At 65.3% G+C, this 56,610-nt stretch carries 56 protein-coding genes (2 of these 56 running past the window's edge); 25 read left to right on the plus strand and 31 right to left on the minus strand.

Annotated features, from left to right (window positions below; all coding sequences use genetic code 11):
• The 4 genes from ACIBW7_RS37675 to infC form a co-directional block, all read right to left on the minus strand.
• On the minus strand, window positions 1-579 hold the 5' portion of the coding sequence (locus ACIBW7_RS37675) for a TrmH family RNA methyltransferase (RefSeq protein ID WP_397054981.1). The gene continues 219 nt to the left of window position 1, outside the view; the window shows 579 of its 798 coding nt (coding positions 1-579); its start codon is at window positions 577-579; the stop codon falls past the left edge of the window.
• A gap of 37 nt (window positions 580-616) precedes the next feature.
• The gene (gene rplT / locus ACIBW7_RS37680) at window positions 617-997 is read right to left on the minus strand and encodes a 50S ribosomal protein L20 (RefSeq protein ID WP_040689024.1); all 381 of its coding nucleotides are present in this window, start codon (window positions 995-997) and stop codon (window positions 617-619) included.
• Between the two features lie 101 nt (window positions 998-1,098).
• Window positions 1,099-1,293: a 50S ribosomal protein L35 gene (rpmI, locus tag ACIBW7_RS37685; protein WP_040689021.1), complete on the minus strand. Its 195-nt coding sequence runs from the start codon at window positions 1,291-1,293 to the stop codon at window positions 1,099-1,101.
• A 60-nt stretch (window positions 1,294-1,353) separates the two neighbouring features.
• Complete coding sequence (gene infC, locus ACIBW7_RS37690; RefSeq protein WP_084508992.1) at window positions 1,354-2,040, minus strand: translation initiation factor IF-3; 687 nt, start codon at window positions 2,038-2,040, stop codon at window positions 1,354-1,356.
• Between the two features lie 339 nt (window positions 2,041-2,379).
• Between infC and ACIBW7_RS37695 the strand changes: the two genes are divergently transcribed.
• The 4 genes from ACIBW7_RS37695 to ACIBW7_RS37710 all read left to right on the plus strand — a co-directional run bounded on the left by ACIBW7_RS37695 (window position 2,380) and on the right by ACIBW7_RS37710 (window position 5,931).
• Window positions 2,380-2,724 carry a DUF1844 domain-containing protein gene (locus ACIBW7_RS37695; RefSeq protein WP_397054983.1) on the plus strand — a complete coding sequence of 115 codons (345 nt, stop codon included), beginning with the start codon at window positions 2,380-2,382 and terminating at the stop codon, window positions 2,722-2,724.
• A 59-nt stretch (window positions 2,725-2,783) separates the two neighbouring features.
• On the plus strand, window positions 2,784-3,404 hold the full coding sequence (locus tag ACIBW7_RS37700) for a TetR/AcrR family transcriptional regulator (RefSeq protein ID WP_397054985.1): 621 nt from the start codon (window positions 2,784-2,786) through the stop codon (window positions 3,402-3,404).
• 45 nt (window positions 3,405-3,449) lie between these two features.
• A complete protein-coding gene (locus ACIBW7_RS37705; RefSeq protein WP_397054987.1) occupies window positions 3,450-4,991 on the plus strand; it encodes an FAD-dependent monooxygenase in 1,542 nt (513 codons plus the stop codon).
• A 232-nt stretch (window positions 4,992-5,223) separates the two neighbouring features.
• Window positions 5,224-5,931 (plus strand): alpha/beta fold hydrolase, encoded by a 708-nt coding sequence (locus ACIBW7_RS37710; protein WP_397054989.1) that lies wholly within the window; start codon window positions 5,224-5,226, stop codon window positions 5,929-5,931.
• Between the two features lie 168 nt (window positions 5,932-6,099).
• Here the strand turns inward: ACIBW7_RS37710 and uvrA are convergent, their stop codons facing one another.
• From uvrA to ACIBW7_RS37725, 3 genes are all read right to left on the minus strand, one after another.
• Entirely contained in the window at window positions 6,100-9,123 is a 3,024-nt protein-coding gene (gene uvrA, locus ACIBW7_RS37715) for an excinuclease ABC subunit UvrA (RefSeq protein ID WP_397054991.1), read from the minus strand.
• A 116-nt stretch (window positions 9,124-9,239) separates the two neighbouring features.
• On the minus strand, window positions 9,240-11,336 hold the full coding sequence (locus tag ACIBW7_RS37720) for a glycogen debranching N-terminal domain-containing protein (protein WP_397054993.1): 2,097 nt from the start codon (window positions 11,334-11,336) through the stop codon (window positions 9,240-9,242).
• On the minus strand, window positions 11,333-11,533 hold the full coding sequence (locus ACIBW7_RS37725; RefSeq protein WP_397054995.1) for a hypothetical protein: 201 nt from the start codon (window positions 11,531-11,533) through the stop codon (window positions 11,333-11,335). Before ACIBW7_RS37725 ends, ACIBW7_RS37720 begins: the two co-directional genes overlap by 4 nt.
• A 584-nt stretch (window positions 11,534-12,117) precedes the next feature.
• On the opposite strand from ACIBW7_RS37725, the gene ACIBW7_RS37730 reads away from it, so the two are divergent.
• Window positions 12,118-12,750: a response regulator gene (locus ACIBW7_RS37730; RefSeq protein WP_387295502.1), complete on the plus strand. Its 633-nt coding sequence runs from the start codon at window positions 12,118-12,120 to the stop codon at window positions 12,748-12,750.
• On the opposite strand, the gene ACIBW7_RS37735 is transcribed toward ACIBW7_RS37730, so the two are convergent.
• A complete protein-coding gene (locus ACIBW7_RS37735) occupies window positions 12,747-13,535 on the minus strand; it encodes a sigma 54 modulation/S30EA ribosomal C-terminal domain-containing protein (protein WP_397054997.1) in 789 nt (262 codons plus the stop codon). The two genes, ACIBW7_RS37730 and ACIBW7_RS37735, sit on opposite strands and share 4 nt — an antisense overlap.
• 138 nt (window positions 13,536-13,673) lie before the next feature.
• On the opposite strand from ACIBW7_RS37735, the gene ACIBW7_RS37740 reads away from it, so the two are divergent.
• The gene (locus ACIBW7_RS37740) at window positions 13,674-15,413 is read left to right on the plus strand and encodes a GAF domain-containing sensor histidine kinase (RefSeq protein WP_397054999.1); all 1,740 of its coding nucleotides are present in this window, start codon (window positions 13,674-13,676) and stop codon (window positions 15,411-15,413) included.
• Between the two features lie 6 nt (window positions 15,414-15,419).
• Here the strand turns inward: ACIBW7_RS37740 and ACIBW7_RS37745 are convergent, their stop codons facing one another.
• Window positions 15,420-16,610, minus strand: a complete 1,191-nt coding sequence (locus ACIBW7_RS37745; protein WP_397055001.1) for a beta-ketoacyl synthase N-terminal-like domain-containing protein — start codon at window positions 16,608-16,610, stop codon at window positions 15,420-15,422.
• A gap of 216 nt (window positions 16,611-16,826) precedes the next feature.
• On the opposite strand from ACIBW7_RS37745, the gene ACIBW7_RS37750 reads away from it, so the two are divergent.
• From ACIBW7_RS37750 to ACIBW7_RS37760, 3 genes are all read left to right on the plus strand, one after another.
• Window positions 16,827-18,170: a diguanylate cyclase domain-containing protein gene (locus tag ACIBW7_RS37750; protein WP_397055003.1), complete on the plus strand. Its 1,344-nt coding sequence runs from the start codon at window positions 16,827-16,829 to the stop codon at window positions 18,168-18,170.
• Between the two features lie 7 nt (window positions 18,171-18,177).
• Window positions 18,178-18,516 (plus strand): antibiotic biosynthesis monooxygenase family protein, encoded by a 339-nt coding sequence (locus tag ACIBW7_RS37755; protein ID WP_397055005.1) that lies wholly within the window; start codon window positions 18,178-18,180, stop codon window positions 18,514-18,516.
• An 84-nt stretch (window positions 18,517-18,600) separates the two neighbouring features.
• Window positions 18,601-21,018, plus strand: coding sequence for a HelD family protein (locus tag ACIBW7_RS37760; RefSeq protein WP_397055007.1), 2,418 nt, complete (start codon window positions 18,601-18,603; stop codon window positions 21,016-21,018).
• A 61-nt stretch (window positions 21,019-21,079) separates the two neighbouring features.
• Here ACIBW7_RS37760 and ACIBW7_RS37765 read toward each other — a convergent pair whose 3' ends face one another.
• The 3 genes from ACIBW7_RS37765 to ACIBW7_RS37775 form a co-directional block, all read right to left on the minus strand.
• The gene (locus ACIBW7_RS37765; protein ID WP_397055009.1) at window positions 21,080-21,532 is read right to left on the minus strand and encodes a universal stress protein; all 453 of its coding nucleotides are present in this window, start codon (window positions 21,530-21,532) and stop codon (window positions 21,080-21,082) included.
• A 550-nt stretch (window positions 21,533-22,082) separates the two neighbouring features.
• Window positions 22,083-22,499, minus strand: a complete 417-nt coding sequence (locus ACIBW7_RS37770) for a DoxX family protein (protein ID WP_397055011.1) — start codon at window positions 22,497-22,499, stop codon at window positions 22,083-22,085.
• A gap of 79 nt (window positions 22,500-22,578) precedes the next feature.
• Window positions 22,579-23,460: a DUF6597 domain-containing transcriptional factor gene (locus ACIBW7_RS37775; RefSeq protein ID WP_397055013.1), complete on the minus strand. Its 882-nt coding sequence runs from the start codon at window positions 23,458-23,460 to the stop codon at window positions 22,579-22,581.
• A 53-nt stretch (window positions 23,461-23,513) separates the two neighbouring features.
• Here ACIBW7_RS37775 and ACIBW7_RS37780 point away from each other — a divergent pair, with 53 nt between their 5' ends.
• Window positions 23,514-23,993, plus strand: a complete 480-nt coding sequence (locus ACIBW7_RS37780) for a VOC family protein (RefSeq protein ID WP_040688990.1) — start codon at window positions 23,514-23,516, stop codon at window positions 23,991-23,993.
• Between the two features lie 38 nt (window positions 23,994-24,031).
• On the opposite strand, the gene uvrB is transcribed toward ACIBW7_RS37780, so the two are convergent.
• The gene (gene uvrB, locus ACIBW7_RS37785) at window positions 24,032-26,215 is read right to left on the minus strand and encodes an excinuclease ABC subunit UvrB (RefSeq protein ID WP_397055016.1); all 2,184 of its coding nucleotides are present in this window, start codon (window positions 26,213-26,215) and stop codon (window positions 24,032-24,034) included.
• Window positions 26,216-26,487: 272 nt separating this feature from the next.
• On the opposite strand from uvrB, the gene ACIBW7_RS37790 reads away from it, so the two are divergent.
• Window positions 26,488-27,129 (plus strand): DUF402 domain-containing protein, encoded by a 642-nt coding sequence (locus tag ACIBW7_RS37790; protein WP_397055018.1) that lies wholly within the window; start codon window positions 26,488-26,490, stop codon window positions 27,127-27,129.
• Between the two features lie 75 nt (window positions 27,130-27,204).
• A complete protein-coding gene (locus ACIBW7_RS37795) occupies window positions 27,205-27,729 on the plus strand; it encodes a DUF402 domain-containing protein (RefSeq protein ID WP_397055020.1) in 525 nt (174 codons plus the stop codon).
• A 10-nt stretch (window positions 27,730-27,739) separates the two neighbouring features.
• On the opposite strand, the gene coaE is transcribed toward ACIBW7_RS37795, so the two are convergent.
• The gene (coaE, locus tag ACIBW7_RS37800; protein WP_397055022.1) at window positions 27,740-28,951 is read right to left on the minus strand and encodes a dephospho-CoA kinase; all 1,212 of its coding nucleotides are present in this window, start codon (window positions 28,949-28,951) and stop codon (window positions 27,740-27,742) included.
• A 296-nt stretch (window positions 28,952-29,247) separates the two neighbouring features.
• On the opposite strand from coaE, the gene ACIBW7_RS37805 reads away from it, so the two are divergent.
• The 3 genes from ACIBW7_RS37805 (at window position 29,248) to ACIBW7_RS37815 (ending at window position 31,866) form a co-directional block, all read left to right on the plus strand.
• The gene (locus ACIBW7_RS37805; RefSeq protein WP_397055146.1) at window positions 29,248-29,460 is read left to right on the plus strand and encodes a hypothetical protein; all 213 of its coding nucleotides are present in this window, start codon (window positions 29,248-29,250) and stop codon (window positions 29,458-29,460) included.
• A 179-nt stretch (window positions 29,461-29,639) separates the two neighbouring features.
• Window positions 29,640-31,034 carry an MMPL family transporter gene (locus ACIBW7_RS37810; RefSeq protein WP_397055024.1) on the plus strand — a complete coding sequence of 465 codons (1,395 nt, stop codon included), beginning with the start codon at window positions 29,640-29,642 and terminating at the stop codon, window positions 31,032-31,034.
• Window positions 30,919-31,866, plus strand: coding sequence for an MMPL family transporter (locus tag ACIBW7_RS37815; RefSeq protein ID WP_397055137.1), 948 nt, complete (start codon window positions 30,919-30,921; stop codon window positions 31,864-31,866). The genes ACIBW7_RS37810 and ACIBW7_RS37815 overlap by 116 nt, the downstream gene beginning before the upstream one ends.
• Here the strand turns inward: ACIBW7_RS37815 and ACIBW7_RS37820 are convergent.
• From ACIBW7_RS37820 to rpsA, 5 genes are all read right to left on the minus strand, one after another.
• A complete protein-coding gene (locus ACIBW7_RS37820; protein ID WP_397055026.1) occupies window positions 31,853-32,485 on the minus strand; it encodes a TetR/AcrR family transcriptional regulator in 633 nt (210 codons plus the stop codon). The genes ACIBW7_RS37815 and ACIBW7_RS37820 overlap by 14 nt on opposite strands.
• A 21-nt stretch (window positions 32,486-32,506) precedes the next feature.
• Window positions 32,507-34,051: a phospholipase C gene (locus tag ACIBW7_RS37825; protein WP_397055028.1), complete on the minus strand. Its 1,545-nt coding sequence runs from the start codon at window positions 34,049-34,051 to the stop codon at window positions 32,507-32,509.
• A gap of 263 nt (window positions 34,052-34,314) precedes the next feature.
• On the minus strand, window positions 34,315-34,698 hold the full coding sequence (locus ACIBW7_RS37830; RefSeq protein WP_397055030.1) for a hypothetical protein: 384 nt from the start codon (window positions 34,696-34,698) through the stop codon (window positions 34,315-34,317).
• 67 nt (window positions 34,699-34,765) lie between these two features.
• A complete protein-coding gene (locus ACIBW7_RS37835; protein ID WP_397055032.1) occupies window positions 34,766-35,725 on the minus strand; it encodes an SPFH domain-containing protein in 960 nt (319 codons plus the stop codon).
• Window positions 35,726-35,908: 183 nt separating this feature from the next.
• Window positions 35,909-37,378 (minus strand): 30S ribosomal protein S1, encoded by a 1,470-nt coding sequence (gene rpsA, locus ACIBW7_RS37840; protein WP_397055034.1) that lies wholly within the window; start codon window positions 37,376-37,378, stop codon window positions 35,909-35,911.
• Between the two features lie 291 nt (window positions 37,379-37,669).
• Between rpsA and ACIBW7_RS37845 the strand changes: the two genes are divergently transcribed.
• Window positions 37,670-38,524: a class I SAM-dependent methyltransferase gene (locus ACIBW7_RS37845; RefSeq protein ID WP_397055036.1), complete on the plus strand. Its 855-nt coding sequence runs from the start codon at window positions 37,670-37,672 to the stop codon at window positions 38,522-38,524.
• Window positions 38,525-38,528: 4 nt separating this feature from the next.
• Here the strand turns inward: ACIBW7_RS37845 and ACIBW7_RS37850 are convergent, their stop codons facing one another.
• Together ACIBW7_RS37850 and ACIBW7_RS37855 are read right to left on the minus strand one after the other, a co-directional pair.
• Entirely contained in the window at window positions 38,529-39,110 is a 582-nt protein-coding gene (locus tag ACIBW7_RS37850; RefSeq protein WP_397055038.1) for a hypothetical protein, read from the minus strand.
• Between the two features lie 113 nt (window positions 39,111-39,223).
• Window positions 39,224-39,811, minus strand: coding sequence for a TetR family transcriptional regulator (locus tag ACIBW7_RS37855; protein ID WP_397055040.1), 588 nt, complete (start codon window positions 39,809-39,811; stop codon window positions 39,224-39,226).
• Window positions 39,812-39,854: 43 nt separating this feature from the next.
• Between ACIBW7_RS37855 and ACIBW7_RS37860 the strand changes: the two genes are divergently transcribed.
• The gene (locus ACIBW7_RS37860) at window positions 39,855-40,751 is read left to right on the plus strand and encodes an SDR family NAD(P)-dependent oxidoreductase (RefSeq protein ID WP_397055042.1); all 897 of its coding nucleotides are present in this window, start codon (window positions 39,855-39,857) and stop codon (window positions 40,749-40,751) included.
• Between the two features lie 74 nt (window positions 40,752-40,825).
• On the opposite strand, the gene ACIBW7_RS37865 is transcribed toward ACIBW7_RS37860, so the two are convergent.
• The 3 genes from ACIBW7_RS37865 to ACIBW7_RS37875 form a co-directional block, all read right to left on the minus strand.
• Window positions 40,826-40,996, minus strand: coding sequence for a toxin-antitoxin system HicB family antitoxin (locus ACIBW7_RS37865; protein WP_157124548.1), 171 nt, complete (start codon window positions 40,994-40,996; stop codon window positions 40,826-40,828).
• Window positions 40,997-41,004: 8 nt separating this feature from the next.
• Complete coding sequence (locus ACIBW7_RS37870) at window positions 41,005-41,889, minus strand: SPFH domain-containing protein (protein WP_397055045.1); 885 nt, start codon at window positions 41,887-41,889, stop codon at window positions 41,005-41,007.
• A 74-nt stretch (window positions 41,890-41,963) separates the two neighbouring features.
• On the minus strand, window positions 41,964-43,328 hold the full coding sequence (locus ACIBW7_RS37875; protein ID WP_397055046.1) for an FAD-binding oxidoreductase: 1,365 nt from the start codon (window positions 43,326-43,328) through the stop codon (window positions 41,964-41,966).
• A 71-nt stretch (window positions 43,329-43,399) separates the two neighbouring features.
• On the opposite strand from ACIBW7_RS37875, the gene ACIBW7_RS37880 reads away from it, so the two are divergent.
• A complete protein-coding gene (locus ACIBW7_RS37880) occupies window positions 43,400-44,293 on the plus strand; it encodes a LysR family transcriptional regulator (RefSeq protein ID WP_397055048.1) in 894 nt (297 codons plus the stop codon).
• A gap of 1 nt (window position 44,294) precedes the next feature.
• Here ACIBW7_RS37880 and ACIBW7_RS37885 read toward each other — a convergent pair whose 3' ends face one another.
• The 4 genes from ACIBW7_RS37885 to ACIBW7_RS37900 form a co-directional block, all read right to left on the minus strand.
• Entirely contained in the window at window positions 44,295-45,092 is a 798-nt protein-coding gene (locus ACIBW7_RS37885; protein WP_397055050.1) for an amino acid ABC transporter ATP-binding protein, read from the minus strand.
• 67 nt (window positions 45,093-45,159) lie between these two features.
• Window positions 45,160-46,122 (minus strand): amino acid ABC transporter permease, encoded by a 963-nt coding sequence (locus ACIBW7_RS37890; protein ID WP_397055052.1) that lies wholly within the window; start codon window positions 46,120-46,122, stop codon window positions 45,160-45,162.
• A gap of 3 nt (window positions 46,123-46,125) precedes the next feature.
• Window positions 46,126-46,989, minus strand: coding sequence for an ABC transporter substrate-binding protein (locus ACIBW7_RS37895; protein WP_397055139.1), 864 nt, complete (start codon window positions 46,987-46,989; stop codon window positions 46,126-46,128).
• 258 nt (window positions 46,990-47,247) lie between these two features.
• Window positions 47,248-48,306, minus strand: a complete 1,059-nt coding sequence (locus ACIBW7_RS37900; protein WP_397055141.1) for an isocitrate/isopropylmalate dehydrogenase family protein — start codon at window positions 48,304-48,306, stop codon at window positions 47,248-47,250.
• A gap of 116 nt (window positions 48,307-48,422) precedes the next feature.
• Between ACIBW7_RS37900 and ACIBW7_RS37905 the strand changes: the two genes are divergently transcribed.
• Both ACIBW7_RS37905 and trxA read left to right on the plus strand, forming a co-directional pair.
• A complete protein-coding gene (locus tag ACIBW7_RS37905; RefSeq protein ID WP_397055054.1) occupies window positions 48,423-48,944 on the plus strand; it encodes a 2'-5' RNA ligase family protein in 522 nt (173 codons plus the stop codon).
• 68 nt (window positions 48,945-49,012) lie between these two features.
• Complete coding sequence (gene trxA / locus ACIBW7_RS37910) at window positions 49,013-49,381, plus strand: thioredoxin (RefSeq protein WP_040688945.1); 369 nt, start codon at window positions 49,013-49,015, stop codon at window positions 49,379-49,381.
• 77 nt (window positions 49,382-49,458) lie between these two features.
• On the opposite strand, the gene ACIBW7_RS37915 is transcribed toward trxA, so the two are convergent.
• Complete coding sequence (locus ACIBW7_RS37915; protein WP_397055057.1) at window positions 49,459-49,893, minus strand: 2-keto-3-deoxygluconate kinase; 435 nt, start codon at window positions 49,891-49,893, stop codon at window positions 49,459-49,461.
• Between the two features lie 370 nt (window positions 49,894-50,263).
• Between ACIBW7_RS37915 and ACIBW7_RS37920 the strand changes: the two genes are divergently transcribed.
• The 4 genes from ACIBW7_RS37920 to ACIBW7_RS37935 all read left to right on the plus strand — a co-directional run bounded on the left by ACIBW7_RS37920 (window position 50,264) and on the right by ACIBW7_RS37935 (window position 52,747).
• The gene (locus tag ACIBW7_RS37920) at window positions 50,264-50,575 is read left to right on the plus strand and encodes a DUF6191 domain-containing protein (protein WP_397055058.1); all 312 of its coding nucleotides are present in this window, start codon (window positions 50,264-50,266) and stop codon (window positions 50,573-50,575) included.
• A gap of 120 nt (window positions 50,576-50,695) precedes the next feature.
• On the plus strand, window positions 50,696-51,382 hold the full coding sequence (locus ACIBW7_RS37925) for a hypothetical protein (RefSeq protein WP_397055060.1): 687 nt from the start codon (window positions 50,696-50,698) through the stop codon (window positions 51,380-51,382).
• Window positions 51,327-51,875 (plus strand): hypothetical protein, encoded by a 549-nt coding sequence (locus tag ACIBW7_RS37930; RefSeq protein ID WP_397055062.1) that lies wholly within the window; start codon window positions 51,327-51,329, stop codon window positions 51,873-51,875. Before ACIBW7_RS37925 ends, ACIBW7_RS37930 begins: the two co-directional genes overlap by 56 nt.
• Window positions 51,876-52,054: 179 nt before the next feature.
• Window positions 52,055-52,747 (plus strand): hypothetical protein, encoded by a 693-nt coding sequence (locus tag ACIBW7_RS37935; protein WP_397055064.1) that lies wholly within the window; start codon window positions 52,055-52,057, stop codon window positions 52,745-52,747.
• 45 nt (window positions 52,748-52,792) lie between these two features.
• Here the strand turns inward: ACIBW7_RS37935 and polA are convergent, their stop codons facing one another.
• Window positions 52,793-55,537 (minus strand): DNA polymerase I, encoded by a 2,745-nt coding sequence (polA, locus tag ACIBW7_RS37940; protein ID WP_397055066.1) that lies wholly within the window; start codon window positions 55,535-55,537, stop codon window positions 52,793-52,795.
• Between the two features lie 121 nt (window positions 55,538-55,658).
• Between polA and ACIBW7_RS37945 the strand changes: the two genes are divergently transcribed.
• The gene (locus ACIBW7_RS37945; RefSeq protein WP_397055068.1) at window positions 55,659-56,075 is read left to right on the plus strand and encodes a nuclear transport factor 2 family protein; all 417 of its coding nucleotides are present in this window, start codon (window positions 55,659-55,661) and stop codon (window positions 56,073-56,075) included.
• 13 nt (window positions 56,076-56,088) lie between these two features.
• On the opposite strand, the gene ACIBW7_RS37950 is transcribed toward ACIBW7_RS37945, so the two are convergent.
• Window positions 56,089-56,610: the 3' portion of a neutral zinc metallopeptidase gene (locus tag ACIBW7_RS37950; protein ID WP_397055070.1), read on the minus strand. It continues 486 nt past the right edge of the window; 522 of the gene's 1,008 nt are visible here — the last part of the coding sequence; its start codon lies beyond the right edge, outside the window; the stop codon is at window positions 56,089-56,091.

Consider the following 56,610-nt stretch of genomic DNA (forward strand, 5'->3'; position numbering starts at 1 on the left):
GGCAGTGGCGAGCACCGTAATGCCCGCTGCCCCAACAGCATCGAGCACCGCGCCGATATCGCGATGCCGCGCGATCGGCACGTGGAACAAACTGCCCGCACTCGCGCGGACGCATTTGCCATTGTGCGGATCGACCGCATCCCCCGCCAGCACAACACCATTCGCGCCAACCGCATCGGCGACTCGAATGAGAGTGCCCGCATTGCCGGGCTCGGCGATCTCGACAGGGACGGCGAGCAGTCTCGGCCGCTCGGCCAGCACGTCCGCCAGCGGCACGTCGATGTGGTCGCATACCGCGACAAGCCCTGGCGCAGTGACGGTTTCACCGAGGTGTTCGGCGGCGCGCTCACTCACCAACGTGGTGCGCACGCCCGCGGCGGCGGCACCGGCGATCAGCTGATTCTCCCGGACCGCGGCGTGCATCGAGTAGAACAGCTCGCGCACCCGACCGGTTTCCAGTGCCGCCGCAACGGAATTCGCGCCCTCGGCCAGAAACTGCCCGGTCTTGCGCCGCTGCGCGGCGCGCTGGAGCTTGACAGCGGAAACGACCCGCGGATTGTGCTCGGAGAGCGCGTCCACGGGTCGTTCCGAATGCTGTGTCGTCACGCAGGCCGGATCAGGCGGCCGGGGCGTTGACGTCCTGCGGGAGGGCGGCCTTGGCGACGGCGACCAGACCGGCGAACGCCTCGGCGTCGGAGACTGCGAGCTCGGCGAGGATCTTGCGGTCGACCTCGACACCGGCGGCCTTGAGGCCCTGGATGAAGCGGTTGTAGGTGATGTCGTTCAGGCGCGCCGCGGCGTTGATGCGGGCGATCCAGAGCTTGCGGAAGTCACCCTTGCGCGCCCGGCGGTCCCGGTAGGCATAGGTGAGCGAGTGCAGCTGCTGTTCCTTGGCCTTGCGGTACAGCCGCGAGCGCTGGCCGCGGTAGCCCTTGGAGGCCTCGAGAACGGAACGGCGCTTCTTCTGCGCGTTGACGGCCCTTTTGACGCGTGCCATGGGTCAGTCCTTTTAGATCTAGGGGGCGGTGTGCGTGACGCCCTGGAATTGGTCGATGGTCGGCGTCCGGAATCCCGGTCGCGCGGGTGCTGGGCTAGGTCTCAGAGACCCAGGAGGCGCTTGACGCGAGGGACGTCAACGGACGCGACGGCTTCCGTGCCGTCCAGACGACGAGTCCGGCGAGTGGACTTGTGCTCGAGCAGGTGGCGACGGTTCGCCTGCTGACGCAGCAGCTTGCCACGGCCCGAAACCTTGAATCGCTTCGAGGCGCCGCTGTGGCTCTTCATCTTCGGCATGGATTCCTCTATCTGTCTCGTACCGGTGGTCCTCCCGGACCACCGGTTTTCTGATCGGTATTACTGCGGGTCGGCCGGCGCGGCCTGTTCGGCGACCGGTGCACCCGCGGCAGGTGCGGGAGCGGCAGGCGCTTCGGTGGCCGCGGGACGCGGTGCCCGCGAATCCTCCTGCGCCTTCACCCGCGTCTTCGCACCCTTATGCGGCGCGAGGACCATGGTCATATTGCGACCGTCCTGCTTGGCGGAGGTCTCGACGAAACCCAATTCGGCGACGTCGGAGGCCAGACGCTGCAGCAGCCGGAAGCCCAATTCGGGGCGCGACTGCTCACGACCGCGGAACATGATCGTCACCTTGACCTTCGAGCCGGCCTCGAGGAAGCGAACAACGTTGCGCTTCTTGGTCTCATAGTCGTGGTCGTCGATCTTGGGACGGAGCTTCTGCTCCTTGATCACGGTCTGCACCTGGTTCTTGCGAGACTCGCGCGCCTTCTGCGCCGTCTCGTACTTGAACTTGCCGTAGTCCATGATCTTGCAGACCGGTGGACGGGCATCCGGCGCGACCTCGACCAAGTCGAGATCCGCCTCGAGGGCGACGCGTAGTGCATCTTCAACACGCACGATCCCAACCTGTTCACCACCCGGTCCGATAAGTCGGACCTCGGGAACGCGGATGCGATCGTTGATGCGGGTCTCAGTGCTGATGGGGCCTCCTAGGTCAAGCGGTGTCGTCAGACGACCGCACGCAATAACGGCAACCCCTTTTCAACACAAAGGCCCCGGTGCGGTATTCCGCCACGGGGCCCGAGTCGACCGGCCTTCGACCACGAGCATGCTCGCGTCGACCTTGTCCGCGATGATCCTCGCCGAGGATCCTGCGCACAAGAAACCCGCCCAGGCAGGGCGGGCGACCGGACCGTTTGACCAGTACGATTGCTCGTCGGCAACGGTGGGAGTCGGGCTCCACTTATCAGCCCCGAGCAAGCCCGGGGCGGTCGTCAGCGGAAAGTCTAACATTCCCACTCGCTATCGCCGAATCGCCCCGCCCCGGCGACCGCGCCCGACCACCACGATGCCATCCTCGTGAGCATGAGTGAGTCCGACGCGACCGACATCCGCGAGCTGGCCGATATCCCCGCGGTCGAGATCATCAGCCGCGCCGCGATGATGCTGATGAGCGCGGCGGCGGAGAAGCTCGGACTCGCCGACGCGGATCCGGACAACAGCCCACGCCGCGATCTGGACGAGGCGCGCCGCCTGATCACCGCGCTCGCCGGGCTGGTCACCTCGTCCATCGAATACTTCGGTCCGCATGCCGGTCCGTATCGCGACGGCCTGAAGTCGTTGCAGCTCGCCTTCCGCGAGTCCTCGGCGCATCCGGACGAGCCGGGCAAGGGTCCGGGCGAGAAGTACACCGGCCCGGTCTACGCCTAGATAATTTTGCCCGACGGGAAACATTGCCCACTGGGCAAGTTTTGCCCTACTCTGGTGTCATGCCAGATGAGCAAGTCCTCGGCCTTCGCGAGCGCAAGAAGCTCGACACCCGCAAGGCACTCAGCGATGCGACGCTCGAGCTGGCATTCGAACGCGGACTGGCCAATATCACCAGAGAGGACATAGCCGCCCGAGCGGGCGTGTCGGTCCGGACCTTCAACAACTACTTCACCGGTAAGCACGAGGCGCTGGCATTCCGGCAGACCGAGCGGATCCAGCGCAGTCTGATCGCACTACGGAACCGGCCCGTGGACGAGCCGCTCTGGACCGCGATCACCGCGGCGATCCTCGAACCACTCGAAGTCGACGGCGCCGGGGACCACCCGCCGACCGCGCACCAACTGGCGGTCATTCGCGAATTGCTCGAGGCACCCGAGACCCGAACCGCGGTGTCCAAGGCGGTATCCGACGACTGGATCGAGGAGATCGCGGCACGCACCGGAACCGACGCGGCCCGCGATCTGTATCCACGCCTCGTCGTCGGCGCGATCGGCGCGATCTACCAGGCCGCTACCGCGACCTATGTGTACGCGGATCCGCCGGTATTGCTCACCACACTGCTACGACAAGCCATCGACGAGGTAGCCGCGGGACTTCCCGCGCCTTCCGTCGACGACTGACTCACCGCACACCCACTTTCAAAGGCAACAAGAGGTGTATTTGTCATGCCCGAAAACTCTTTCGACGTAGTCATTTCCGGTGCCGGGCCGAACGGGCTCATGCTCGCCTGCGAACTCGCACTGGTCGGCGTGCGTCCCATCGTGCTGGAGAAACTGAGCGAGCCCAGCGCCGAGCCGAAAGCGAACGGCCTTGTCGGCCAGGTGATTCGGCTGCTGGATATGCGCGGCCTGTACCACGAATTCGGCGGCGCGCCGGGCGCTCCGCAGCCCGTGCCCGGCTATCTGTTCAGTGGGATGCCGGTGTCATTCGCCGAAGTTGCGAACAATCCGATGTACGCGCTGCCCATCCCCCAGCCGAAACTGGTTCGCCTGTTGGAGAAAAGGGCACGCGAACTCGGTATCGAAATCCGTTGGGGCCATGAGCTGACCGATCTGGTCCAGCAGGACGGGAGCGTGACCGTCACGGTGACGGGTCCCGACCGCGAGTACGACCTGACCACCACATACTTGGTCGCGGCTGACGGCGGCAAGAGCTTCGTCCGCAAACACACCGGAATCGAATTCCCCGGCAGCACAAACACATCGAAGTTGGTCCGGATGGCACATGTGAGCGTGCCGGAGGAACTGCGAACCGGAGACGGCGGCATCCTGATTCCCGGCCTCGGGCGACTTTCCTTCGGACATAACCGACTCGAACGTGGCATGTTCATCTTCGCAGAGCTCGAACGCGGCCGCCCGTTGGTCGCGACCATGGAGTTCGACGGCGATCCGGTACTGGAGGACACGCCGATGACGCTCGACGAACTACGCGCAAGTCTGCGGCGGGTGCTCGGTGTCGACCTGCCGATCGCGCCACCGTCTGGATCCGGCCCGCACGCCTTGCGCCGAACCGAAGGCCAGAACACTCGACTGGCCGAACGCTATCGCGACGGAAATGTGTTCCTGCTCGGCGATTCCGCCCACGTGCACTCGGCGATGGGCGGCCCCGGCCTCAACCTCGGTTTGCAGGACGCGGCCAATCTCGGTTGGAAGCTCGCCGCACAGGTGAACGGTTGGGCACCCGCGGGACTTCTGGACACCTATCACTCCGAGCGATACCCGGTCGGTGAGCGCGTAATGATGCACTCACTGTCCCAGCTCGCACTGATGGCGCCCGGTCCGGAGGTCACCGCGCTGCGCGAGTTCATCGGCGAACTACTCAAAGCACCTGAAAGCGCTGGACATATCGCACATCTGCTCGCCGGATCCGATATCCGCTACGACATCGGCGATCCGCACCCACTGTCCGGACGCATGGTCCCGGACCTCACCCTCGAAACCTATGACGGCCGAATGCGTATCGCCGATCTGCTGCACTCGGCACGAGCTGTGCTGGTCCAATTGACCGAGAACAGCGGGTTCGCCGATATCGCGGGCGACTGGAACGACCGCGTCGACACCGTGATCGCGACCTGTCCGGACGCGCCCGCTGACGCGCTACTCATCCGACCGGACGGATATGTGGCCTGGGCAGGTGAAGTCGGTACCGAAGATGACCGACTCCGGAACGCATTGACGCGATGGTTCGGTCCAGCTCGAAGCTCGTAGGCACGCCGATGCGGCCCGCCCGGAATCGCGGAGATGCCACCCGGGTGGGCCGCAAGCAACGCGGGGCAATCCGTGCCGCCGCTGCTCGTCGATCTCACAGGGCAATCCCACTCGACCCGAAGTAGTTCATCTTGTGAACAATGAAATGCTTTGTGCGCGTGTCGATCTCGGTGACCCAGACATATTGCTGCGGATTTGCGTTCCGCCAGGTTCGGCGTGCGATGCTCACTGAATGGCACGGATACTTCTGATTCCCGGATTCTGGCTGGGCGCTTGGGCATGGGACGACGTCGCGGCCGATCTGCGCGGCCGGGGTGACGATGTGTTGGCGCTGACCCTGCCCGGACTCGATCCGGCCGATGACGACCGGCTCGGCGCGACCCTGGAAATGCAGGCGCAGGCCATCCTCGACGAAATCGCCCCGGTTGAAGCGGTGGTTGTCGTCGCGCACTCCGGCGGCGCGGCGGCCGCCTATCTCGCCACCGATATCGCCCCGGAACGCTTCAGCCGCGGCATTTATGTCGACGCCGCTCCGCTACCGAATGGCTTCATCCTCAATTCCGCACTGGACGCGACCGTGCGCGAACTCGCGCTGCCGGATTGGGATCAGTTGGAGGCGGACGGCAACAGCCTCACCGGACTGGACGAGGTGTCCCTGGCCCGGTTCCGCGAGCGTGCCGTTTCCGAACCCGCCGGAGTCGCCGCCGCTCCCCTGCGACTGAGCGATTCCCCGGCGCGCCTTGCCATCCCGACGACGGTGATCTGCAACAGCATCACCGCGGACCTGGTCAAACAACTCCGCGACGCGGGTCAGGAACCACTCTTCGCCGAGTTGGCCAAGATCGACGCCGAATACATCGACCTGCCCACCGGCCATTGGCCGATGTGGTCCCGATACAAGGAACTCGCCGAACTGATCCACACCATCGCGAACCGCTGAGCCCGCGGCCCGTCGACGGTAGTCGAATGGTGGCTGCACCCAAGTGCACTCACAACCACCATTTGACTACCTCCCCTAGGTTGTATAGCCATTTGACCGGGCCTGCTCTGCTGGCACAGGCGCACAACCGGGTAAATGTTCGGCCCAGCCAGAGGGGATGCCGAGAGATCAGCGGAGCGCGGCGGCCTTCCGCGATGCACGCTTCGCGGCGGCGGCATTCGGTGCCGGAATCTTGGTCGCCGTCGCCTTGGTGGCCGACGAATTGTTCGTCGCCTTCTTGGCCGGGGCCTTCTTCGCCGCAGCCTTCTTGGCGGGAGCCTTGGGCTTGGTCGCGGCGGGCAGGGCCAGGACTTCCTTCAGGAACTGGCCGGTGTAGCTGTCGCCCACTGCCGCTACATCTTCCGGGGCGCCTTCGGCGACGACCGTGCCGCCGCCGGAACCGCCCTCGGGACCCATATCGACCACCCAGTCTGAGGTCTTGATGACATCCAAATTGTGTTCGATAACGATGACCGTATTGCCCTTGTCCACCAAGCCGTTGATGACGAGCAGCAGCTTGCGGATGTCCTCGAAGTGCAGGCCGGTGGTCGGCTCGTCGAGGATGTAGACGGTACGTCCGGTGGAGCGCTTCTGCAGTTCAGCTGCCAGTTTGACGCGCTGTGCCTCACCACCGGAGAGGGTCGGCGCACTCTGGCCGAGTCGCACATAGCCCAGGCCGACGTCGACCAGGGTCTTGAGGTAGCGGTGGATCGAGGTGACCGGCTCGAAGAAGCCCGCGGCCTCCTCGATCGACATATCGAGCACCTCGGCAATGGTCTTGCCCTTGTAGTGCACCTCGAGCGTCTCCCGGTTGTACCGGGCGCCGTGGCAGACCTCGCACGGGACATACACATCCGGCAGGAAGTTCATCTCGATCTTCAAAGTGCCGTCACCCGAGCATGCTTCGCAGCGGCCGCCCTTGACATTGAACGAGAACCGGCCGGGCTGGTAACCGCGCACCTTCGCCTCGGTGGTTGTCGCGAACAGGGTCCGGATCTTGTCGAATACGCCGGTATAGGTGGCCGGATTCGAGCGTGGCGTCCGGCCGATCGGCGACTGGTCCACCTGCACGAGCTTGTCCAGATGATCGAGGCCGTTGATCCGGGTGTGCCGGCCCGGCACCTGCCGCGCACCGTTCAGCTTATTCGCGAGCACGGTCGCCAGAATGTCGTTGACCAGCGTGGACTTACCGGAACCGGAAACACCGGTGACCGCGGTGAGCACACCGAGCGGAAAGCTGACATCGATATTGCGCAGGTTGTGCTCGTTCGCACCGACCACGGTGAGCTGGCGCTTCTTGCTCACCGGCCGCCGCACCATCGGCACCTCGATGCGCTCGCGGCCCGAAAGATATGCGCCGGTGAGCGATTTCGGGTCGGTGAGCAGTTCCTGATACGGACCGCTGTGCACGACTTCACCACCGTGCTCACCGGCCAGGGGACCGATATCGACCACCCAGTCCGAGGCCCGAATGGTGTCTTCGTCGTGTTCGACCACGATCAGCGTATTGCCGAGATTCCGCAGCCGCGTCAGCGTTTCGATGAGCCGCCGGTTGTCGCGCTGGTGTAGACCGATCGACGGTTCGTCGAGCACATACAGCACCCCGACCAGCCCGGATCCGATCTGGGTCGCCAGCCGGATGCGCTGCGCCTCACCACCGGACAGCGTCGCCGCGGCTCGCGACAGGCTCAGATACTCCAGTCCGACATCGAGCAGGAAGCCCAGGCGCGCCTGCACTTCCTTGAGCACCTGCCCGGCAATGGCGGTCTCCCGCTCCCCAAGCGTCAAAGCATTCAGGAATGCCGAGCAATCACCGATCGACAATTCGCTCACATCGGCGATGGACTTCTTCTCACCGCCCGAGGCGATGGTGACAGCCAGAATTTCCGGACGCAGCCGAGCACCGCTGCACACCGGGCACGGCACATCGCGCATGTACCCGTCGTAGTGCTCCTTCATCTGCTCGGATTCGGTGCTCTCCATACGCCGCTGCAAGAACGGCATCACACCCTCGAAATCGGCGTAATACGAACGCTTCCGGCCGTACCGGTTGGTGTAGGAGACGTGCACCTGATCCGAACTGCCCTCCAGCACCGCCTTGCGTGCCTTCGGCGGCAGGTCCTGCCACGGCGTATCCATGGAGAATCCGATGGTTTCGGCCAGACCCGACAGCAGCCGGGTGAAGTATTCCGCGGTCTGTCCGCGCGACCACGGTGCGATCGCGCCCTCGGCCAGGCTCAATTCGGGATCGGGCACCACCAGATCCGGATCGACCTCCTTGCGGATGCCGAGTCCGGTGCAGTCCGGGCACGCGCCGTAGGGCGAGTTGAACGAGAACGAGCGCGGTTCGAGATCCTCGATATCCAGCGGGTGACCGTTGGGGCAGGCCAGGCGTTCGGAGAACCGGCGCTCCCGATCGTGGGCGTGCTCGTCGCGGTCGACGAAGTCCAGCACCACGATGCCGTCGGCCAACCGCAGCGCGGTCTCGATCGAATCGGTAAGGCGCTGTTTGGAACTCGGCTTCACCTGGAGCCGGTCCACCACGACCTCGACGTCGTGCTTCTCCTGCTTCTTCAGCTTCGGCGGATCGGTGAGCGGATACACCACGCCGTCGACCCGGACGCGCGAATAGCCCTGGCTGTTCAATTGGTCGAACAGATCGACGAATTCACCCTTGCGGGTGCGCACCACAGGCGCGAGCACCTGGAATTTGATGCCCTCCGCCATGGCGAGCACCTGATCCACGATCTGCTGCGGACTCTGCTTGGCGATCAACTCACCGCAGACCGGGCAGTGCGGAGTACCGGCGCGCGCATACAGCAGACGCAGGTAGTCGTAGACCTCGGTGATGGTGCCGACCGTCGACCGGGGGTTGCGGTTGGTCGACTTCTGATCGATCGAAACGGCAGGCGAAAGTCCCTCGATGAAGTCGACGTCCGGCTTGTCCATCTGCCCGAGGAACTGGCGCGCGTAGGCCGACAGCGATTCGACATAGCGGCGCTGTCCCTCGGCGAAGATCGTGTCGAAGGCGAGGCTGGATTTGCCCGAACCGGATAGACCGGTGAACACGATGAGACTGTCGCGGGGCAGATCGAGGTCGATGCTCTTGAGATTGTGCTCCCGAGCTCCGCGCACAGTGAGGCGTTCCGCCACCAGGTGTCCCTTCTCGATCGTGTCGGTCCAACAGACGTGATAACCCCCAGCGCCATGCTAGGCCGACCCACCGACAAGTTTCGTCGCACACCGGGTTCCCCGGTCATCGGTCCAGGTCAGGAGTCGGATCGACGCAGCTTTCCAGCCAATCCGCTGAGCTGCCAGCCCCCATTGTCCACGGTGACGGTGAGCACATCCGACCCCACCCGCACCCCGCTGACCCGTAACGGCAGATATCGATCCGGTACGGCGGGCGCGACCGACGCCGACCCGGTGCCCGGCTCCAACCGCAACATGCTCCGCATGAAAAGCAGCGGCGCCGCCGACGCCCACGCCTGCGGTGAGCATGAGGTCGGATACGGCACCGGCGCGTCGAATTCCGCGCGGTCGAAACCGCTGAACAGCTCGGGCAGCCGATAGCCGAAGCGGGTGGACGCGTCGAGCACCCCGTCGATCACGCGGTTGGCGTGTTCGGTGAAGCCATAGCGCATCAGTCCGGCGGCGCAGATCGCGTTGTCGTGCGGCCACACCGATCCGTTGTGATAGCTCACCGGGTTGTAGGCACCCATGTTGGTGGCCAAAGTGCGGATACCCCACCCGCTGAACATCTCCGGCGACAGCAGGTGATCCGCGACCGACCGCGCCTTGTCCTCATCGATGATCCCGGTCCACAGGCAGTGCCCGATATTCGAGGTCAGCGCGTCGATCGGCCGCTTGTCCCCGTCCAGACCGATGGCGAACCAACCGTGCTCGGGCAACCAGAACGCCTTGTTGAACGCTTCCTTCAACGCGGCCGCCTTGACGCGGAACCGATCCGCGGTCGGATGATCGCCCACATCGGCCGCGAGCGCCGCCCGCGCCACATACGCGGCGTACACATATCCCTGCACCTCGGCGAGCGCGATCGGCGCCTCGGGCAGCCTGCCGTCGGCGAAGTTCACCCCGTCCCAGGAGTCCTTCCACCCCTGATTCGCCAAACCGTGCTCGGCCGCGCGCTGATACTCGACGAATCCGTCGCCGTCCGCGTCACCGAAGTGCTCGATCCACTCCAGCGCCCGATCCGCATGCGGCAGCAGTTCGTCCCTGGTCTCGGCATCCAGTCCCCACCGATGCAACTCACCGAGCAACATCACGAAAAGCGGTGTGGCATCGGCGGTTCCGTAGTACACGGTGTCACCGCCGAGCAGCGATGTCGCCGCCCGTCCGAATCGCACCTCGTGCGGTATCTTTCCCGGCTCCTCCTCGGTCACGGCGCGAACCTCGCTGCCCTGCAGACCCGCCAAACTCTGCAGCGTGCCGACGGCCAACCGCCGGTCCAGCGGCAACACCATCCATGAGGTGAGCAGCGAGTCCCGCCCGAACAGCGCCATGAACCACGGTGCGCCCGCGGCGACCACCGCTCGCTCCGGATGACCGGGATCGAAGATGCGCAGTGCGCCGAGATCGACGACGGCGCGCCGCAAGACCGCGGCGAGCGTCTGATCGCCGGTCTGCACCGACGGCGAATTCTCGTACCATTCGCGCATCCGCAGTGCGGGCGCGCTGTGCGAGATCGGATTCCCGCACTGATGCCGCGGCGTCACCACCGAGCCGAGCGTCGGCTGGTACTGGATACACACCGACCATTCCCCGCGCCCGGGCAGATCGACCTGCCACCGTAATTCGCGATCGACCGCGGTCGCCCCCGCGGCGGTCACCGTCACCGCCAGCGGCAGATCGGTCCGGCTGATCTCGACCGCGCCCGCCGTCGACTTGCTCTTGGTGACCACCACGCTGTCGCCGATCCGTCCCTCCTTCACCTCGAACAGATCGGCGAAATCGGCATCGAGTTCCAGTACGACCACACAGCTGATCGCCGCACCGGAAAGATTGCGGACGGTCACGTCCTCGCGCATACCGTCACCGACATACCGCGCGACGGTCACCAGTGCTGTGCTGTCGGCGCGTCCGGGCCGCGGCGGCGTCCTGGCCAACAGCGTCGCGCTGTAGGGCTCGGTGTGCTGGACGGTGAGCGGTTGCGGCGCCAACCCGTCGACGGTCAGCCGCCACCGCGACAGCACCCTGGTATCGCGCACGAACAATCCCTCGGCACGATACGGGCTGATGACACCGCCGTCCTCGCTGATGCAGAAGGTCGAGCCCTCGACCAAGGTGACCCCGGCGACCGCTCGTGGCGCCACGGGATCGGCGCCGTCACCCCAGGGGCTGGTCAAGCGACCGGCGTGGGCAGCAAGGCCCGGCTCGTCGCTACCCGAGGCGCCAGTGGCTCCTCACGCGGTTCGGGGTCGTCGGCTCCCATCAGTGGACGCACCCGCTCAGTGTAGTAGCGCCACTGCTCCGGTTCGCGGATCTTGGTGATCATCACCAGTTTTCGGCGCGCCAGCCAGGCCATCCGGACCACCCGATGCACCCGTTCTCCGCATGCATCCGGCCGACGAAGACGATGTAGCCACCGGTGCGGGCACTCACGGCGGCACGATCAGCCCGATCTTCATGGACACATCCACGCTTCTTCGGGTCCCGGCTGGGGATCGATGACAGGGAGCTCCCGAATGGCGCGGCCATGTGCGAACCGCCATTGCACGCCGCATTCTCGGCACCGGAACAGGGCGTCCCGGTGGTCGACGAAGGTGCCGATAGCATGCGAACCACAATCGGGACAGCTCCGCGGCGGACCGAAAATATTGCCGAAATCGAGCGTCGCTGAATATGTCATTGTTCGACATAACTATGCATGGGGCCCTCCAAGGCCGCGCTACCAAAGACCGCTATGAATGACTTCGGCCTCAGCATACCCGGAACCCCGATTCGCACAATGCCATTCACGCGGTCGGTTTCTTTCGGTGTTTCGATAGCGCTCGTCGGTAAATTCGAGTCGCCATTCCTCGAAATTGTCGTTCCCGACATACCTGTGCGGCCCATCGAGGGATACCTTGTCGGGTAGGACCAAACGCCGGGGGCGCACGAGATCCCCTGCACCGCACAGGAGGTCGCGTGATCACAGTGTTCCTCGTCGACGACCACGAGATCGTCCGGCGCGGCCTCGTCGACCTGCTGGAGAGCGATCCGGAACTCACCGTGATCGGCCAGGCCGGCGATGTCGCCGACGCCATGGCGGGCATTCATGCCCTGCGACCCGATGTCGCTGTACTGGACGTCCGACTTCCCGACGGCAACGGCATCGAACTGTGCCGCGACCTGCTGGCCGAAATCGACGATTTGCATTGCCTCATCCTGACGTCCTACACCGATGAACACGCCATGTTGGACGCGATATTGGCGGGTGCGAGCGGCTATGTAGTCAAGAACATCAAGGGCATGGAATTGGCCGCCGCGATCAAACAGGTCGGCGCCGGACGTTCGCTATTGGATAACCGCGCGGCGGCCGCACTCAAGGCCCGGCTACGTTCCAGCACCGAAAAAGACGGGCCGCTGGCCGGCCTCACCGAACAGGAACGCCGACTGCTCGCACTGCTCGGCGAGGGATTGACCAATCGACAAATCGCGGCGCGAATGTTCCTGGCGGAGAAGACCGTCAAGAATTACGTCTCCCGGCTTTTGGCCAAACTCGGCATGGAACGGCGCACCCAAGCCGCGGTACTGGCCTCCAAACTGCGTGAGAGCTAGCGGATTTCGACCGGAACGACGATGGTGAGATCCCCGTCGTAGCGGCGGTACAGCAGGCGACCGCGGCCGCTGTCGGCATCGGTGAAGAACAGGAACGGCAACCCCTTGCGGCACAGCCGGGTGACCGCCGCCTCCTCGATCAGGAACGGCGCCGGATCCGAATCCATGATCACGGGTAGCGAATTCACGGTGAGCGGCCGCTGCGCCGGAGCCGGCGGCGGCTGTGAGGTGCGCTGCCTGGTCAGCCGGACACCGAGCGGATCCGCCCAGCTCACCAGGGCATCCTCACCGGTTTCGGCATCGATGAACAGGTACGAGTCGTAATCCATCGCATCCAGCACCGCCCACGCCTCGGCGGGCGTACCGGTCAGCAACGCGCAGTGCTTCCTCCGCACGATCGGGCGCGGCTCGGTGACCCTGGCCAGGGGCGGACGCGCCGGATCGGGCCACTCGCGTGACTGTTTGGTCGCCAGCCGGGCGATCTGACGGTCCAGCCGTTCCACCGCGAAGGTCACCGCGAAGCCGCGTGGACCGGTGACCTGCACCCGGGTCGGGGTGTCGTGTATGCGAATGTTGGCCTGCACCAACGTGGGTTCGTCCGAATCCAACGGCGCAGTCACCCGCACCCGCGCCGCTGCGTCGAGGTGGTACCGGCGCAGTACGCGGCCGATCCCCCGCACCGCCCTGGTCACATCCGCGGGCGGCACGGCACCACGGGTGGTCACGGCCAGCTCGGGGTCGGCGGCAGTGGCCCACAGCTCCGACGAACGCAACGGCGAATTCATAGGACATCCCTACTTTCTATTCCCGGTGTGCGACCATGCCATCACCGCTACGCCACCGCGAACAGGGCCGAAAGTCCTCGATCGACCAACTAGACTGGCGTAGGCGCTGTTACGCGCCTGCCAGAACAGGATGCCGTCATGACCGAAGAGTTGGGCAGCGGCCTCTATTCGGTACGCGACACGCTGTCGCAACTTCGGCTCCGGGAGCTGCTGTCGGAGGTCAAGGAACGCGTCGAGCTGATCATCGATTCACGCGACCGGATGGACGGCTTGGTCGAGGCGATGCTGACCGTCACCTCCGGCCTCGACCTCGACGAAACGCTGCGCGCCATCGTGCACACAGCCACCAGCCTGGTCGACGCCCGCTACGGCGCGCTGGCGGTGCGCGGGCACGAGCAGCAGGTCACCCAGTTCCTCGACGAGGGCATGGACGACACCATCCGGGAGCGCATCGGCCGACTTCCCGCCGGACACGGCGTACTCGGCGAGGTGTTCACCCAACCCAAACCGCTGCGCCTCGCCGAACTTTCGAAACACCCTGCGTCCGTGGGATTTCCAGAACACCACCCGCCGATGCACACCTTCCTCGGCGTCCCGGTGCGCATCCGCGACGAGGTCTTCGGCAGTCTCTACCTGACCGAGAAGGCCAATGGTCAGCCGTTCACCGAGGATGACGATGTGCTGGTGCAGGCGCTGGCGGCCGCGGCCGGTATCGCGGTCGACAACGCCAGGCTCTACGAATCGGCACGCACCAGACAGGCCTGGATCGAGGCCACCCGCGATATCGCCACCGAATTCCTCGCGGGTACCGAACCCGATCTTGTGCTCGCCCATGTCGTCGACCATGCGCGCACCCTGACCGGCTCGCATCAATCGTTTCTCGCCAGCACCGCGGTACCGCAACTCCAACTCGCCGCGGTCTCCGAACTCGTCATTACCCAATGGTCCGGTCCGGGTAGCGGATTCGACGGACTGATCGTGGACGCCGACGGCACCGCACTCGGCGAAGCCTTCACCCGCCGGACACCGCTGCGCTTCGACGATGCCGCCCTGATCGACCTCGGCGTCCCACTGCACGATGTCGGGCCCGCGCTGATCCTGCCGCTGTGCACACCCGACGCCACCCTGGGCACGCTGGTCACCGTGCGTCCCATCGGCTCACCGCCCTATCCCGACGAACTCGTCGAGCTGACCAACGCCTTCACCGACCAGGCCGCACTGGCCATGCAGCTGGCCGAAACCCAGCGCAGAATGCGCGAACTCGATATCCTCGCCGACCGCGACCGCATCGCCCGCGACCTGCACGACCATGTGATCCAGCGGCTGTTCGCCATCGGGCTCACCCTGCAGAGCGCGGTACCGCGCGCCGAGGTACCCGAAGTGCGCCAACACCTTTCTACGGTCATCAATGATCTGCAGGAGGTGGTCCAGGAGATCCGCACCTCGATCTTCGATCTGCACGGCGGCAATGGCGGCAGCATCGAATTGCAGCAGCGGCTCGAGGATGCCGTGCGCCAGCAGACCACCGATTCGCCGCTGCGGGCCACCGTGCAGGTGATCGGGCCGCTATCGGTGCTGGAGGCCGAATTGGCCGATCACGCGGAGGCGGTGGTGCGCGAGGCGGTGAGCAATGCGGTCCGGCATTCCGGCGCGGCGACCGTCTCGGTGGAGATCAGTGTGGCCGATGATCTGACCATCGTGGTCACCGATGACGGCTGGGGCATCCCGAATCACGTGATCCGCAGCGGATTGCGGAATCTGGAGCAGCGGGCCGAGAAGTCGGACGGGCAGTTCACCATCGGACCCGCGGTGGCGGGTATGCACGAAACAGAGGGCACGCCGGGCACGAAGTTGTCCTGGTCGGTGCCGCTTCCGTAGCTCGGCTCAGTCCACTGGACCGAGCACGACCATCGAATTATTGCCGCCCATGCCGAGCGACAGCTTGGCCGTGATCCCGCCCTCGAAGGGCGTCGGACCACCCAATAGTCGCTCGTAGGCGGGGGCGACGATCGGTGCGGCGGGCACGATGCCGCGGTCGTAGGTCAGTGCCGCCGCGGCCACTTCGACACCGGCCGCCGCGCCCTGGCAATGCCCGGCCAGCGGCTTGACCGAATAGACGTGGGGCCGGTCGGCGAACATCCGCCGCAGCAGATCCCGCTCGGCCATATCGCACTGCCGGGTGCCGGTGCCGTGCGCGTTGAAATACCGTACGTCCGTAGGGGCGATAGCAGCGTCCGCGAGCGCGTGGCGCGCACAGTTGAAGATCTGGGTGTGCCCGGGATCGACCGAAACCACGTGATAGGCGTCATTGGTCATGCCGCCGCCGAGCACCGCGGCATAGGGCCGCTCGACCGAGCGCGTGAGGACGAAGGCGACCGACGCCTCACCCATACTGAAACCGCGGCTGCCCTCCTGAAAGGGGCGGCAGGCCGCCAGCGGTTCGGCATCGCCGACCGCGGCGCCGAGCCGGACGAAGTGTTCGAGCATCTCGGGGGTGGCCGACATATCCGTGGCGATGCAGATCACGTCGTCGGCGACACCGCACCGCAGCCAGAGTTCGGCGGTGATCAGCGCGACATTCGCCGAACTGCACGCCGCCGAGACATTCATCGATGGCCCGTGGAAGCCGAATTCCTGCTGTAGCACCGAGATCGGTGTGGAAGGCAATAGTCGCATGTAGTCGCGCGAGCGCCGGTGCCCCTGATCGATCAGATAGAAGTCGCGCCAATTGGCGACGTCGCCGAGCACGATGGCGTGCAGCAGGCCGACGGTGCGGCCGGGTCGCCAGCCGCGCGCGGACGCGTCGGCGATCGCCTCGCGACCCGCCTCCTGCATCGCACGCCCGTAGATGCTGGTGCTGACCATGGGATCACCGCCATCGGGAATGAGCGAAACCCAGGCGTACTCATCGCGGCCGAAGCCGTAGCCTGGTTGTAGCGAGGCCGCGGATTTCCCGCTCAGCAGCCCCTGCCAGAGCGTCTCCCGACCCCAGCCGTACCCGCTGACCGCACCGATCCCGGCGATCGTCATATGATCTTGATGGCGCTTTTCATGGTTCGGGTTGGTACCCGGCATGGCATCGCTCCTTTACCGGCTCCCGGGGCCGAGGCGACGTTCGGCTCGAGAAATGTTCACAAATCCGGGTTCTCCAATGATCATCAGATAGCGGCGGATGGAGTGCCCGGACTGTGAGCGAAGCAATAGCGTCGACGATGTGATCTTGTACACGTCGAGACCAGAATAATCCCATGTTCCAATGGCCATGATCGGGTCGATGATCGGGGGTTCGGAGTGGATCAGGACAAGGCGGTCGACGCCGGGGTCGACGCCGAGCAGCTGGCTCAGCGCTACCGGTCCCTGGTCGAACACACCCCGGACGGGATCGTCGTGCACGAGCGCGGCACCGTCGTCTACGCCAATCAAGCCACTGCGCGCATGCTCGCCGCCGACAGCGCCGATCAGCTGATCGGCCGGCCACTGACCCGATTCGTGCATCCCGATTCGGTACCCGGCATGGTGGACCGCATCAACCAGCTGACCACCGCGGGCGCCGCCTCCGATCCCACCGAAATGGAGCTGATCCGGGTCGACGGCGAGATCGTCCCGGTCGAGACCGTTTCGGTGCTCACCGTATGGCACGACCATCTCGCCTATCAGGTGGTCATCCACGATCTCACCGCACAGCGCGCCGCCGAGGCCGCGCAGCGCCGGGCCGAACAGCACTTCACCACGGTGGTCTCACAGTTGGAGGAGGGCGTGGTGGTGATCGACCGGAACGGCCGCATCGAATCGGCCAATCCCGCGGCCGTGCGGATCTTCGGCACCGACGAACGCACCGGCGAACTCATCGGCGCCGCCATCGACGAACTGCCGCTGATCCTGCTCGACGCCAATGCCCAGCCGCTACCGCCGAGCCGACATCCGGTCGCACGCACCTTGGCGACCGGCGAAACGATCACCGGATACATCTTCGGCGTCGACCGTCACGACGGTCAGCGTCGCTGGCTCTCCGGCAGTTCGCGGCTGCTCAATCCGGGCGATCCGAATTCATCCGCGGTGTCCTCCTTCGCCGATATCACCGACTTCCGGGCCAGTCGAAGGCAATTGGAGTTCCAGGCCACACACGACTCGCTGACCGGACTGGCCAACCGCTCACTGATCCTGTCCCAGCTCGCCAATGCGCTGGCCGCCAGCGAGGATCTGCCGGTCTCGACGGTGCTGTTCATCGACCTGGACGGCTTCAAGGCGATCAACGACACCCTCGGCCACGCGATCGGCGATACCGTGCTGCAGATCGTGGCCCAGCGGTTGCAGCGGGCACTGCGCGGCACCGATCTGGTCGGCCGGCTCGGCGGCGACGAATTCCTGGTGCTGCTGTCCGGCCGGACCCGACGGGTCGATCTCGACTCGCTGGTCGAGCGGCTGCGCTCGACCATGGCCGAGCCGATCATCGCGCGCGGGCACCGGATCGAGGTGAACGCCTCGATCGGTGTGACCGAACTCGCAGAGGGCGACAACCGCACGCCCGAGGCGGTGCTGCACGACGCCGATCTGGCGATGTACCGCGCCAAGCCGACCGGCCACCGAGAAGCCACCAGCCTGGGCCGCAGACCGAATAACACGCACGCTTCCTGAGGGTTCCATGATCATCGAACACGCGCTGTTGCCCGTCCGCGCCGCCGAGTCGGCGGCCTTCGAGGCGGCGTTCGCCGAGGCCAGGCCGATCATCGAGAGCATGCCGGGCTTCCGGTCGCTATCGCTGTCACGGTGCGTCGAGGCGCCCGACACCTATTTGCTGCTGGTGGGATGGGAACAGTTGAGCGACCATGTTGATGGCTTCCGCGGGTCCGCCGGATATCAGCGCTGGAAGCAACTGCTGCATCACTTCTACGAACCGTTCCCCGTCGTCCAACATTTCACGCCGGTCCTGGCCACGGACCTGCTACCTGCGGTTACAGCGAGCCCGCCGAACCGGCAGTAGAATCGAAAACTCTGTTTTCAATGGCGTTCGCGTGCACCGTGACCTGCGTGTGCACCGGCTCATCGCGGTGACAAGGAGTTCAGTTTGCCCGACCGCCTCACTCAGGATCGTGCCGCGCACGACGGCACACCCGAGCGGAACCGCGAAATCGACCTGGAGCAGGCCTACCTGTCCGTGCTCTATGAACGACTCGACGATATGCGCGAATACGCCACGAAACGGCTGCGCACCGTGCTGCTGGAAACCGGTGGCACCCCGCAGGCCCGCACCGAACGCGAATCCTTCAGCCAGCTCTATTCCGAGGATCTGGCCAAATACGACGCCGCCGAACACGGCCTGTGTTTCGGCCGCATCGACCTCGACGGCAGTGCCGTTTCGAGCGACCTGCAAGCAGTCGCCAGCGGCGCCGTTTCGAGCGACCCGCAAGCAGTCGCCAGCGGCCAAGAAGGCGAATACCGCTACATCGGCAGGCTCGGCATCCTCGACGAGAAAGACGATTACGAGACGCTGCTGCTGGACTGGCGCGCGCCCCTGGCCCGTCCGTTCTATCTCGCCACGACCGCCGCCCCGGACGGGGTGATCCGACGCCGGCATATCCGGTCCCGCAATCGGCGGGTCACGGCCATCAATGACGAATACCTGGACCTCGACGCCGCTCGGACTGCCGGTGTGACCGATGGCGAGGGCGGGGTCGGCAGCGAGAGCGCATTGCTCTCGGCGCTCAATGCCGCGCGCACCGGCCATATGAACGACATCGTCGAGACCATCCAGAGCGAGCAGGACGCGATCATTCGCTCCGAGCACAAGAGCGTGCTGGTGGTCCAGGGCGGTCCGGGCACCGGCAAGACCGCCGTCGCACTGCACCGCGCGGCGTATCTGCTGTATACCTACCGTCAACAGTTGGCCAAGAGCGGTGTGCTGATCATCGGTCCGAACGCCACCTTCCTCGACTACATCGGTCAGGTGCTGCCATCGCTCGGTGAGACCGGCGTGCTGCTGTCCACCATCGGCGATCTGTATCCGGGAGTGAAGGCCACCCGCGAGGATTCGCTGCGCGCCGGTGCGGTCAAGGGCTCGCTGGCCATGCTCGAGGTGCTCAAGCAGGCGGTGCGCGACCGTCAAGAGGTACCCTCCGAGCCGGTCCGCCTCGCCTTCGACGGCTACCCGGTCACACTCGATCGCAAGATCGCCACCAAGGCGCGCGGTCGCGCCCGCTCCTCGCGGCGCCCGCACAATCTGGCCCGGCCGATCTTCGCCTCCTCGGTCATCGACGCGCTCACCGAACAACTGGCCCAGACCATGGGCGCGGATCTGTCCGGCGGCCACCGGGGGATGGCAGGAGGCGCAGCCGACGGGGTGGGTAAGGAAAGTCTGCTCAGCCGAACCGATCTCGCCGAGATCCGGGACGAAATGCGCGCCGATCCGGAGATCCAGGCGGCCATCGGCAAGCTCTGGCCGATCCTGTCGCCGCAGGAGGTGCTCGCGGATCTGCTGGCCGATCCGAAGCGACTCGATCGGGCCGCGAGCAGTCTGGATCCGGCCGACCGAGCCGAACTCGCGCGCTCGGACAACGGCGAATTCAGTGCGCCGGACGCACCGCTGCTGGACGAACTAGCCGAACTGCTCGGCATCGACGACACCGAGGAACGCGAACGCGCCCGCCGCCGCTGGCGGTCCCAATTGGCCGAGGCGCAGGACGCGCTCGACATCCTGACCGGTTCCGCGCCACAGGATCTCGAGGACGACCTCGATCCGGAGATCCTGATGGCCTACGACCTGATCGACGCCGGCCAGCTGGCCGAACGTCAGGATGTGCGCAACCGGCAGACCACTGCGGAACGCGCGGCGGGTGACCGCAATTGGACCTACGGTCATGTGATCGTCGATGAGGCGCAGGAACTTTCGGAGATGGCCTGGCGAATGGTGATGCGCCGCATTCCGAACCGGTGGGTCACGGTGGTCGGCGATGTCGCGCAGACCGGTGATCCGGCGGGCGCCTCGTCCTGGCAACGGATGCTGGAACCCTATGTGGCACAACGATGGAAGCTCACCGAGTTGACCGTGAACTACCGGACCCCAGCGGAGATCATGGCGGTCGCGGCGGATGTGCTCGCCGAGATCGATCCGGCCGCGTCGGTGCCGCGGTCGGTGCGGGAGACGGGTGTGCGGGCCCGCGCCCATGCTGTCGATGCGCGCGAATTGTGCAGTGCGGTAGCGCAATTAGTCGCCGGGGAGACCGGCCCCGGTACCACGGCCGTCATCACACCGCATGAGATGGTCGCGGACTTCGCCGAGTTGGCGGGCGAATCCGTCCGGGTGCTCACGGTGCACGAGGTCAAGGGCCTGGAATTCGACGCGGTCTATCTGGTGGAACCCCAGGGGATCCTCGACGAATCGCCGCGTGGGATGAACGACCTGTACGTAGCACTGACCCGAGCGACCCAGCGACTCGGCGTGGTGCACACCGGCGACCTGCCACCGGTGCTCAGCGCACTGGATTGACGAGAACGACGACAGCCGCACATTCCTGGGGAATGTGCGGCTGTCGCTTCGGGTTTACTGTTTACCTGACGGTGTGCACGATCAGCACATCCGAACGGGACTTGCGCGCCACATCCGAGGGCACCGAACCCAGCAACCGGCCGGCCAGGGTGTTCAGGCCGCGGTTACCGACGACCAGCAGATCGGCCTCGACCTCCTTGACGAGCGCGAGCAGCGATTCGACGGGCTCACCGACGATCGCGCGCTCGACGATCTCCTCGGCGCCTTCGGCGGTCGCGCGGTCGCGGGCGGTGCGCAGGATCTCGTTGGTGGGCGCGGAGCCGCGCACCTGGTAGGCCTCGTCCTTGAGCACATCGGCGGCAGCAGCCACATCGCGATCGTCGGTCGGGTAGTAGGCGCAGGCCACAACCAGGGTCGCACCAGCGGCCGCGGCCAGCGAAGCGGCCTTGTCGACGGCGACGTACGACGAGTCCGAGCCATCGGTACCGACGACAATGGTCCGGTAGGCGGTCATGCCTCCACCTCGCTAGCGCTCGGCTCCGGCATGACCGCCTGTGGCGCTGCGCCCATGGTTCGCTCGCTTCGCTCCCTCACGGCTTTCTCCTCCAACTATGTGGTGTCGGGTGCCTGCGCCGGTGCCACGTGGAGTCGTGGCACCAGCGCGGCGACTGGGGTCGACCATAGCGGCAAATCGGCCGGAAATAGCAGAAATCGCAACACATCACACTTCTGGTGTTCTGGGTTTACCGACACAGGTTCATCCGGCGAATGCCGCAGGACCTTTGCGACCTGGGCGGATCTAATTTCCGGGTCCACGACTTGTGATCCATCACAACCGGCGCGAACGTTCTTGTCCCCCTGGGATATTCATCACATATACCCCACCGCGGCCGCTATACGACGGCAATGTCGGCCCGACCGGGACCGGTAAGAACGTACCCGGCCGGGCCGACGCCATCCACCCGGTTCCGCAGTTACCGCGATGGAGGTCCGTCGACCCGAAAATGCCGACGGCGTCTATACGGCTCACAATATCGGCGTGATCGGCACAAATCCGGTCGTATCTACAGACCGGTGAAAAGCGGTCCGGTGATGGTCAATCCAAGTTCGTCGACATGCGCGAAGAAGGCGAACAACATCAGCGAAGCGCCGGCGAGCGCGAGATCCTTGTTGAAATGGATCATCTCGCCCTGCCGGCCCTGCGGATCGGTCTCCTTCCAGAACTGGTGCATCAAGAATGCCGTCGGCACCAGCATGATCACCAGCAGCAGGGCCCCGAGGTCGGCCCATACACCGAGCAGCACGCTGAGGCCGCCGACCGCGAGAACGACGCCACCGGCCAGGACCGCGACCCGCGGCTGCGGCAGGCCGCGACTCCGCGCATAATCGGTCATCGCGTCGGTCTGCGTGAAATGCCCGAACGCGGAACTGAAGAACAACACCACGAAAAGCACTCGCCCTATCAAGACCAAGACATCCATCACGAACTCCTCATTCGCCGATGTGGAGAGCCGATTCCGATTCGTGCTCGAATGGGTCGAACGCGAGCGGTCCTGCAAGCTACATTGTGGTCGGGACGACCTTCGAAGTCACCTCGTTACGGGAGCGTAGCGAATGCTTGGCGTATTCCAGCGGCGCCATTCCGACTTCCGCGGTGAACTCACGCGAGAAATGCGCTTGATCGAAATAACCCAACTCGGTGGCCAGGGCGGCGAGATCTTCGATGCGCCCGCGCGCGAGTAGATCTGCGCCGTCCTGGAGCCGATATCGGCGCAGCACCCATTTCGGTCCGGCGCCGACATAGCGCCGGAACATCCGCTGTAATGTGCGGATCGGGATATCGAACCGATCGGTGACCTGATCGACCCTGGTGAGTTCTTGGTCCTGTTCCATGGCGTCGACGATGCGCAGCACCAGCCGGTAGCTGGGATCTGCCGCGGCCTTTCGGCCGATCAGGAAATCCTCGATTATGCTGCGGCGCTTGATATCCGAGGATTCGGCCAACACGCGGTCGGCCAGTCCGGCCGCCTCGGGCAGCACGTCCGTGAGCGGCACGGCGGTGTCCCGGAACGCACCGACATCCAGTCCGGTGAACGCACCGAATCCACCGGCGCGAAAGCGCGCGCCGAAGGTCTCCCCCATACCGCTGAGCTCCCGGACGAACTTTGTGGTGCAGACGCCGTTGACGAAACCGCCGGTTCGGGTTTCGGTGCGTTCGAAGGTGACGTTCACGCACGGGAACGGCAACACCTCGGCGTGGTACGGCGGCCGACCGGTCAGATCCCAGCGCACCGACCAATACCACTCGACGAACCGCCCGACCTCCGGCCCGGCCGACAACCGCGCCAACGAGCGATGTCTGGCCTGCTCGTCGGGATGCAGAATGCCCTTCACATTGTCGAGCGCGGGCACCGGAACCGGCCCGTCGGCTGCGCCGGTCACGGCTGTCGCTTTCTTACAAGACCACTTCGCCGCGCTCGACGAGGCTTATCGGCATGAGCGAAACAGCGAACACCGTGAACCCCATCGCCGACGGCTACCACTCCATCACCTGCTTCCTGGCCGTCCCCGACGGCAATAAGGCAATCGAGTTCTATACCAACGTCTTCGAGGCCGAGGTGATCAGCCGCAACGATCTCCCCGACGGCCAGCCCGCACACGCCGAACTGAAGATCGGCGACTCGACCCTGCAACTGGGCATGCCCATTCCGGACAACAATGTCCTGGCTCCCAATGGCGAATGGGTGCACACCTCGATCGTGCACTACTGCCCCGATGTCGACGCGGTCGTCAAGCGAGCCATCGAAAACGGCGCCCGCAGTGCGGAGGAGCCGCAGACCTTCGTCACCGGTGACCGCTTCGGCGTGGTCCTCGACCCCTTCGGCCACCGCTGGGCGGTGCTGACCAAGGTCGAGAATGTCTCGCGCGAAGAGGCCGAGCGCCGCGTCAACGAATGGATGGCCACCCAGAGCTGAGCCATGCCGAGCCCGGCGGCGTCGAAAGACGCCGCCGCTCAACTCAACCCCGCGGCATCCATCCCGCGCAGTTCCTTCTTCAGATCCGCGATTTCGTCCCGCAGCCGACCGGCCAATTCGAACTGCAGCTCGCGGGCCGCATTCATCATCTGGGCAGTGAGCTCCTTGACCAGATCGGCCAATTCGGCCCGCGGCATCGACTTGACGTCGCGGCCCTCGTACACCCCCGCGCTGACCGCCCGCCCCGGCTCGCCCTGGGCGCGACGGCCGCGGCTGGCATTGCGACCGGAGCCACCGACGGCCACCTCGCTGTCGTCGGCCTCCTGATACACCTGATCCAGGATGTCGGCGATCTTCTTGCGCAGCGGCTGCGGGTCGAGGCCCATCGATTCGTTGTAGGCGACCTGCTTGGCCCGGCGGCGGTCGGTCTCCTCGATCGCGTGCTGCATCGAGTCGGTGATCTTGTCCGCATACATGTGCACTTCACCGGAGACATTGCGCGCCGCGCGCCCGATGGTCTGGATGAGGCTGGTGCTACTGCGCAGGAAGCCCTCCTTGTCCGCGTCCAGGATCGCGACCAACGACACCTCGGGCAGGTCGAGACCTTCGCGGAGCAGGTTGATGCCGACCAGCACGTCGTACTCACCCAGTCGCAGCTGTCGCAGCAGTTCGACCCGGCGCAACGTGTCGATCTCCGAATGCAGATACCGCACCCGGACACCGAGCCCGAGCAGGTAGTCGGTGAGGTCTTCGGCCATCTTCTTGGTCAGCGTGGTGACGAGCACCCGTTCGTCACGCTCGGTCCGCAGCCGGATCTCGTGCACCAGATCATCGATCTGGCCCTTGGTCGGCTTGACGACGACCTGCGGGTCGACCAGACCCGTCGGCCGGATCACCTGCTCGACCACCTCGCCGCCGGCCTGGCCCAGTTCGTACGGCCCCGGAGTAGCCGACAAATAGACCGCCTGCCCGATCCGCTCGGCGAACTCCTCCCAGGTGAGCGGTCGGTTGTCGATCGCCGACGGCAGCCGGAACCCGTACTCGACCAGATTGCGCTTGCGCGACATATCGCCCTCGTACATACCGCCGATCTGTGGAACGGTGACATGCGACTCGTCGATGACGAGTAGGAAGTCCTCCGGGAAGTAGTCCAGCAGCGTGGCGGGCGCCGACCCTGCCTGGCGCCCGTCGATATGTCGCGAGTAGTTCTCGATGCCCGAGCAGAACCCGACCTGGCGGATCATCTCCAGGTCGTACTGCGTGCGCATACGCAGCCGCTGCGCCTCCAGCAGTTTGCCCTGGCGGTCGAACTCGGCCAGCCGCTCCTCGAGTTCGGCTTCGATATCGCGAACCGCACGCTCCATCCGCTCCGGACCCGCGACGTAGTGCGTGGCCGGGAAGATCCGGACGGTATCGACCTGCCGCACCACATCGCCGGTGAGCGGATGCAGGTAGTACAGCGCCTCGATCTCGTCGCCGAAGAATTCGATGCGCACCGCGAGTTCCTCGTAGGACGGGATGATCTCGACGGTGTCACCGCGCACCCGGAACGAACCGCGGGTAAAGGACATGTCGTTGCGCGTGTATTGCACGTCGACCAGCAGCCGCAGGAATGCGTCGCGATCGATTTCGGTGCCGACATCCAGCTGCACCGACCGATCCAGATACGACTGCGGTGTACCGAGGCCGTAGATGCACGACACCGACGCGACCACCACGACATCGCGACGCGAGAGCAGACTCGAGGTGGCCGAATGCCGCAGCCGCTCGACATCGTCGTTGATCGAGCTGTCCTTCTCGATATAGGTATCGGTCTGCGCGATGTATGCCTCGGGCTGGTAGTAGTCGTAGTACGAGACGAAGTACTCGACTGCGTTGTTGGGCAACATCTCTCGCAGCTCATTGGCCAACTGCGCGGCGAGAGTCTTATTCGGCGCCATCACCAGTGTCGGCCGCTGCAGCCGCTCGATCAGCCAGGCGGTGGTGGCCGATTTACCGGTGCCGGTCGCGCCGAGCAGCACCACGTCACGCTCGCCCGCATTGATGCGACGCTCGAGTTCAGCGATGGCCGCGGGCTGATCACCGGCCGGCTGGTGTTCGCTGACGACCTGGAATTGCCCATCGGCCCGCTCGATCTCCCCGACCGGCCGGAACTCCGAATGCGCCAGCGGGGTGCCCCGGTCCTCGTAGCCTTCCGTCGGGATTTCGGTTGCGAATGCCATGGTCACCAGCCTAGGCGCAGGCACCGACAGATTCTGCGGCCCGCGGATCTGCCGCCGAAGGGCTCGTCACCGGATCACGATCGGCGTATCCTTTCGCGATCTGATACACCACCCCGCACCAGGGCTGGTACGCAATCTGTTACCTGTCTTATAGGGCAGGTAAACGGACATTAATGTCCGTTGTCGCAACGAGATTCGGCGTTTTCTCTGCATCGGCGAACCGGCCGCAGCAGGTGTAGCCTGATTTGGTTGTCGGACATGAGGATGAGGCCATGAGCGCTCTGATTCCATTGCTTGCCGCCGCGCCCGCTGTGACCGGTATCGCCGGTTACGTTGCGCGTGACTTCCGGGGGGTCGCGCCCCTGATCCAGCCAACCACCACCGCCGCACCGGGATCGCCGATGACTACCACCCAGCTAAGACCGAAGATCGAACATTTCAATATCGCCGAGTTGACCATGACCGATCCCAAGGGTTTCGTGCGCCCGATCGACCGCGTGCACGTCGAGCCGTGGGGCCTGTATGTAGCGCGCACGGTCGGCGGTCCACGGATTCAATACATGGAGACCTGGCTGCTGCCCGAACTCTGGTTGCGCGTGACGATCGTGCACTACCAGCCCGGACATCACCGCGACCTGGACTACTGTCTGCATATCGGCGAGTACACCCGGATCGAGCCCAAGCGGTGGAAGTCGATGGACCAGTACCTCGAGATCGCGGTGCGCCACTCCCGCGCGGCCGAATTGCGTGGGGTGGACGATCTGCTGGCCGCCCATTCGGCCGGTCTCATCGACTCGACACACGCGCATCATGCGCTGGACCGGGCGACCAAGGCGATGGAGGGCCTGGCCGCACACGGACACGAGGTCGAGCCCTGGCTTGCCACCAGGGAGATCACGCTCACCTGGATGTAGCCGATCCGCCGGACGATCTGCCCAACCTCTGCCGTACCACTCGACGGCGCGGCAGCGGCGGTAGATTCTATTTGCATGACACAGGCACCATCAGTGGACGTGCACAGGCCCAAGGTCGAGTACTTCAATCTCGCGGACCTGACCAACACGGACCCGAAGGGCTTCGTCCGGCCGGTCGAGCGCTACCGGGCCGAGCCGTGGGGCCTGTACATGGCGCGCACCTCGGATCATCCGCAGTTCCATTACGTCGAATCGTGGCTGCTCCCCGGCCTTTCCATTCGGGTGACGATCTTCCACTATCACCCCGCGCATCAGCGCGATCAGGACTACTACCTCGACCTCGGCCAATTCACCCAGGTCGGTCCGAAGAAGTGGAAGTCGGTGGACCACTACCTCGACATAGTGGTGCGCTCGGAACGCGAGATCGAACTGCTCGACGTGGACGAGTTACTCGCCGCGCACACCGCGGGATTCATCACCCTCCGCGAAGCCCAGGCCGCCATCGAACACGCGTCGATCGCGATCGATGGCATCGCCGCCAACGGCTACTCGCTCGACCGCTGGCTCGCCACCCTGGACATCACCCTGACCTGGCTGTAGTACCGCCCGCTCAGTGTTCGACGCTGTCGCGCCAGGCCGCTGCCCGCGGGTAGGCAGCGTCGAACCATGGTTCCTTCACATCCAGATACGCCAGCGTCGCCGCCTCGCCGGTCAGCCCGGCCGCCTTGGCCTCGCCCTCGCGCTTCACCTCCAGATACTCCGCGCGCACCGCCGCATCGGCGATCAGCCAGTCCCGGAACAGCAGCGCGAACTCCTGCCCCGGCGAGCCCGTCACCCGGATATGTACATTCGCCAACCGCCCCGGATCGGCACTCTGATGAAACCGCTTGGCCCACAGTGCCGTATCGCCGCCTGCCGGATCTGCCGCCGTCGGCTTCGGGCTGTCACCGGTGATATCGGGCCGAACCGGAAAACCGGCCGCCCCCAACGCATCTCGCAGCCCATCGGCGGCCGCGAGATCCGCGACGGTGATCTGCACATCGATCACATCCTTGGCGGGCAATCCCGGCACCGCTGTCGAGCCGATGTGGTCGATTCGCGATGCCGCCGGACCACATGCCACCCACAGCCGGGCGATGAGCCGCTGTGCCTGGGCCGCCCACTCCGGATTCGCGGGCACGACGCGCAACTCCTTGCGCCGCGCCGGTGTCGCGGTGCGCAGGTTCTCCTCGAACGGCACCAACCGTTGCGTCCACAATTGCCGGACAACCGGATCGATGGCCCCCGGTTCACCGCTATTGTCCAGCAGCACATCCGCCACGGCGTGGCGTTGTTCATCGGTGGCCTGCGCCGAAATACGCGCCCGTGCATCCGTTTCGGAAACGTCACGGAATTCCACCAATCGCCGTATCCGAGTTTCCGCGGGCACGTCGACGATCAATACGAGATTCATCAGCGGCGCGAGACCGTTTTCCACCAGAAGTGGAATATCTTGAACGAGAATCGCATCCGACGGCGCGGCGGAAATCAATTCCGTGGTTCGTTTACCGACCAATGGATGGACAATGGAATTCAACGTCGTGCGGGCGTCGTCGTTTCCGAATGCCTTGGCCGCCAGCGCCGGCCGGTCCAGGCTGCCGTCGGCGGCGAGGATGTCGGGGCCGAACGCCGCCGCCAACGCCGTGAGGCCCTCGGTACCCGGTTCGACGACCTCCCTGGCGATCACATCGGAATCGATGATCACCGCGCCGAGCTCGGCGAGAATCCGCGCCACCGTCGACTTGCCCGCTCCCATGCCTCCGGTGAGGCCGATCCGCAACATTCGACCAGTCTCGCATCCGCGCTGTGGCGCCGAACGCAACCCCCTGTGCGCGCAATCCATCCAATCGGCTGGAATACCCACTCGCGCCGTGCATTCCACCGTCTGAAACACCATTTGCCCGATCCGTGACTAGGCCGAGACCATCTCGCAACATTTCCGGTCGATTCCCGCCCCCGGACCACAACTTTCCGACACGCCGAGGCAATTACTCGTGCAAAATACTGTGCCGAACACTTTCGTTCGACTAATCTTCGCCGTGGCGATCCAGGCCAGCACCAGCAAGCAAAGGAACATCATTGGGCACCAAAATCAACCAGGTGGGTCGCCACCGCCTGGGTAGGGCGGGGGGCATGCACTGCATCAAGCACCCCGCCGTCGCGGCCGCGCTCGCCGAGCACCGCCGCTCGTGGTTCACCGCTTTGATCAGCCCCGCCCGGCACAGCTTCGCGGCCATGCGAAAACGCTCCGCTGCCGCGACCGCGTACTGGGCGCCTGCGACCGCCAGCTGATTTCAGCCGCCTATCTGGCCATAAACTTCCGGTGACCCAGCCCCATCAGGGGTTGGGTCACTTCGTGCTGCCGTCAGCACCCATGACTTTCTGACAGTCACTTGCACTTTATGCGCGAACCTCTTTAGGATGGCGAAAAATACCTGAGAGTGACTCTCAGGTAGTCTTGTGGAGGGGCAATGACGCAGCTGACCGCGACCAGGACGGACCCGCCCGAGTCCACGGGCACCGGAAAACTGGGCGCGGTCGGCCGCTGGGGCGCCCTGATGGCCCGCCGTCGCCGCGTCGTGCTCGGTGCCTGGCTGCTCTTCGCCATCGCCTGCGGATCGGCCTATCCGGCACTGCACGACCGCCTCAGCACGCCCGACTATTCGGTCCCCGGATCCGAATCGGTGACCGTCGATCACCTTGTCGCCGAACACTTCGCGCGCTTCGGCACCGAACAGGACCTCATCGTCTTCCATTCCGAGCAGCGCACCGTCGACACGCCGGAGTTCCGCACGGTGATCGATCGGGCGCTGGGCACCACCCGTGCCGCCGCTGGTGTGGCAGGTGCGATCGGCCCGTTCGAAGGCAATGCCGCCGCCCAGATCTCGGCCGACCGGCACACCGCCTTCGGCATTGTCGGCGTCGATGGCGAAACACCGGAGCGCGTCGCGATCGCCCGACAGTTGAAGTCCGAATTGGCTGCCGCTTCGGGGGCGGGTGTCGAGGTCATGATCACCGGGTTCGCGCCCGCACAGGCCGATCTCATCGAAATCGAGACCACCGATATGCAACGCGCCGAGGCCATCGGCCTGCCCGTGGCGACCGCGGTGCTGGTGCTGGCCCTCGGTGCGGTGGTCGCGGCCACCCTGCCCATTACGGTCACGGCGGCGGGCATCGCCGTGGCCGTTGGCGCGCTCTTCGGCCTGACCACCTTTCTGACCTTCGATTCACTGGTGCTCTCGGTGGCCACGATGATCGCCACCGGCACCGCGATCGACTACGCGATGTTCATCGTGAGCCGATTCAACGAGGAGTTGACCCGGCGCGGAGTGCGTGATCGACGATCGACGCAGGCCATCGCGGCGGCCGTCGGCACAGCGATCGATACCACCGGCCGCACCATTCTGGCCTCGGGCTTCATCGTGATGATCTCGCTGTGCGCGCTGTCGGTGGTCGGGCTGCCGATGCTGAACGGTGTCGCGATCGGTGTGGTGGTGGCCGTCATCGCCACGCTGATCGCGGCCTTCACCCTGTTGCCCGCGCTGCTTGCGGCGCTGGGCCCTGCGGTGAATCGCGGTCCGCTGCCGATCCGGCTGCGGCCCCGCAACGGCCTCGAGCGCGTGGGCGCGGTGGGCGCATACCGTCATGGGACGCCCGGTGCTCTTCGGCGCGATCGGGGTCGGTCTGCTACTGGCCGCGGCGGCACCGATTACCGACATCCGCTACGGCGTCGATATGGGCCTCACCTCATTGGCGAATCGACCGACGGGTCAGGCGACCGAACTCGTCGAGGACAATTTCGGTCCCGGGCTGCTCGCGCCGATCGAGGTGGTCGCCACCGGTCCGGACAGCGGGTCGCTCGGTGACGAAACCCGTTCCGACGCCGATCGATTCATCACCGAACTGTCCCGTGACCCGCGCATCGCCACGGTGCTGCCGCAGCAGGCCGACGGCCGGATACTGGCCGTCGTGGTGCCAAAGGTCGCGTTCGACTCGACCGCCGCCACCGACGTGGTCTCCGATATCCGCACTCGTACAACGGCTCTCGACGGTGTCGAAATTCGAGTCGGCGGCACGTCGGCGGCGTTCGCCGATGTGTCGCAACGGATTACCGCCCGCTTTCCCTGGGTGATATTGCTCGTATTGACGGTATCGCTGGCATTCCTGATCGTGGCATTCCGCAGTATTGTCTTGGCACTCAAGGCAATTCTGCTCAACCTGCTGGCTACCGGCGCCGCACTCGGATTGACCGTCGCGGTATTCCAGCACGGCGTCGGCGAATCCGCGCTCGGCTTCCACGGCACCGGATTCCTGCAGGTGTATCTACCGATGCTCGTATTCGCCGTATTGTTCGGCCTGTCCATGGATTACGAGGTATTCCTGATCCGGCGAATGAAGGAACACTGGGACGAAACCGGCGACAACGCCGCCGCGGTCGCGGATGGACTGCAACGCACCGCCCGGCCCATCACCGCGGCGGCCGCCATCATGGTCGCCGTTTTCGCGAGCTTCCTGACTGCAAATGTGTTGGAGCTGAAGCAGATCGGATTCGCGCTCGCCGTGGCCATCACCATCGACGCACTGCTGGTCCGGCTGGTGCTGGTGCCCGCCTTCATGCAGTTGTTCGGCCGGTGGAACTGGTGGCTGCCGCGCATCGGCGGACGCACGGCGGAAACCGCCGCGACTACCGGAACATGACCTCGATCGAATCGATGATCGAGCCGATCGCCTTGGTGTAGACGTCCTTCAGCGGTTCGGTGAAATCCCCGGCGGCCCAATGGTCCAGGGCCGCAACACATCCCCACACACCGAAGGCCGCGGCGATTCCGATCGTCAGGTCGTCGCCCTTGCGGCCGATCCGTTCGGCGAACAGCACCCGGAATTGGTCGGCCATATCCCGCATCTGCCTGGTCTGCCCGTCCTTGATCTCCGGGATCGTCGCCACATACCGCAGCCGCCTGCGGATCCGCCGCTCGGATTCGGCGGTCAGCAGCGATTCGATCAGCACCGGCACGATCAAACGCGCGACGCGGATGAGCTCGGCGGGCTCGACGGTATCGCCGCCGCCGGCCGTCCGCAGCACATCGAGAACCCGCGGATCGGCCTCATCGTAGAGGACGAGCATCTCCTTGGTGCCGAAGTATCGGTACACCGAACTCGGCGACACCCCGGCCGCCGCCGCGACCCGCTCCACCGTCACGTTGCGATACCCGTGCGCATCGAACAGATCCAGCGCGACACGCTGGATGCGGCTCATCGCCTCGATCTTCCTGCGTTCCCAGGCGGTCCCGGTGAACTCGACGGCGGACTCGGACATCAGGGCAAGAATACCCGCGACCTAGCCCCGAACGATGCCACTCGGACGGCGTCGCGAACCGGGCTGCTGAGTCGGCATCTGATTGGGCGGCACCGGATACGGCACACCCGAGTTTGTGGTGCCCAATGTGATATTCGGGCCGCACTGGGCGATCGCGGCATCCATCTTCGGCTTCGGATCACTCAGCACCGGCTTCGCCGCATCCGGGGTCGAGCCGAAATCGAAGGCCGAGGTCATATCGCCGGTGACGCTGCGCCGCCACCGCGTCAGATTCGGCACCTCGACGCCGAAGCGGGTCTCCAGCAGTCGCAGCTGGGAGGTGTGATCGAAGGTCTCCGAGGCGACCAGCCCGCCGCGGCTGTACGGCGAAATCACCAGGCCGGGAACGCGATACCCCAAACCGATCGGACCCGCGATGCCATTCGACGCCTTCACCCGATCCAGCGGCACGGTGACGAATTCGCCCGGTGTGCCCGCAGGCGCGGTCGGCGGGGTGACGTGGTCGAAGAAGCCGCCGTTCTCGTCGTAGCTGATGATCAGCGCGGTCTTCTCCCACACCTTCGGATTGGAGGTGAGGATATCGAGCAGTTGCACGATGCCGTACGCACCGAACGCCGCGGGCAACGCGGGATGTTCGCAGTTGATCAACGACGGAATCACCCAGGACACGGCGGGCAGCGTGTCATTGGCGACATCGGCCTGAAAGTCGTTGGGATACACCGGCGCAAGACCGCGCCGAGCCAATTCGGAATTCGGATCCGAGGATTGGGTGAAACAGCCGAGCATGCCGTCCAGAATCACCGAGGACAGCGGGCCGACATCGCGATTGTTGTAGACCTTCCAGCTGACGCCCGCCTCGGCGAGGTTCTCCGGGTAGGTCCGCCAGCTGTAGACGTGCTGTGGGATCAGCGGGGGCGTCTCCAGCAGGGGCCCACCGGCCACGCCGTCCGGGTCGATGGTCGCGCTGATCCAGTACAGCCGGTTCGGGTCCGTAGGGCCCAGCACCGAGCAATGGTAGTTGTCGCAGATGGTGAACGCATCCGCGAGTTCATGGTGGATCGGAATGTCCTCGCGCAGGTAGTAGCCCATGGCCGCGGGTGCGTTGGCCGGGCCGACGCCGGCAATGGACATCGGCATCCATTGGTCGTTGGCACCGCCGTTCCAAGCGCGGTGCATCCCGCCCCAGCTGTGGTCCGGATCGTTGATGCATTCACCGTCGAGGGTCGCGCCACGGGTGGTGTCGAGGCGGAACGGATTCACGAAGCCGTCCGGGGTGGGACCGACACCGGGCATCCATCCGTACTGCTGCCACGCCTTGGATGCCTCGCCGAAGCCGCGCACACCGGACATGGTGCCGAAATAGTGGTCGAAGGAACGGTTTTCCTGCATGAGCAGCACGAAATGCTCGATATCGCCGAGCCCGCCGGTGCCGGCCGGATCGGCGGCGTAGGCGCGTTCGATGATCGGATCGGCCCAGGACGCCAATGCGCCCACCGCTCCCGCCGCGGCGGCCTTCGCCAGGAACTGCCTACGGTTGAGACCGCTGAACGGACTCGCTGCGCACATGTGTGCTGTTCCTTCCCTGCACCTGCCAAGCCACTGCCACCCGGCTCGATCGAGCCGCGTGCCGCCTGCACCCTACCGCGAAGTCGATCACGCCTCGCGGTGAACTTGGTCAAGTGTCCGACTTGCCGTTTTGCCTGCGCCGCCGCCGGAGCGCACGCGAACCGCGACGGGACGAGGCGGATCTGATCGGCGTGGCGCCACACTGACGACGGCGGATCAACGACGGAGCGCATGAGATGGCCGAGATCATCTGCGGCGCAGCACTATCCGTCGAGTTCGGTGCTGCCCGGCTCGACGACCGGCCGGGCCGCGGACCAGGTTTCCAGCACTCGCGTCAGTTGCCCGATCAGCGCGGACAATCCGGACAGATCCCCGCCCAACTGATACGTCTTGAGTTCAGCGGGAGTCGGCAACTGCGCGACGATCTGCGGGAGCGAATCGACCAGCTGCGCCTGCGTAGCGGAGGCCGAGCGGTGATTCGTATTGTCGATCCGAATCCGATCCCGTTCCAGATCGAGCAGGGCGTCATCATGCGCCGCCCGCGAGCGCCGGGCCGCGACAGCGATCTCACCGTCGAGTTCCAGCTCCCGCAATTCCAGCTTTCTGCGTAGGTTTTCGGCCTGCTCACCATGTTGCTCGCGCTCCAACCGCAGCGCGTGCAGTGCGGTCTCCTTGGCCAGATCGGCGACCGCGCGCTGATCGTCGTGCTCACGACTACGCCTCGCTAGCGCTCGGCTCCGTCGTGCGCACCGGCGCGCTGTGCCGATGGTTCACTCGCTGCGCTCGCTCACGGGTGGTGCGCCGCAACCGTTCCGCGGTCTCGCGGTCGAACTGCGCGGCCTCGTTGCGTGCCCGCAGTTCGGCCAATTCCCGCTCGTTCTCGATCCTGCGCTCCTCCGCGACCCGATTCGCCTCGGTCCCACGGGCCGAAAGCACTTCCTGCGCAGCGAGTTCCGCGAGGCGGGCGATCTGGTTCTGTTCGCTGCGGTAGGGCTTCTGCAAGTTCTCCCACAGCGTCGAGGAGCTGACCACCGCCTCCTTGATCTGCACCGTGACAATGCGCAGGCCGAGCCCACGATCGCTGCCCGCCTCGGCATTTCGATCGGCGCTGCCCTCGGCGACCGCCCGCAGCCGCGCGGTCAACTCTTCGATGATCGGCTGCTTATCGCTGAGCACATCGCGCACACCCATCGTGGAGACCTTGTCCTTGATGGCCGCCTCGGCCTGCTCGCGCAGCTGAATGTTGACCAGCCGCATGGGATCTTCGGCATCGGAGAAGTCCAGCTTGCGATACGCGGTGGCGAAATCCTCGATGATCCACTGCACATAGCCCTGCACCAGCACACCTTGCAGTTCATTGCAGATGCAGTAGGCGTTGATGAGAATCGTCTGCATCGCGCCCGGCACAACGAGATACGAATCCGTCGCGGGGTTGAACCGGAACGACACCCCGAGTCCGATGTGCAGCGGTTCGCCGCGACCGCGGCGGGTGTGCACGACGAAGGCGTTGGGCGGCACCAAAACCGTTTGCCAGCGCCAGAATCCGGTGACCCGGACCTCCACCGGCCCCGGACCACTGCCATGTGGTGCGGGCCCGATCTGTTCGGCCCGCTTGGCGATCGCACTGCGCCGCACCGGACCGCCCGGTGCCGCCGGCGCCGCGGCCGCCGGCATCGGCGCCGGGGCGCCGGGGTTTGCGGCTGCACAGATCACCCTCGAGCGCCGCCTGCTGCGCCACCACTTGGTCGAGATAATCGTTCTTGCCCGGATTGCTCCCCAGTCCGGGCACACTACCGGTTGCCGCAACACAAAGGCCCCGGTCCGATCGGACCGGGGCCTTCGCTACTGCTCTACGAATCAGGCGTTGCCGGAGAGCTTCTCACGCAGGGCCGCGAGCTGGGCGTCGCTGGCGAGCGAACCGCCAGCCGACTCAGCCTGGCCGGAGGACGCCTGCGAACCACTCTCGGAGGAGTAGTTGCCCGACGCGCCGCCGCCGTTCGCGGCCTCGGCCGCGGCGTCGGCCGCCATCTTCTCCATCTGCGCGGTGTGCATCTTGTGGCGACGCTCCGCCTCGGCGTAGCGGCCTTCCCACTCTTCGCGCTGCTTGTCGAAGCCCTCGAGCCACTCGTTGGTGTCGGGGTCGAAGCCCTCGGGGAAGATGTAGTTGCCCTGGTCGTCGTAGCTGTCGGCCATGCCGTACTTCGACGGGTCGAACTCGGCGTGGTAGTCCTCGTTCGCCTGCTTCAGCGACAGCGAGATCCGGCGACGCTCCAGGTCGATGTCGATGACCTTGACCATCGCGTCGTCGCCGACCGCGACAACCTGGTCCGGGACCTCCACGTGGCGCTCGGCCAGCTCGGAGATGTGCACCAGGCCCTCGATGCCCTCTTCGACGCGCACGAACGCACCGAACGGAACCAGCTTGGTGACCTTGCCCGGCACGATCTGGCCGATCGCGTGGGTACGGGCGAACTGACGCCACGGATCTTCCTGGGTCGCCTTGAGCGACAGCGAAACCCGCTCGCGGTCCAGGTCGACATCGAGGACCTCGACGGTGACCTCGTTGCCGACCTCGACAACCTCGGACGGGTGGTCGATGTGCTTCCAGGACAGCTCGGAGACGTGCACCAGACCGTCGACGCCGCCGAGATCGACGAACGCGCCGAAGTTGACGATCGAGGAGACCACACCCTTGCGGACCTGGCCCTTCTGCAGCTGGTGCAGGAACTCGCTGCGGACCTCGGACTGGGTCTGCTCGAGCCAGGCGCGGCGGGACAGGACCACATTGTTGCGGTTCTTGTCCAGCTCGATGATCTTGGCCTCGATCTCCTTGCCGACGTACGGCTGGAGGTCGCGGACCCGGCGCATCTCGACCAGGGAGGCCGGGAGGAAGCCGCGCAGACCGATGTCCAGGATCAGACCGCCCTTGACGACCTCGATGACGGTGCCCTTGACGGCCTCGTCCTTCTCCTTGAGCTCCTCGATGGTGCCCCACGCCCGCTCGTACTGCGCCCGCTTCTTCGACAGGATCAGGCGGCCTTCTTTGTCCTCCTTGGTGAGAACAAGAGCCTCGACCTCATCGCCCACGGAAACGACCTCGTTGGGGTCGACATCGTGCTTGATGGAGAGTTCGCGAGAGGGGATGACGCCTTCGGTCTTGTAACCGATGTCGAGCAGGACCTCGTCGCGATCGACCTTGACGATGGTTCCTTCGACGATGTCGCCGTCGTTGAAGTACTTGATCGTGGCGTCGATGGCGGCGAGGAAGTCCTCGGCGGAGCCGATATCGTTGACGGCTACCTGCGGCGAGGTGACGGTGGTGGGCATATGTCGGTTTGCTCCGGACGGATTGTGGTCGGTTGCGGACATTGGAACTTTCGGTACGCTGCGATCTCACCGCGATGACGCGACGTGACGGACATAATGAACGTACCGCACGCAAACGCTTGTGAAACTCAGCACGGGTGTTGGCGTTACTTCTGTACAGTTGCCCTCGCAGATTGTTACTGCAATGACACCGGTACGGGCAATACCCAAGACACTCGCGCGTTCAGCGTACGCGACCTTGGTCCGGCCGGGCAAACCGGTCCCGACGCCACGCCGGGATAGTCTGACGGCGTGTCGGAAGATCGCCATGCGCAGGCAAATGCACTGCTAGGGACCACCGCGACCGCGCGGACCAGAATCGGCTCGGCCGCCAGTCAGCAGGCCAGTCGGCGCTGGTGGGACGCCGATGCCGACCAGTATCACGAAACCCACGCCGACTTTCTCGGCGTCGACTCCCCCGAGGGCGAATTCATCTGGTGCCCGGAGGGCTTACACGAGGGCGATATGCATTTCCTCGGCGAGGTCGCGGGTAAGCGGATCCTGGAGATCGGATGCGGATCCGCACCGTGTTCGCGCTGGTTGGCCGGGCAGGGGGCGCAGCCGGTCGGGCTCGACCTGTCCATGGGGATGCTCGCGCGCGGACTCGCTGCGATGACGCGCGGCGGACCGCGGGTGCCATTGGTGCAGGCGGGGGCCGAGGCATTGCCGTTCGCCGATGAATCCTTCGATCTGGCGTGCTCGTCCTTCGGCGCGGTCCCGTTCGTCGCGGACTCCGAACTGGTGATGCGCGAGGTTGCGCGGGTGTTGCGGCCGGGCGGACGATGGGTGTTCTCGGTGAACCATCCGATGCGCTGGATATTTCCGGACGACCCCGGACCCGCCGGTCTGACCGCCTCGATCCCCTATTTCGACCGCACGCCGTATGTAGAGGTCGACAGCGAGGGCGCGCCGACCTACGTCGAACACCACCGCACGATCGGCGATCGGGTGCGCGAGATCGTCGCCGCGGGCCTGCTGCTCGATGACATCGTCGAACCGGACTGGCCGGAGTGGCTCGAGCGGGAGTGGGGACAGTGGAGTCCGCTGCGGGGTGAGTTGTTCCCCGGCACCGCCATCTTCGTCACCCACAAACCGGTCGACGCCTGATTTCTCAGAACGCCAGGAGGGCCGCGAAGTTCGGATCGAGACGGGCGGCGGGGCAGGTATATGCCACCCAGCGGCGGGCACGCGAGAGCGGATGATCCGGGAAGCGCTCGTCCCAGCGCAGGTCATCTGCCAAGTTATAGGGCAGCGCGCCTTGCAGACCGGGTGCGTACGGATGGGGCGGGTACATATTGTCGAAGCCGATTTCCAGCGCGAGGACCGCCTCACGGATTCCGGTGGTGCCGGTCTCCGGGCAGAGGATCTGTAGCACCGCACTGCAATTCGCCTTCGGCACGGTGAGCGAGGCGGCGAAGATCAGGCCCGTCGGCTGATCCGGCAGTCGCATCTTCTGCAGCCGCAGCAGCGCGGGGTGCGAATCGATACCGACGACGAAAGCCTCGATGAGACAACCGCTTTCGGCATGGATTTCGGCGAGCCTGCGGCGCAGGGTAGCCAGGTCCGTCAGTGGTGCGGGCAGATCTGGTACCAGATCGAAGTAACTCAACTGGACAATGTCGCCCGTGGCGGGATCCCGCCACGCGTTGCTGTCGAGCTGCTGTAATCCACTGGTGTCGAACGAGATTGGCACCCGATCACGCTACCCGCCCGTGCGCTCAGTGCCTGCTCGTCGAATGTCGCGCCCCCCGGATGAACTGGCGGCGCTCTCGAAACCGGCCGCGACCAAACCACCAGTTTGCGAAGTCATATACCGGCCGAACGAAATTCGGTGAGCAGCGCGGCACGTGCATCGCCGATATGTGTGCCTAGGTCACCGCCGGTATGCAGCCAGATCTCGTAGCCGGCGAAGAAACATGCCATGCCGACCTTGGCCCACAGCAGCGGCCGGACATCGGTGCCCGCCGTCACTCCTAATCGGCGCGCAAGGTGTTCGGCGACAAGGGATTCCACCGCATTTCGCTTGGCCAGCTCACGGGCCTGCAGGGCCGGGTTGCCTGCGATCAGCGCATCGCGGGCGCGCGCGTCGGCGATGCGGCCGGCGGCACGTTCGACCAGCGGGCCGATGACCGCGACCAAGGTGTCCTCGGGGGATTCATCGGCCGGGCGGTCGGCCAGCAGCCGGGCCAACTCCGCGCGGTTCTCGTCGTCCTCGGCGAACAGCAATTCGTCCTTGCCGGCGTAGTACCGATGCAGGGTGCGCGTCCCGACATCGGCCTCGGCGGCGATATCCGCCACGGTCACCGCGTCGTACCCGCGCTCGACGAACAATCGCAGCGCGGCATCGGCGATCGCCCGCCTGGTCCGCTCCTTCTTCCGATCCCGCAATGACATCGGAATATTGTCGCATAGCGCGCCATATGGCAGACTCTGCCATATGACAACAAGTGACAGAACCGTTGTGATCACCGGCGGCACCAGCGGACTCGGCCGCGAATGCGCCAGGGCGATCGCCGCCGACCCGCGGTGGACGGTCGTCGTGACCGGGCGCGACGCCGAACGGGCCCGTGCCGAAGCCGCCGCCATCGGCGCGCAGGCGGCAACACTCGACCTCGGCGCACTCGCCTCTGTCGCCCATTTCGCCGATGAATTCCGCACGAGCGGACTGCCCCCGTTGCGCGCGCTGGTGTGCAATGCCGGACTGCAGTACACCCGCCGGACCTACACCGAGGACGGTGTGGAAGCAACCTTCGGTGTCAACCATCTCGGACACCTCGCACTGGTCCAAGCGCTGCTCGGCGACCTGATCGCACCCGCGCGCATCGTTTTCGTCGGCTCGGCCACACATGATCCGAAACAGATCACCGGCATGCCCGATCCGCTGGATACCAATGTCCGCGAACTCGCATACCCGCCCAAGCCGACCGAATCCGCGCCGCGCGACGGTCGCCGCCGCTACAGCACGTCGAAGTTGGCGAACCTGCAGACCACCTACGAATTGGCACGACAGTTCGAGGCGCGCGGCATCACGGTGAATGCCTTCGATCCGGGATTGATGCCTGGCACCGGACTCGCCAGGGATTCCGGATCGGTGGCACAACTGTGGTGGCACACGGTCGCTCGGGGTCTGGTGTTATTACCCGGCGTCAATACGCCGCGCCGATCGGGCAAGGCTCTCGCACGGCTGGTTACCGATCCGTCGCTCGCCGAGGTGACCGGCCGGTACTTCGTGGGCCGCACCGCGAAACCGTCATCGAAGGCGTCCTATGACCAGGACGCGCAACACGCGCTCTACACCGATAGCCTCGAACTCCTTGGCGAACTCACGCGCTGACACATCGCAGACGAATACCGACGATGCCGAACACCCGTGGGCATTCGGCATCGTTGCGGCAGAGCCTATTCCGGCTACTCCTCGGCCGGTTTCGCCTTCGGGCTTCGGCCCGCCTGTTTCAACGCGAGGCGCAATGCGTACTCGATCTGGGCATTGATACTGCGCAGATCGTCGGCGGCCCATTGGGCAACGGCCTCGTGTATCGCCGGGTCCAGGCGTAGCAGGATCTTCTTGCGCTCAGCCATGAGGCGACTCAGGAGTAGAGCGAGCCGGTATTGACGACGGGTTGGGTGGCGCGATCACCGCAGAGCACGACCAGCAGGTTCGAGACCATGGCGGCCTTGCGTTCCTCGTCGAGCTCGACGACGCCCTGTTCGGCGAGCCGGTCCAGTGCGAGCCGAACCATACCGACCGCGCCCTCGACAATGCGGGTGCGCGCGGCGACCACCTGGGCAGCCTGCTGCCGCACGAGCATTGCCTGGGCGATCTCCGGCGCGTAGGCAAGGTGGGTGATCCTGGCCTCGATGACCTCGATACCCGCCAGATCGGTGCGGTCGCGCAGTTCGATGGTCAATTCCTCGGCCACCTCGGCGCCATCGCGCAGGCTGGTTGTGTTCTGGTCGTGGGCGTCGTAGGGGTGGGTCGTGGCCAGATGCCGTACCGCTGCCTCGGATTGGGTCTCGACGTACTCCTCGTAGTCGTCGACCGAGAATGCGGCCTTGAAGCTGTCGACCACCCGGTAGACCACGACGGCGGCGATCTCCACCGGATTGCCGTCCGCATCGTTGACCTTGAGCTTCTGGGTTTCGAAGTTACGCACCTTCAGCGAGATGCTGCGCCGGTCGGTGAGCGGCACCACGGAGTAGAAGCCGGGTTCGCTCAGCGAGCCGATGTAGCGGCCGAAGAACTGAACGACCTTGGCCTCGTTGGGATTCACCACGGTGAGCCCGGTGACCAGCAGCAGGAGCACGACCACGACCACGGTCGCGATGATCGCGCCGACCAGGGCAGGCACATTGTCGTTGTGCGCGGCCACGGCGTATCCGGCGATGGCGCCGCCACCGATCAGGAGCGTGAGGACAAACCACGACACCAGCACCAGAAAGCCGTTGACGTGGAACGCCGACCGAAGCTTCATAACATCCTCCGAGTATCAAAGTGATATCATGAAGATAGCACCCGACCGCCTCGGGAGATAGGTGCTTGCGGCGGTCAGTTCGCGGGTGTGATGTTGCGGTTGAAGCGGAACATATTGCGGGAGTCGTACTTCGCCTTCAGCGCGGCCAGCCGGGCGTAGGTGTCCGGCGCGTAGCCACCTCGGGTCTGCGCCTCGTCGGCGGCGGCACCCGCACCGTAGAGGAAGTTCAGGCTGTGGCCGACGGTCCACGGCGCGAGTGCCGCGCGGACCACCGCATGATCCTCGGGCGCAGCGTCACCCGCATCGGGTGCGGGCATGGTGATGACGCGAACGATGTACTCGGCATCCCGGTTGTCCACCGAGATCCCCGCCGGACCACGCCTGCCCAGCGCACCGCCGAGGTGCCGGATATCGACCACCGCCTGGATCGACGATTCGGGTCCGGTGGCAGTGAGCAACGCGGACAACGTTTCTCCGGTGAGTTCACCGAGCAAGGCGTTGGTGGCGGCGTAGGCATGCGGGTGGTCGGGATCGCTGTGAATGGTGTGCGACTCGGTGTACGGCATGAGCCGTAGGTCGTCCTTCAAACGATCCCCGGCCGCGCGCAACGGCGCGACCAGACGCTCGCCGTCCTCGGCGGATCCGTTGTAGGCGATCCGGATCGATGCCACATAGCGCCCGCGCAGCGGTTCCGCAATCTGTGGAATGGGCGGGAATGTCATGACGGTGACCGTCGAGTTCACCTCGTCGGGCAACGTCGCGGTCCAGTCCTTCCAGGCTTCCAGAGCCTGCTCGACCAGTGGGGTGTCGAAGACCAACTGGCCGCCGTAGACGGTGGCGACCGGGACGAGTTCCAGTTCCAGCGCGGTCACCACGCCGAAGTTGCCACCACTGCCGAGCACCGCGCCGAAGAGTTCGTCGCCGGGGGTCAGCGTGCGGACCCGACCGTCCGCCGTGACGATCTCGATGACCCGCACATGTTCGGCCGCGTAGCCGAATTGCCGTGCCAGCAGGCCCAATCCGCCACCGAGGCTGTAGCCGACGACCCCGACCGACGGCGAGGACCCATTCAGCGGCGCCAGCCCGTACGGTGCGGCGGCCTCGACCAGCGCGCCTGCCCGCACTCCGGCGCCGACGCAGGCGGTGCGTGCCTGCGGGTCGATCCGAATATCGGTCATCCGGCGGGTGCTGATCAGCACGCCGCCGTCGGCCGCGACCGAGAGTCCGTGCCCGGTGGCCTGCACCGCGACCGGAAGTCCGTGGCACGCGGCATATTCCACCGCACTGCGCACATCCTCGGCATGCACCGCGCCGACGACCAGCGCGGGGCGGTGGTGGTACGCGGCCTGGAAGCCGGTGATCTCTTCGTCATATCCGGCGTCGCCGGGGCGGAAGACCGGGCCGGTGAAGGTGTCGATGATCTCTGCGGTGTTTCCCATGCCTTAGACGATGCCGCGCGCCAAGCCAGAAGTACAACAGATAGTTCTGCTTAGACCTATAATCAATAGTTATGGAACTGCGTCAACTCCGCTACTTCGTGGCCGTGGTCGAGGAGGCCAACTTCACCCGCGCCGCCGCCCGATTGCACCTGGCCCAACCCGGACTCAGCGCGCAGATCCGCCAGCTCGAACACGAACTGGGACAACCACTTCTGGATCGCGGCGGCCGCTCGGTGACCTTGACCGAGGTGGGCGCGGCGGTGCTACCGCATGCCAGGGCCGCGCTGGCAGCGACCGAGCGGATTACCACGACGGTGGACGAATTCACCGGACTACTGCGCGGACACGTCCGCCTCGGATGCATCTCCGGCGCGGGCGACGAGGAATTCGATATCGCCTCGGTGCTCGCGGATTTTCACGACGACCACCCGCAGGTCGGCATCAGCCTGACCGAGGACACCTCCGAACGGATGCTCGCGGCGGTGCGCAGCGGCGAGCTGGATATCGCCCTGGTCGGATTGACCGGTGCGGAGATCGGTGCCGATATCGGCACCGATGTTGTGCTCGATACGCCGGTGGTCGCGGCGGTCGCGCTGGGCGGCAATAAGCGTGCATCGATCGCGCTCGACCAGTTGCGTGAGCACCCGCTGATCTGTCTACCGCGCGGCACCGGCATCCGGGGTGTCTTCGATCGTGCCTGTGCCGCAGCGGGATTCGAACCCGATATCGCATTCGAGGCCGCCGCTCCCCCGCTGTTGCTCCGGCTCGCCGCCCGCGGCCTCGGTATCGCGGTGGTGCCCGCGCTGACCGCCGAGGAGGCCGCGGCATTCGGCGTGCGGGTGCTGCCGATCACCGAACCGGAGCTGCGCGGGCAACTCGCGCTGGCGTGGCGGCGCGATCGCCCGGGCAGTCCGGCCGCGAAAGTCCTACTCGGACAACTCCGTATCGGCTTGGGCGGCCGCTGATTCAGAGCAGCCGCGACAGGAACGCCTTGGTGCGTTCATGTTTCGGGGCGGCGAGCACCTCGCGCGGATTACCCGCCTCCACGACCACACCGCCGTCCATGAACACCAGTTGGTCGGCAACCTCACGGGCGAAACCCATTTCGTGGGTGACGACCACCATCGTCATACCGTCGGCGGCGAGTTCGCGCATGACCCCGAGCACCTCGCCGACCAATTCCGGATCCAGCGCCGAGGTGGGCTCGTCGAAGAGCATCAGCTTGGGATCCATGGCAAGCGCCCGGGCGATCGCGACGCGCTGCTGCTGGCCGCCGGAGAGCTGGGCCGGATAGGCATTCGCCTTGTCCCCCATGCCGACTCGGTCCAGCAACTCGTGCGCACGCGTCACCGCGTCCGCCTTGCGGATGCCCTTTACCTGAATGGGCGCCTCGACAATGTTCTCCAGCGCCGTCCGATGCGGGAACAGATTGAAATGCTGGAACACCATGCCGATATCGCGGCGCTGCTTGGCCGCATCGCGCGGGTGCAATTCGTAAAGTTTGCCGCCCTTTTCGCGATAGCCGATGAGATCGCCGTCGACGTACAGCCGCCCCGCATTCACCTGCTCGAGGTGGTTGATACAGCGCAGAAAGGTCGACTTACCCGAACCCGAGGGCCCGATCAGGCACAGCACATCGCCCCGCCCGACCTCGAGCGAAATACCCTTGAGCACCTGCAGCGCACCGAAGTTCTTGCACACCCGGTCCGCGAAAATCATCGGCTGGGCGTCGGTCGGCTCTATCTTGTCTGTCGTCGCGGTCATACCTGCGCCTCGCTGGCGCTCGGCTCCGGCATGACCGCGAAAGCGGCTGTGTCCATTGTTCGCTCGCTCATTTCGCCTTCACAATCGTCTGAGCGTCGGCCAGTTCCTGCAGCTGCTTGGCGGTCAGCTGCCGCGAGGCGCCCCGCGAGTAGTAGCGCTCCAGGTAGAACTGCCCGACCATCAGCACGCTGGTGACCGCGAGATACCAGGTGGCGGTGACCAATAGCAACGGAATCGGCTGGAAGTTCACGCCGTAGATATCACGGGCCCGGCCGTACAGGTCGGTGCTCAACGGAATCGCGGTGACCAGCGAAGTCGTCTTCAGCATGCCGATCAGCTCATTGCCGGTCGGCGGGATGATCACCCGCATCGCCTGCGGCAACACGGTCCTGCGCATCGTCTGCGACCACGACATGCCCAGCGCCGTCGAGGCCTCGCGCTGTCCCTCACCGACGGAATTGATTCCGGCACGAACGATTTCGGCCATATACGCTGCCTCGTTGAGGCCTAGGCCGATTACCGCGAAGGTGAACGCGGCCTGTAGGCCCTGCACGTCGATCTGCACGAATTCGGGCCCGAACGGCACCCCGAACTGGATCGACTTGTACAGCGACGGGAACAGACCCCAGAAGACCAACTGCACGAAAACCGGTGTGCCACGGAAGATCCAGAGATACACCCAGGCCGTCGAGCGCAGCACCGGATTCGGCGACAGGCGCATCACCGCGAGCAATGTGCCGAGCGCGACCGCGATCGCCATCGCGAGCACGGTCAGCTCGAGGGTGACCACCGCGCCGGCGGCGATACGGCTGTCGAACAAGTACTTTCGATAGGTGCCCCATCCGTACGCGGGATTGGTGGCCGCGCCGTAGATGAACAACCCGAGCAGGGCGAGGATGATCGCCGCGGCGATCCAGCGGCCCGGCCTACGTAGTGGAACGGCCTTGATCGGCTCCGGTTCTGCCGCGTCGATCGGCCCGCCGGGCCCGGTGTTGTCTCCGGGCGCCGACGTGATTTCGGATGACGACATCGATCAGCTCGCGGCGCCGTTGATGACCGACTTGGTGATCGCGCCTTCCTGCACACCCCAGTTCTTGGTGATCTCCAGGTACTTACCGTTGTCGATCAGGTGCTGGACAGCGGCCTGCAGCGCCTTGCCGAGCGCCGAACCCTTGGGGATGGCCCAACCGTAGGGTGCGGAATCGAAGACCTTGCCCGACGCTTCGATCTTGCCGTCGCTCTTCTTGATCGCGTACGCGGTCACCGGCGAATCCGCCGACATAGCGTCGACCTGGCCGAGCACCAGTGCGTTGGTCGCCGCGCTCTGCTCGTCGAACGGCTTCTTATCGATGGCGGGCTTGCCCTCCGCCTCGCATTTCTTGCTGCGCGCCGGAATCTCGTCGGTGTCCTGAACCGTGGTGGCCTGAACCGCGACCCGCTTACCGCAGGCGTTGTCCGGGTCGATCGGCTTACCCGTCTGCTGCGCCCACTGGCTGCCCGCGTTGAAGTAGGTGGTGAAGTCGACGCTCTGTTCGCGTTCCTTCGAGTCGGTGATGGAGGACATGCCGACGTCGTAGGTGCCCGCCTGGATCGCGGGAATGATCTTCTCGAAGGAGGATTCGAGGTATTCGGCCTTCAGGCCGAGGGTTGCGGCGACCGCGTCCATCAGGTCGACATCGAAGCCGACGATCTTGCCGCTCGGATCCTTGTACTCGTTGGGCTGATAGGGAATATTGACTCCGACGACGAGCTTGCCCGACTGCTTGATCTTGTCCGGGAGCAGCGCGGCGGCCGTGTCGAGTTTGTCGATACCCTGTACCTTCGCAACCGCGGGCGAGTCGTCCTCGGAGTTACTACAGCCCGTCAGCACCAGTGCACCACCGGCTAGTACGCACATCGCTTGCAGGGCGCGCCTGCCAAGAACCGATCGAACAGACACAGCAGCCCTCCACATTTCGGATTCGAGAAACCCGGGTGTCACCACCCGTTTGGCAATCTAAGCGATCGTGGCGTTTCGTGCTGGACAGTAACGGAAGATTATCCGTTCTGTGCGGAACACTCCGAGCACAGCAAACACTCAGGTACCGGCGGTGGACCCTACCGGACGGTCCGATGTTCGAATGAGTTGGGTTCCCGGTCGCCCCGCCGGTCCAGGTCAGCGTCGGTGCACCCTGGCGCAGACCTGCTCGGTGAATTCGCTGGTCGAGGCGAGGCCGCCCAGGTCGGCGGTGGCAATGCCCGCGGCGAAGGCGCCCGCGACGGCGTGTTCGATGCGTTCACCCGCGCTCGACAGCGCGCGGTTGTTGTCGCGAATTCCCAGCCAGTGCAACAACATTGCCGCCGACAGTTGTAGCGCCGCCGGGTTTGCGCGGTTGTGTCCGGCCAGTGTCGGCGCGGCGCCGTGTACCGCCTGTGCCATCGCCTTGGATGCCGAGCAGTTGAGCGATGCGGCGATGCCGAGCGAGCCGCTCAGCTCACCGGCGAGATCGGAAAGGATGTCGCCGAAGAGGTTCTCGGTCACTACCACGTCGTAGTCGCAGGCGGCGCGGACCAGATGGGCGGCGACCGCGTCGACGTGTTCGTCGTCGACCTCGACGCCCGGATAGGCGTGGGCGACGTCATAGCAGACGTCGCGGAACAAGCCCATGGTCATGGGCAGCACATTGGCCTTGTGCACGATCGTGACCCGCTTGCGACGCGCGGCCGCGAGCCGGAAGGCCTCGTGCGCGATCCGCTCGCAGGCCTGCCGGGTGATCAGGCCGACCGCCATCGCCACGTCGGGGGTGGGCTGGAACTCGCCCGACCCGGCGAACATATTGCGGTCGGCGTAGAAACCCTCGCTGTTCTCCCGGACGATCACCAAGTCGATATCGGGAGCGCTCGCCTTGATTCCGGCGAAGGCACGGGCCGGGCGGATATTCGCATAGAGGCCGAAGCGTTTGCGGATGGCGCCACCAGGTGCGATTCGATGTTCGGGCGGGTAGGCGGCATTGTCGTGCGGGCCGAGGATCCAGGCGTCGAGTTCGTCGAGGGCCGCGAGGGTCTGCTCCGGCAGCGGATTGCCGAATTCTGCGATGGCGTGCTGCCCCATCGGCAACCGAACCCAGTCGATCGAGGCCGCGCCGGCCGCGGCGAGTGCTTCGTCGACCACCACGTGGGTAGCGCGGACCACCTCGGGGCCGATGCCGTCACCTTCGATGAGGCCGAGTCGCATGGGCGACGTATCACGGTTCACCTGGCCATCCTCCCGCGACGCAAGTTGTTCGCCGACAACCGGGCCGCGTGTTCGCCGCCCATCGAGCCGCGCGGGCGGCTAACCTCTCGTGAACTATGGTGCAGTCGGTCGAATTGTTATTGGACGATGTGGCCGATGCGGAGATCCGGCGGCAGTGGCAGTTGCTCGCCGATGCCGGCATTCCGAGTTTGGCCGGGAAGCATGCCGAAACGAACCGACCGCATATCACCGTCGCGGTGGCCAGGCAGATCTGGCCGCGCATCGATCACGCACTGGACCAGCTCACCTTCCGGCCGATTCCGATACGACTCGGCGGCGTGCTGGTCTTCGGTGCGCGCAATCCGATCCTGGTCCGGTCGGTGGTGCCCTCGGAACACCTGCTCGCACTGCAACGTCGTATTCTCGCCATCGTTTCGCCGTGTCCCGGCATACCGTCGAATGTGCAACCCGACGAATGGACGCCGCATATCACCCTGGCCAGAAGGGTGCAGACACAGCATTTGGGCGAGGCGATACACGCCATCGCCAGGGACCGTGATTTCCCCGCGACCGTGGTGGGTATCCGGCGGTGGGACGGCGATCAACGGCGCGAGTGGCCGGTCGCCCGAGGAAGATAGAGGCACCACCGGAAGATATATATCGCGCCGGACGTTATAGCTGGCGACATACGATACGAGAGGACGTCATGGCCACCCAGACGCTGAACCAACAGAATTTCGATGAGATCGTCACCGGAAACGACGTGGTACTCGTCGATTTCTGGGCCGACTGGTGCGGTCCGTGCAAGAGCTTCGCGCCCACCTTCGAGGCCTCCTCGGACAAGCATCCCGATGTCGTGCACGGCAAGGTCGACACCGAGGCCGAACAGGGCTTGGCCGCCGCCGCCAATATCCGCTCGATTCCGACCATCATGGCGTTCCGCGAGGGCGTGCTGGTCTTCGCGCAGCCGGGCGCCTTGCCGCCCGCCGCGCTGGAGGATCTGGTCACCCAGGTGAAGGCGCTGGATATGGACGAGGTGCGCAAGCAACTCGCCGAGCAGCAGGCCGGTCAGTAAGCTCCGGCGCGCACAACTACGCCACCGGGCCGTTTACATTCCGTGGAATGTAAACGGCCCGTTGTGTTTTCGTACGGTCAGGCGCCCAGCTTGTTGACGCCCGCGATCATGGCGCGGACCGTCGATTCGGCGCCGTCGTCGGCCAGCGCCGCGCCCCAGCCGCGCCTGCCATTGCATTCGCACTGCACGAACGTCGCGGTGCCCACAGCGGTGCGGCGCTGGTGGAACTGCAGGATTTCGACCGGATAGCCCTCGTCGTAGAGGGCCGAGGTCATCGCGGCGACCGGGCTGCCGGTAGCGATCACCGTGCGCAGGTGGTCGGCGAATTCCAGGGTGGCCGTGAACTCCGCGCTCCGATTGCCCGCGGGCGACCAGTCGCCGACCCGAATCGGGCCGGAGTGCTCGCAATAGCGGTGGTGGAATTGCGCGGGTGTCAGATGGGCGCATTCGGCGCGCAGCGCCTTGGGGGCGGCGGCGATGAACATGTTGGGGTCAAGAGTCAGGATGGTCATTGTGCGGAGGTCTTCCCGAGGATTGTCTTCTCAATTGACAGAGGGGACCAGCAGTAAGTAGTCGATAGCCCGCAGCGAGGGGGCCGGTCCGAATCAGACCCCGCTACGGCGGGTTACTACGAGAAGTCGCCGGGTTGCCACCATCGCGGTAAGCGGAATTAGCACTGCGCTGTCGCGGTCTGCGACATGGAGCGCGGCGCTGTGGCGGTCGGCGGGATTCGGCACGTCGACCAGAGTAGGTCGCTCCTGACGCAATAGCAACCACATTTGTCACCCCGTCGCGCCTACTCGCGAGTACCGTCCGCGCAGCTCAGGGGCATAGCGCCGAAGGCGGATGGCAAGCCGCCGTCGCGGCGGTACTTTCGGTCACATGGGTGCCCTTGTCGCCATGACCATCCCCGGGTTGGCCATCCTGCTGATCGGACTCGCATTCGTCGAGGTGCTGTGGAACCGGCTCACTGGCAGTCGGATACTGCCGTGGTTCAAACACCGCAAGCACACGCCGGTCGCCGCGACCGGATTCGAACAAGTCGCCGCGACCTTTCAAGGTTCGAAGCATTACGAGTTCGAGCAGCGGCAGACGGCGCTGATGCATAAAGAAGATAAGTCCGATGGAGCGCCGCCACGCGATGAGATCGATCTGCGCACCGGGTCCGCGAAGCTGGTGCGGCGCGAGCAGTGATCATTCGAAGGTGAACGATACCGCGGTCTGACGTAGTATCCGCACCGTCGGAAAGCTGTCCCGGGGGCGTTGATGTCGTTATCGGTCTAGGCTCGAGCCGGATGTGCGCTGGTTGTCGCCGTGACACTGGCGATCGGAGTGACCGGTTGTGGCTCCGCGATTTCCGGGCAGGCCGAGCCCGGCATGACCCCGGCGAACCTGGCCGGTCTCGATACCGGGCCATACCAGTCCGCACCGCAGGTCTACCGGCCGAAGATCAGTTACAACACCCAGGTCTTCCATATCGAGTCCCGCCGCATGATGAGCTATCTCGTCTCGCCCTACCAGATCGATCCGGATATGAAGTTGCTCGAGGCGGTGCGGGTGATCGACCAGAGCAGCTTTCGCAGCATTACCGGCGAATTCCCGGAGAGCTATGCACCGATCGCCGAACGCAACCACCTCATCGGCGGTGCATTGACCACACGGTCCAATGGCGATCTGCGCAACCGGAAGTTCATGACGATCTCGATCATGCGATTCCCGAGCGATGCCGCCGCCCGCGCCGCTGCGACCGAATTCGACCAGGACAGTGCGAATTCCCTGCCTGGCCGCCACCGCATCACGCTGGACGGCGTCGCGAACGCAACGGCCTCCTCGGTCACCGATGCCAAGGGCCTGGGTGTATGCCTGGCGCGGCCCGTTCGTGGTGCTCAGCATGGTGACCGTGCCGCAGCCGGATCCGAATGCGCTTGCCACGCAATTGAAAAAGATGCTGCAACTGCAGGACGCGCGGCTCGCGGAGCTGAATCCGACACCGGTCGATGACATCCTGGATCTGCCGCTCGATACCGACCGGATCATGAGCCTGGCGCTGCGCACGGCGAAGGGATCGCCCGGCATCTTTCTGCGCGAAGAAAACATCGGCATCTACAGTCCGGCCGGACAACTGCATTTCGAGCGCGACGCAGCAGTCGCGACGATCGCATTCGCCGACGCGGGTGTAGATCTCGTCGGGCAGAACGACGGAACTGTCTATCGAACAAGGGATCTCGCCGCCGCCTTCCGCCTGCAGACCGCACTCACGGTGCTCGGTAGGAACGACGAGGAGGTCGCCGATCCCGCTGGCGTGGCCGATGCCCGGTGCATCCAACTCGACGAGGCCGAGCCCATTCGCAACGATAAATACCTGTGCGCCATGGTCTTCGGCCGCTATGTCGCGGTTATCGGCGCGAATGCCGCGTTCAGCGGTAATACCCCGGAAGCGGCATTCTATCAACGTGCCGCCGCCCAGTATTCGATCCTGGCCAAGAACGGGTGAGCGGCCGATGAAGTCTGCACGGATCGCATTCGGCGGTGTGCTGCTGGTCGCCGTGCTCACGATTACCAGCGGCTGCGGTGAATCGGAATCGACGGCACGGCCCGCCGTCGATATCTCGAAACTCGACTCGGGCAACTATCCGACCACCCCGCGCACGATCGAGCGGTCCGAGGAGCAGGGTGCGATTCAGGAGGCGCTCGGCCTCGGCGAGCATGCCCGGCTACCCGCAGGCGCGCACCCGGGTCAGCGAACTGGATTCGCTGACCACCTGGCTGACCAGAGGCGAATACCTGCTGCGGATCTGGACCAATAATCCGCTCGCCACACCGCCCGACCCGGTGCCGCTTGCCGAATTCACCAAGCAGGTCCTGGATAAGCAGTTCGAGATGCTGCGCGACTACCTACCGACACCGCCCGACAAGCTGGCGGAGCTGCCCGTCGATGTCGATGGACTGCTCGGACGCACCATCGCGAGTAAGGCGGCGGTCAACTGGACGCCCGGTGTCTACACCCCGCATGTGCACGGTCGATCGGACCTGACCAGTCGGCTGTTTACCGATACCGAGGTCGATGCGTTCGCGCTGGACGATTCGGGTGTCTATCGAACCGCCGATGCCGCCGCGGCGGCTCGACTCATCGCGCGACTCGTCGACCAGGCGACCGACAGTTTCGCGGTCATCGATCCGCCGCCGGGATTACCCGATGCGAAATGTTTGAAGAAGCTGGACGATCCGGTCGTCGTCGATCTGTCCGCCGACTATCAGTGCTACGTCGCCTATGACCGTTACGTGGGGAATGTCGGAGCGTCCCAGGTCCAGGATCTCTATCAGCAGGCCGCCGCGCAGTACAAATTGTTGGCCGCCGGGCGCTGAAATGCGGTGCGGCACACCAGAAATCCGGTGTGCCGCACTCATTGCTCAGTGCGCCGCGGAGTCCCAGCTGCGGCCGGTGCCGACGGAGACGTCCAACGGGACCGACAGCGTGATCGCCGAGGACATCTGTTCGCGGGCGAGTGCGTCCAGGGCGTCCTTCTCCCCCTCGGCGACCTCGAAGACCAGTTCGTCGTGGATCTGCAGCAGCATGCGCGAGCGCAGGCCCGCCTCCTTGATCGCCTTGTGCACGTTGATCATCGCGACCTTGATGATGTCGGCGGCGGTGCCCTGGATGGGCGCGTTGAGGGCCATGCGTTCGGCGGCCTCGCGGCGCTGGCGGTTGCTGGAATCCAGATCGGGCAGGTAGCGGCGACGACCGAAGAGGGTTTCGGTGTAGCCGACCTTGCGTGCCTGTTCGACGACCTCGTACAGGTAGTCCCGAATGCCGCCGAAGCGGTCGAAGTAGACCTCCATCTGCTCCTTGGCCTCCTGCGTGCTGATCTTCAGCTGCGTCGAAAGACCATAGGAGCTCAGGCCGTACGCGAGACCGTAGGACATCGCCTTGATCCGGCGGCGCATCTCGGGCGTCACCTCCGACAGCGGGATATCGAAGGCCTTGGAGGCGACGAAGGTGTGCAGATCCTCGCCGGAGTTGAAGGCCTCGATCAGGCCCTCGTCACCGGAAAGGTGGGCCATGATGCGCATTTCGATCTGGCTGTAATCCGCGGTCATCAGCGACTGGTAGCCCGGGCCGACGACGAAGGTGTCGCGGATCTGGCGACCGGTGTCGGTGCGGATCGGGATGTTCTGCAGATTCGGCTCGGTCGAGGACAGTCGGCCGGTGGCGGCGATGGTCTGGTTGAAGGTGGTGTGGATGCGGCCGTCGTCGGCGACGGATTTGAGCAGACCGTCCACGGTGACCTTGAGCCGAGTGGCGTCGCGATGCTCGAGCAAGTGCCGCAGGAACGGATGCTCGGTCTTCTCGAACAGCGACTCCAACGCGTCGGCGTCGGTGGTGTAGCCGGTCTTGGTGCGCTTGGTCTTCGGCATATCGAGTTCGTCGAAGAGCACCACCTGCAGCTGCTTGGGTGAGCCGAGGTTGATCTGCTTGCCGATCACGCCGTAGGCGGCGTTGGCCGCATCGGTGACCTTATCGGCGAATTGGCGCTGCAGGTTCTCGAGCTGCTCGATATCGACCGCGATGCCGGCGTTCTCCAGTTCGGCGAGCACGCTGAGCAGCGGCAGTTCCATATCGTCGAGCAGTGCGCTGGATTCGATCTGGCGCAGTTCGCCGTCGAGTGCCTCACCGAGGTCGAGAACCGCCCTGGCGCGCAGCATTTCGGTCTGCGCCAGCTCGGCGTCCACGGTGTCGGCATCGTCGAGCAGAGACAGCTGCGGAGTTTCGTCGGTTTCGGCGCGCAACTCGCGGTGCAGGTAGCGCAGCGAGAGATCATCGAGGTTGAAGCTGCGCTGACCGGGGCGAACCAGGTAGGCGGCGAGGGCGGTATCGCTGGTCAGACCGGCCAGGGTCCAGCCGCGACCACGCAGCGCGTGCATGGCGGCCTTGGCCTCGTGCAGCGCCTTCGGTACGGCCGGATCGGCCAGCCAAGCACCAAGTGCGGCTTCATCTTCGGGGGTCAGCACAGAGACATCGATGTAACCGCTCTCGCCGTCCGCGGCGGCGATGGCGAGCGCGCGGGTGTCCCCATTACCTGGCGCACTCGTGCCGACGACCGAAATACCGTGTCGGACGCCGACTTTCGCATGTTCGGCGAGCCACCCGGTGACCGCACCGACCTCGAGCGCGCCGCCGCTGATCTCGAAGCCCGATTCGGCCTCGGGCTCCGGCGGGGCGAGGGTTTCGAAAAGCCGGTCGCGCAGCACCCGGAACTCCAGGTCGTCGAAGAGCTGGTGGATCTTGTTGCGATCCCACGGCTGCTGGGCCAGCTGATCGGGGGTGTAGGGCAGCGGAACGTCGCGGACCATCTCGGTGAGCTGACGGTTGAGCACGACACTGCTGAGGTTGGCGCGCAGTGCGTCACCGACCTTGCCCTTCACCTCGTCCACCTTGTCGACGAGGGTGGTCAGATCGCCGTATTCGCGAATCCACTTGGCGGCGGTCTTCTCCCCGACGCCCGGAATGCCGGGCAGGTTATCGCTCGGGTCGCCGCGCAGGGCCGCGTAATCCGGGTACTGGGCCGGGGTGAGCTGATATTTGGCCATCACCTCATCCGGGGTGAACCGGGTGAGATCGGAGACACCCTTGCGCGGGTAGAGCAGTGTGACCTCATCGCTGACCAGCTGGATGGCATCACGGTCACCGGAGACGATCAGAACGCGGAAACCCTCGCCCACGGCCTGGGTCGCGATGGTGGCGATCAGGTCGTCGGCCTCGAAACCGTCGATCGCCATCACCGGGATGCCCATGGCGCCGAGCACATCCTTGGTGAGTTCGACCTGGCCGCGGAACTCATCGGGCGTGGCATTGCGCCCCGCCTTGTACTCCGGATACGCCTCGGTACGGAAGGTCTTGCGGCTGACATCGAAAGCGGCCGCGATATGCGTCGGCTTCTCGTCCCGCAACAGATTGATCAGCATCGCGGTGAATCCGTACACCGCATTCGTGGTCTGCCCGGTGACCGTCTTGAAGTTCTCCGCGGGCAGCGCGAAGAACGCGCGATAGGCGACCGAATGCCCGTCCAACAGCAACAACGTCGGCCGCTCACCACCCGCATCACTGGCTGCCGTAGGCCCGACGCTGGAACGCTGATCAGTAGTCGCTGGGGTCACGTGCAAGAGTCTAGGGAGCCCCACCGACAATCCACAGCCGCGGCACCCCCTTGTTGTGCGAGTCCAGCGAGCCGTCCGATTTCCGCCGGAAGCGGCACGCCGCGGCGACCATGATTTCCCGGTGACCACAGCCCGCGCAGCACTGCAGAACTTCTTCGCCGCCGAAGCCGCCTACATCACCGAGGGCGCGAACTTCGATGCGATGGCCGCCTGCTTGGCCCCCGATGTCGTCATGTACCAGGCCGAGCACCTCCCTTACGGCGGCGAATGGCACGGCCCCGACGGCATCGAGAACTTCATGGCGGCGATGAGCCGGACCTGGGCCACGCTGGAGTTCCTCGAGCAGCGATTCGTGGTGGACGGCGACACAGTGGTCATCTACAACCGCGGCCGCATGCTGGCCCGCGACACCGGCCGGATGCTGGAGACCTCGGTGATGCAGCTGATGACCTTCCGCGACGGGCTGATCGCCGAGATCCGGCCGTTCTATCTGGATACCGCGGCCGTCGTCGAGGTGCTGACCGAAGCGCACCACTGATAGAAGCACGCACTCATTCCACGTGGGCCGGAGAGCTGTACCAGGTGTTGCACTCCCAGGTGTCGCCCTTGTCGGAACCCCATTTCCACCAGCCCCATACGTTCTCTTCGGTGCCCTGCATGCGTGGATCGCGGGTGGCGTGGCTGCTCTGGACGGTGCGGGAGGCTTCGGTCCAGGTTTGTTCATCGATATCGGCGCGGCCGAAGTTGGTGCCGAGGAACATGCCGGAGAAGCAGCGGGCCTGCAGTTCCATGCGGCGGCTCTGTTCGCGACCGGCGGTGGTTTCCTTGCCGACGGTCGCACGTTTCTCGTTGTAGGCCTGCATGACGCCGATCAGGTTCTGCACGTGGTGGCCGTATTCGGTACTGAGGACGGCCAATTGGGCGCCGCGGCGCGAGCCGCTGGACAGCGGCCGCATGGCGTCGTACGGCAGGACCAGGGTTTCGTCGAGGGCGCAGTAGAAGGTTGTCGGGCCGTTGCGCAGTCGCTGCACGCATTGGCTTGCCACATCACGGGATTCGGTGGGGGCGAGTAG

Origin of the sequence: Nocardia sp. NPDC049526 (assembly GCF_044465765.1) — a bacterium.
Classification (GTDB): domain Bacteria; phylum Actinomycetota; class Actinomycetes; order Mycobacteriales; family Mycobacteriaceae; genus Nocardia.

Coding starts and splice junctions, on each gene's coding strand:
- ACIBW7_RS37865 (WP_157124548.1), bottom strand. CDS start 40,996: ATGGCTGAGCGCAAGAAGATCCTGCTACGCCTGGACCCGGCGATACAC.
- ACIBW7_RS37885 (WP_397055050.1), bottom strand. CDS start 45,092: ATGACCGCGACGACAGACAAGATAGAGCCGACCGACGCCCAGCCGATG.
- ACIBW7_RS37705 (WP_397054987.1), top strand. CDS start 3,450: ATGCCCGAAAACTCTTTCGACGTAGTCATTTCCGGTGCCGGGCCGAAC.
- ACIBW7_RS37895 (WP_397055139.1), bottom strand. CDS start 46,989: ATGTGCGTACTAGCCGGTGGTGCACTGGTGCTGACGGGCTGTAGTAAC.
- ACIBW7_RS37900 (WP_397055141.1), bottom strand. CDS start 48,306: ATGCGACTCGGCCTCATCGAAGGTGACGGCATCGGCCCCGAGGTGGTC.
- ACIBW7_RS37820 (WP_397055026.1), bottom strand. CDS start 32,485: ATGTCCGAGTCCGCCGTCGAGTTCACCGGGACCGCCTGGGAACGCAGG.
- uvrB (WP_397055016.1), bottom strand. CDS start 26,215: ATGGCATTCGCAACCGAAATCCCGACGGAAGGCTACGAGGACCGGGGC.
- ACIBW7_RS37700 (WP_397054985.1), top strand. CDS start 2,784: ATGCCAGATGAGCAAGTCCTCGGCCTTCGCGAGCGCAAGAAGCTCGAC.
- ACIBW7_RS37875 (WP_397055046.1), bottom strand. CDS start 43,328: ATGGGAAACACCGCAGAGATCATCGACACCTTCACCGGCCCGGTCTTC.
- ACIBW7_RS37765 (WP_397055009.1), bottom strand. CDS start 21,532: ATGACCGCCTACCGGACCATTGTCGTCGGTACCGATGGCTCGGACTCG.
- ACIBW7_RS37855 (WP_397055040.1), bottom strand. CDS start 39,811: ATGTCATTGCGGGATCGGAAGAAGGAGCGGACCAGGCGGGCGATCGCC.
- ACIBW7_RS37710 (WP_397054989.1), top strand. CDS start 5,224: ATGGCACGGATACTTCTGATTCCCGGATTCTGGCTGGGCGCTTGGGCA.
- rpmI (WP_040689021.1), bottom strand. CDS start 1,293: ATGCCGAAGATGAAGAGCCACAGCGGCGCCTCGAAGCGATTCAAGGTT.
- ACIBW7_RS37890 (WP_397055052.1), bottom strand. CDS start 46,122: ATGTCGTCATCCGAAATCACGTCGGCGCCCGGAGACAACACCGGGCCC.
- ACIBW7_RS37825 (WP_397055028.1), bottom strand. CDS start 34,051: ATGTGCGCAGCGAGTCCGTTCAGCGGTCTCAACCGTAGGCAGTTCCTG.
- coaE (WP_397055022.1), bottom strand. CDS start 28,951: ATGTTGCGGATCGGCCTCACCGGAGGCATGGGAGCGGGCAAGTCGACG.
- ACIBW7_RS37745 (WP_397055001.1), bottom strand. CDS start 16,610: ATGCCGGGTACCAACCCGAACCATGAAAAGCGCCATCAAGATCATATG.
- ACIBW7_RS37790 (WP_397055018.1), top strand. CDS start 26,488: ATGAGCGCTCTGATTCCATTGCTTGCCGCCGCGCCCGCTGTGACCGGT.
- ACIBW7_RS37755 (WP_397055005.1), top strand. CDS start 18,178: ATGATCATCGAACACGCGCTGTTGCCCGTCCGCGCCGCCGAGTCGGCG.
- ACIBW7_RS37735 (WP_397054997.1), bottom strand. CDS start 13,535: ATGAATTCGCCGTTGCGTTCGTCGGAGCTGTGGGCCACTGCCGCCGAC.
- ACIBW7_RS37870 (WP_397055045.1), bottom strand. CDS start 41,889: ATGAAGCTTCGGTCGGCGTTCCACGTCAACGGCTTTCTGGTGCTGGTG.
- ACIBW7_RS37835 (WP_397055032.1), bottom strand. CDS start 35,725: ATGCCGGCGGCCGCGGCGCCGGCGGCACCGGGCGGTCCGGTGCGGCGC.
- ACIBW7_RS37920 (WP_397055058.1), top strand. CDS start 50,264: ATGGGTGCCCTTGTCGCCATGACCATCCCCGGGTTGGCCATCCTGCTG.
- ACIBW7_RS37695 (WP_397054983.1), top strand. CDS start 2,380: ATGAGTGAGTCCGACGCGACCGACATCCGCGAGCTGGCCGATATCCCC.
- ACIBW7_RS37860 (WP_397055042.1), top strand. CDS start 39,855: ATGACAACAAGTGACAGAACCGTTGTGATCACCGGCGGCACCAGCGGA.
- ACIBW7_RS37780 (WP_040688990.1), top strand. CDS start 23,514: ATGAGCGAAACAGCGAACACCGTGAACCCCATCGCCGACGGCTACCAC.
- trxA (WP_040688945.1), top strand. CDS start 49,013: ATGGCCACCCAGACGCTGAACCAACAGAATTTCGATGAGATCGTCACC.
- rpsA (WP_397055034.1), bottom strand. CDS start 37,378: ATGCCCACCACCGTCACCTCGCCGCAGGTAGCCGTCAACGATATCGGC.
- ACIBW7_RS37915 (WP_397055057.1), bottom strand. CDS start 49,893: ATGACCATCCTGACTCTTGACCCCAACATGTTCATCGCCGCCGCCCCC.
- ACIBW7_RS37930 (WP_397055062.1), top strand. CDS start 51,327: ATGCTGCAACTGCAGGACGCGCGGCTCGCGGAGCTGAATCCGACACCG.
- ACIBW7_RS37810 (WP_397055024.1), top strand. CDS start 29,640: ATGACGCAGCTGACCGCGACCAGGACGGACCCGCCCGAGTCCACGGGC.
- ACIBW7_RS37795 (WP_397055020.1), top strand. CDS start 27,205: ATGACACAGGCACCATCAGTGGACGTGCACAGGCCCAAGGTCGAGTAC.
- ACIBW7_RS37740 (WP_397054999.1), top strand. CDS start 13,674: ATGACCGAAGAGTTGGGCAGCGGCCTCTATTCGGTACGCGACACGCTG.
- ACIBW7_RS37880 (WP_397055048.1), top strand. CDS start 43,400: ATGGAACTGCGTCAACTCCGCTACTTCGTGGCCGTGGTCGAGGAGGCC.
- ACIBW7_RS37905 (WP_397055054.1), top strand. CDS start 48,423: ATGGTGCAGTCGGTCGAATTGTTATTGGACGATGTGGCCGATGCGGAG.
- ACIBW7_RS37770 (WP_397055011.1), bottom strand. CDS start 22,499: ATGGATGTCTTGGTCTTGATAGGGCGAGTGCTTTTCGTGGTGTTGTTC.
- rplT (WP_040689024.1), bottom strand. CDS start 997: ATGGCACGCGTCAAAAGGGCCGTCAACGCGCAGAAGAAGCGCCGTTCC.